The organism is Actinomadura sp. NPDC048955, assembly GCF_040649435.1.
Lineage (GTDB): Bacteria > Actinomycetota > Actinomycetes > Streptosporangiales > Streptosporangiaceae > Spirillospora > Spirillospora luteofluorescens.
In genome coordinates this window covers 1-55,934 of record NZ_JBEZJI010000018.1, presented here as the reverse complement: position 1 = coordinate 55,934, position 55,934 = coordinate 1, and the positions used below count along the sequence as shown (strand labels likewise).

Below are 55,934 nucleotides of genomic sequence, written 5' to 3'. Positions count from 1 at the left end.
GCGATCTGCAGCCGAATGGACCTGGTCATCGTGAGGTGGTCAGGCAAGCCAGTCCCCTGAGGCGATCTGCTCACGGGTGTAGACCTCGTAACCCGGCGGGGTCTTGCCGGCTTCCAAGTAAGGCCTGATTCGCGTGGCCTCTCGATCGGCTTCTCGAGCCGCCCGCTCAAGGCGGAGTTCCTGGAGTTCCCGCCACTCCTGCTCGGTGACCAGTACGACCGGGTCCTTGCCGTTCTTGGTGATACGGGGATGCGCGGCCCGGTGCACGACGGCTGCGTGGAGATCGCCGAGCCGCACACGAGCTTCTTTGATCGGGTAGGACTCCATCGTGCAACCATAGTGCACACAGTGATCTGAGTGTGCACTTTGTACACCGCACCCCGCTGAGGCGACTGAGACGGAAGCGCTGACGGGCTGGTCGGGTGGGATGGGGTCAGTCGTGGGTGTTGGTTTGGATTTCGCTGACGGCGAGGGGGGTGGGTTCGGAGGTCATGGTGTAGTCGTCGAGGCCGCCGCCGCAGGGGGCGCCGGTGCAGGTCCAGGCGAGCCGCCAGGTGATCGTGGCGGTGATCTGCCAGGCGCCGCCCGGCTGGCCCGTCGAGGAGCGCCTGTAGGTGTAGCCGCAGGTCTTCCCGTTCTTGCTGCCCGCGTCGTTGCAGACGATCTGGGTCTCGCCGAGGTTCCAGTTGACGGACGCGGGGGTCGCCGTCGCCTGGACGGTCACGCCGCCCTCCGAGATCGGGTCGGTCTTGACGACGGTGAAGCCGTCCACCCAGAGGTTCGTCCGCAGCCGGACGAAGGTCTTGTCCTTGGGGGCCGTGTAGGCGGTCGGCACGGGGAACGGGGCAGAGGCCCTGGCGCGCTGCATCATCGTCCAGACGTCGGGCGGCTGGGCCGCGGGCGGCGCGTTGCCGCCGGGGCCGTCGACGCCGTCCACGCCCTGGTTGTCGGTCAGGCCCACGGGGGCGGGCGGGGCCACCGGGCCGCTGACGCCGCCCGATCCGCCTCCGCCGTTGCCTCCGCCGCCTCCGCCGCCGCGCCCGCCGGTCACGCCGGACAGGTTGCAGTCGAGGCCCTTGTTCGCGACGCCGCATCCATCGGCGAGGGCTTCGGCCGGGGCCGCGAAGGTGGAGAGGAGGGCGGCCGCCACGGTGATGCCGGACGCGACGCGGCGCCGGGTGGGGGTGTGAGACATCGCGTGTCCTCTGGGGGATGTCAGCATGTGCGGTCCCGGACGGAAGCGGCGACCTTCCAGGAATCACCGTCGTACTGGACGGTGTACCGGTAGAGGTAGGCGCCGCCCTTGCCGCCTCCCGTCCGCTTGCCCGTCTTGGCGGAGAAGCGGTAGCCCGCGACGGTGTTGACGCAGTCGATGAGGTAGACCTTCGTGCGGTCCTTGGAGGCCGCGTAGACCCGGGGGTTCAGGGTCTTCGCGAAGCGCCAGATCTGTCCCTTGGCCTTGGTGGCCTCGACGTCGTCGGTGACCTCGGTGAGAAGGGGGTCCATCGCGACCTCGGTGAGGCCGGCGGGGTCGTTCTTCTCGTAGGCGGCCTGGTAGGCGGCCTGGTAGGCGCGGTAGCGGGCGAGGACCGTCTTGAAGAGCTGGTCCGTCGGGACCGCGGTGGGAGAGGCGGCGGGGGTGCCGCCGGTGTCGAACCGGCCGTTGGGGGAGAGTTCGCCGCTGGCGGACGACCCGGACGAGCCGCATCCGGCGGCCGCGCACACGGCTAGGACGGCCGTCAGGCAGGCGGCGCGGCGAGGCCCCAGAGGGGAGGAACGTATGCGCATCGCCATCCCTGAGCGGCAGCAGACAACGGGCCGAATACGCGCGAAAGCTTACAGAGATGCGTGGGGCGAGAAAAGGGATTCGTTGCGTCCCGCTTGACCTCGACCTTGCTTGAGGTACCAGGCTCTGGGTGAACGAGCTGATGGAGGAGCCGATATGCGTGCTGTGTGGTTGAGGGAGTTCGGCGGGCCCGAGGCGCTGGTGGCGGGGGACGCGCCCGATCCGGTGCCGGGTGAGGGCCGGGCGCTGGTCGAGGTCGAGTTCGCCAACATCACGTTCGTGGAGACGCAGATGCGGTCGGGCACCGGTCCGATGCCGGTGCGGTGGGAGCCGCCGATGATTCCGGGCAACGGGGTCGGCGGGGTGGTCACGGCGGTCGGAGACGGGGTGGACGCCGCGCTCGTCGGCCGGCGGGTCGTCACCAGCACCGGCGGTACCGGCGGCTACGCGCAGAAGGCCGCCGTGGACGCGAAGGGCCTGTTCGAGGTGCCGGACGGCCTGGCGCTGGACGACGCGATCGCGTTGCTCGCCGACGGGCGCACGGCGGTGATGATGACGCGCGCGGCCCAGATCCGTGAAGGCGAACGCGTCCTGGTGGAGGCGGCGGCCGGCGGGGTCGGGTCGCTCCTCGTCCAGCTCGCGAAGGCGCGGGGAGCGACGGTCGTCGCGGCTGCGGGAGGCGCGCGCAAGACCGAGTCGGCCATGCGGCTGGGGGCGGACGAGGCCGTCGACTACGGCGAGCCGGGCTGGGCGGGGAAGACCGGGCCGGTGGACGTCGTGTTGGACGGGGTGGGCGGGCATGTGGCCCGCGAGGCGTTCGGCCTGCTCAGGACGGGCGGGCGGATGGTCAGTTTCGGGCTGGCGAGCGGGGAGCCGGCGAACATCCCCGAGGAGGACGCCCGGGAGCGGGGAGTGACGCTGGTCTGGCCCAAGGCCACGCCGGAGGAACTGCGGGAGTTCACGGAGCACGCGCTGCGCGAGGCGGCGGCCGGACGGCTCACGCCGGTGATCGGGCAGCGGTTCCCGCTCGACGGCGCGGCGGACGCCCACGCCGCGATCGAGGCGCGCGAGACCGTCGGCAAGACCCTGCTGGAGGTCAGCCGACCCTCTTGAGGAACGCGACCAGCGAACGCTCGTAGGCGGCGGGGTCGACGTTCCAGGACTCGGTGTGGTCGCCCGGCGTGGGGATGTGGGTGACCGTGCCGGGCGGCGCCTTCCTGGCGAAGGCGAAGGCGGGGCCGTTGGCGACGGTCGCGTCGTCCTCGGTGGTGAACAACAGGACCGGCGTCCGCAGGTGGGGCGCGTACCGGCGCATGTCGAAGTCGGCCAGGTCGATGCCGATGCGCCACTGCAGGACGCGCTTGGCGATGCCGGTCATGAAGGCGGGCAGGTGGCGGGCGTCGCCCTGCTTGTCCAGGGTGGCGCTCCAGTCCAGTACGGGGGAGTCGAGCACGACGCCGCGCACGAACGACGGGTCCCGCTGCAACGTCGTCATCGCCATCGCGCCGCCCATCGACCACCCGTACAGGACGACGCCCGTCGCGCCGTGTGCGCGTGCGTAGCCCATGGCGGAGACGACGTCGTGCCATTCCTTGTCGCCCAGATGGTTGCGGCGGTCCTGCGAAGGGGGCGCGCCCACGTCGTTGCGGTAGGCGATGGACAGCATCGGCATGCCCAGCGAGTGGACGGTGCGCATGACGCGGAACGTCTCGGCCTTGTCGGCGTTGCGCCCGTGGACGCCGATGACCCAGGTGCCCTTGTCGGACGTCCCTGGGACGAGCCACGCCGGCATGGGCCCGACCTCGGACGGATAGGTGACGTCCTGGAACGGCAGCCCGAGCGCCGTCTTCGGGTCGCCGTCGTACATCCAGTGGTCGATCATCGCCGGGGCGTCCTTCACGAGGGCGCCCTCCACGGGCGACACCTTCCGGACGACGTGCTCGTCGTTCCCGCCGACGACGGGCCCGAGCAGAGCGCGCCCGCCCTTCCAGACGAGGGCCCAGGCGCCGGGGCGCTCCGTCCCCGGCTCGCGGGGCAGCGTGACGGTGCCGTTGCCCGCGTCCTCGATGGTCAGCGGGTACTCGGCGGAGTGGTCGACCTCGATGGCGACGCCGGCGAAGTACCAGCCGATCCCGCCGACGAGCGCGCACAGCAGCGCGGTGATCGTGACGACCGCCGACATCAGCGGGCGGGCACGGCGGCGGCGCCGGCGGTGCGGCGGGCCGGGGGACGCCGGGACGGATGATGCTGGTGCAGCGGTGGACACGACATACGAAAGTAGCCTCCCGCGAGCGTCGCCAGTGCCCGGGGCGGCGCGCAATACATTGATCAGTGCGGTTAACCTGCCGATCAGGTGCCATAGGGGGAGCCATCGGGACGGAGGGACGCGCGGTGACGGGCCAGGACGACCGCGTCGCGGAGTTCGAGAGCCGGATCGCCGAGTGCGCGCGGCGGCTGGCCCCGCCCGGGTGGCGGCGGCTCGACCTGCGCTGCGCCGCTACCGTCGCCGTGAGCGACGTCGCGCTGGCGGTGCTGACGGGCGAGGGCCGGATCGTGGCGGCCGAGGGCGTCCCGGAGGAGCTGACCGGCCTGCTGATGGATCTGCGCCGCGCGCTGTACGTGTCCGAGCGGGGCAGCTGGTTCTCGATGACCATGATCATCGAGCCGGGGCCGGTGCTGTGCCTCTACAACCGCGACTTCGATCCGCTGTGGGACCCGCCGATCCCGGTGGAGTGCTGGCGGCGCGACCAGATCGTGATGCCGCGGGACGGCGAGAACGTGCCGGGGTGGCTCCGCGACCGGCTGGAGGGCCGCGAGCCCGCCGCGCCGCCCGACGCCGCGCCGCCCGCGCCCGACGCCGGGCCGTTGGACCCGGCCGAGCAGATGGAGCTGCTGTCGGACCGGTTCGCGCTCCTGATCGCCGACCAGGCCCCCGCGCTCTGGGAGCGGGTCTACGGGCACTACCAGGCGGGCGCCGGGATGCCCGCGATGACGTGCCACTCCGCCGACGGCGCCCGGACGTCCTGGACGGCGCCCGCCGCGGCCGCGGCGCTGCTCGACCGGCTCCGCGCCGGGACGCGGGCGTTCCAGGGCTCCACATGGTCCCGGATCGACTTCGAGGTCCGGTACGAGGACGGGGCCGTGCGCTGCCGCGCGAGCTTCGCCCACGACGACGAGCCGCGCCCGCCGCGGTCCGGTCTGCGCCGGGCCAGGATCTTCGACCACGCGGGCCCGGACGGGAGCCGTCCCGCCGTGTCGCGGCCGCCCGTCCCGCCGGACGAGGCCGGCCGCGTGGCCGGGTACCTGCGGCAGGCCCCGACCGTCATGGCGGCGCGCTCGAACGCCCCCGACCGGCTCGACCCGTCGCGCGGCGCGGCCGTGCCGCTGACCTTCCACACCGACGGGACGTGGGTGTGGTCGGGCGCCGTGGCCTACTACCTGACCGAGCACGGCGTCCCGCCGGAGCCCGATCTCGTCGCGCACATCAGGGCCGGCGGGTTCCGCGTCCCCGAGGTGGACGAGGAGACCATGGACGCCGCGAACGCGGCCGTGACCGGACGCGCCGCGCCCGAAGGCGCCCCGACCGGGTCAGGGCCCGACTGGGCGGGGGCGCTCCAGCACCGCCTCGACCAGCTCCGCGTCGACCGCGCCGCCTACCGCATCAACGACGCGGCCGAGGGCGTCTGGTGCCTGACATCGCGGCCGGGCCGCTGGTCGGTGTTCCAGATGCGCGACGGTGAGCGCCGCAAGGAGGCCGTCTTCGACGACGCCGAGCAGGCGTCGGCGCACCTGCTCGGACGGCTGCTGCTCGACCCGCGCCACACCGTGGGGGACGGGCCGTTCACGCCGCTCAAGGGCGAGCCGCCGCTCTCGCTCCTGCGCGACCGCCACGTCATGGAACTGGCCGAGGGAATGGAAGTGGACCGCTACGGCGGCCCGGACGGCAACGTGACGTATGCGGCGCGCACGCCGTATCCGCAGCGGTCGCTGCCGCCGGAGTGGCGGGAACGCCCGTACCGCCTCTACCGGTTGCAGCGGCCCATGGAGACCCTGACGGGAACGGCCGTCCCGTGGTTCGGGCAGCCGGGCGGCGGGACGGCGCACGTGTTCCGGAGGTCGATGGCCGACCTGGTCGCCGACGGCAGTCTCGTCGAGGTTCCGGACGCCTGACCGTTTCCCGGCTCAGGCCTGGCCGATCGCCGAGACCAGCCCGAGCGCCAGCACCAGGTCGAGGTGGATGAACGTCTCCAGCTTCGCGCCCGGCGGCACGTCCGGGTCGGCGGCGAGCCTGTCCAGGACGGCGAGCGCGGCGGGGCTGCCGAGGTCGTCGGCCAGCGCGGCCTCCGCCTCGTTCGCGTACGCGCGGTCGATCGGGCGACCCGGGGACGTCGCCCACTCGGCGACCTTGCCGCGCCACGCGTCCAGCCGCTCCGCGGCCGCCGACAGCCTCCGCTCCGACAGCTCCAGAGGCTCCCGGTAGGGGACTTCCAGCATCGCCAGGCGGGCGGTCAACGGGTCCTGCGACGTCCCGTCCTCCTGCGGGACGGCCAGGCACAACGCGTCCCTGTCGGCGGTGCCGGACACGTAGACGTCGGCGTCCGGGAGGACGTCGTCCAGCACCTCGAACGGCTGGACGTTGTAGTCGTCCAGGCCCGTCGCGACGCCCGGCGTGCTCACGACCCGGACGCGACGCCCCGACCGTTCGGCGACCCGCCTCAGCAGGTCGGCGACGACCGCGCGGCGGTACGCGCCGTCCACGACCTGGACGCGCAGCCCGCGCCCGGCGGGCAGTGCCTCCGGCCGTCTCGTCCGATGATCGTGGAGCCGCAGCATGCCTCCCACCCTAGGGCGGCGCCTACAGCGGGTGGTCGGCGGCCATCGGCCCGAAGGGCGTCGGCGCGGGGCCGTCCGACCGGCGGACGGCCGCGAACCGCAGCCGCACGTAGTCGGCGACCCACCCCGACTCGCGGCGCAGCGCGGGCGCGGCCAGGTCGTTCACCCGTTCGAGCAGCGGATCGACCAGCTCCGGCGGGACGTCGGCCAGCGCGCGGGAGGCGTAGGCGCGGACCCAGTCGGCGGCGCCGTCCGGGCCCTCGGTCATCCGGGTCGGGCGGTCGGCGTGCTCCAGCAGCCGCAGCGTGAACCCGGCCTCCTCCAGCTTGGTCGCGTACGCGGCCGGCGACGGGAAGTACCAGGGCAGCTCGGGCTCGCCGAGGCCGAACACCCGCCACGCCGTCTGCATCGCGACGATCAGCTCCGCGCAGTTGCCCGCGCCGCCGAGTTCGCCGACGAACCGGCCGCCGGGGCGCAGCGCCGCGTGCACGCGGCCGATCACCGCGTCGGGGTCGCGGGTCATCCAGTGCAGGGCCGCGTTGGAGGCGACCGCGTCGAAGGACTCGCCCACGGTGAAGTCGTGGGCGTCGCCGACGATGAACGACAGCCCCGCGTGCATGGCGGTCGCCTGCGCGACCATCTCGGGGCTGCCGTCGATGCCCAGCACCTCGGCGCCCCGCTCGGCGATCTCCGCGCTGAACGAGCCGGTGCCGCACCCGAGATCGATGATCCTCTCTCCGGGCTGCGGATCGAGCAGGTCGACGAGGGGCGCACCGTGCGCGGACACGTACCCGAAGGCGGAGTCGTACGTCGTCACGGCCCAGTTCACTGTCACAATTTATCGGACACCGACCGATGGTGAGGTGGGGATGCCGTGGCGGACGTCACGTCCGAGATCCGCGTCGTCGGGGCCGAGGGCCCGGACGGCCTGACCCTGCGCACCCGCGGACTGGCCGCGAGGGGCCTCCCGGAACTGCGCGCCGACGGGCTTCCGCCCTACCTGGGGCAGGGCTGGGCGCGCGTCCTCGCCGCGCTCGCGCGGCGCCTCGCCGCCACCGGGGAGATCCCGGAGGAACTCGCGCCCGGCGTCGAGATCCGCCTCGCGCCGGCGGACGACGGCACGCTGGCCCCCGTCCCGCCGTCCGGACGCGACCTCGCCGAGTGGCGCCGGGACGTCCTGCTGCGGATGTTCCCCGAAGCCCGCGCCTGACGGACCCCTTCCTAGAATCGGATTCTGACAGCCGGGCTGGAGAAGGGTGCGCAGGGTGCCGTACGCAGAGATCGAGTACGAGGTTCGGGACGGGGTCGCCACCGTCACGCTCAACCGGCCGCAGAAGATGAACGCCTACACGTTCGTCATGCGCAACGAGATGCTCGACGTCTTCGACCGGATCGACGCCGACGACGACGTGCGCGCCGTCGTGGTGACCGGAGCCGGACGCGCGTTCTGCGCGGGCGCCGACCTGAGCGGCGGCGGCGACACCTTCGACAAGGACAAGTCCAAGGACATGTTCGCGGGGGAGGACGACGTCCTGGAGGACGGCACGCCGCGCGACGGCGGCGGGACGGTCGCGCTCCGCATCGCCCGCTGCCTCAAGCCCGTCATCGGCGCGTTCAACGGCGCGGCGGTCGGCGTGGGCGTGACCATGACCCTCCCGATGGACGTGCGGCTCGCCAGCGAGAAGGCCAGGTTCGGCTTCGTGTTCGCGCGGCGCGGGATCGTCACCGAGGCCGCCTCCAGTTGGTTCCTGCCGCGCCTGGTCGGCATCGCGCAGGCCATGGAGTGGGCCGCCACCGGCCGGATCTTCGACGCGCAGGAGGCCCTCGCGGGTCGTCTCGTCTCCCGCGTGTACGCGCCCGACGAGCTCCTTCCGGCCGCGTACGCGCTGGCGCGCGAGATCGCCGGCAACACCTCCGCCGTCTCGGTCGCCGCGATCCGGCGCCTCATGTGGTCGGGGCTGTCCGCGCCGTCCCCGTGGGACTCGCACATCGCCGACTCTCGCCTGATGGCCTCGCTCGGCGGCGGCGCCGACGCCGTCGAGGGCGTCTCGTCCTTCCTGGAGAAGCGCGACCCCGCCTTCCCGCTGCGCGTCAGCAAGGACCTCCCGCCCGAAGTCCCCGACTGGCCCGTCCGCTGAGCCTCGCCGCCCCGGGCGGGCCGTCAGCGTGGACGGCCGCCACGGGCGGGGCGAATGTGACCGAGGGTGCTCGTCCGCGCCTCCGGCCGATGGCCGCCTTCGGCCACCGAAGGCCCGTCCCGCAGACGCCGGGAGGGCGTCCGGGCATGAGGCGACCCCGGTGACATGCGGGGGAGCGGGCCGTCGCATGATGGAGGGGAAATCCCCCGGTGCGTCCCAAGGACGATCTTGATTTTCCGGACCATCGGGAAGCGTGTTGCATCGGTTACGGAGGGTATTAAGCCGCCCGAGGTAACACGTTACGGGGGTGCCTGGTGCGGATCAGGAATTGTGCCGTCATCGGCGCCGGACTCCTGCTCGCGGCCGGATGCAGCCACGCGGAGCGGCAGGCGCGGACCGCCGGGGAGCACGGCGCGATCAAGGGCAGGGCGCAGGCGACGCGGTCACCGAGACCGGCGCCGCCCCCGCCCCGGAAGATCGACTGCGATCGGGTGAAGTGCGTCGCGCTGACGTTCGACGACGGCCCCGGCCCCTACACGGCGCGGCTGCTCGACACGCTCAAGAGGAACGGCGTGCGCGCCACGTTCTTCATGCTCGGCGAGAACGTCGGCGCCCACCGCGACATCGTGCGCCGGATGGCCCTGGAAGGCCAGGAGGTCGCCAACCACAGCTGGTCGCACCCTGACCTGACCACCCTGTCGTCCGCCGAGGTGCGATCCCAGATCCAGCGCACGCAGAAGGCCGTCAAGGACGCCTCCGGTGTCGCGCCCACGCTGATGCGGCCGCCCTACGGGTCCACGAACAAGCGCGTCGAACACGCGATCGGGATGCCGCTGGTCCTCTGGAGCGTCGACACGCTCGACTGGCGCTACCGCGACGTCGCCCGCGACACGCGCGTCGGCGTCAAGGAGCCGGAGAGCGGCGGCATCGTCCTGTTCCACGACATCCACAAGCCGAGCGTCGACTCCATCCCCAAGGTCGTGGACGGACTGCGCAAACGCGGGTTCACGTTCGTGACCGTCTCGGAGCTGTTCACCGGACGGCGGCTCGCGCCGGGCACGTCCTACAGCGAGCGGACGGCGCCGCCCACGCAGGTCACGGCCAGTCCGCCGCCCGCCGGATCGTCCGCCGGCCCGGCCGCCACGAGCAAGGCCCCCGGTGCCCCGGCGCCCGACGCGTCGGCGTCCAGGGGACCGGTGCCCGGCGCCCCGGACTCCGGAGCCCCGAGCGGCCCGGCGCCCAGCGGTCTGGCCCCCGCCCCGCCCATCACCCCGAGCCCCTGACCCGCCGCCGGAGAACCGCACCGCCGGAGGGCCAGGGGCTGTTGAGAAGTGGGCCGGGACTTCGGAACCCCGGTTAGAAGCGGTCGCCGGTGGCGCCTGGACGGCCGCGCAGCAGGGCCAGGGTGGGCAGGAGCGTGGCGGCCAGGGTCAGGGCGAGCGCGGCGGCGATCACCGTGCCGAGGATCCACGGGGAGCCGTGCGGGACGGGCGCGTCCAGGACGCTCAGGCTGAGCGGGACCAGAGTCGCCGCGGCGACCAGCGTGCCCGCGGCGAGCCCCGCCGCGGTCACCAGGACGGCCTCCACCGCCATCATCCGCAGGACCTGCCGCCGGGCCGCGCCCACCAGGCGCAGCAGCCGGAACTGGCGGCGCCGCTCGCCGACGGCCAGGATCTGCGCGTTGACCAGCGCGATCGCGGCGTAGCCGACGACGACGGCCAGCACCAGCCAGGACATCCACGCCTGCGTCCGGTCCTGATCGGCGCGCAGCGCGGACAGCGCCGCCCGGTCGGCCACCCGCAGGCCGGGCTCTCCCCGGGCGAGCGTGCCCGCGAGCCGAGCGGGGTCGGTGCCCGGACGGACGGCCACCATGATCTGCGGGACGAGCCCCGTGCCGGTGTGCGGCAGGAGGGTGGCGGCGGGCAGCAGCGCGGTCTCGTAGCCGGGCCGCGTGCGGACGGTGGCGACCAGCCTGAGGGCGGCCCGGCCGCCGTCGCCCAGCCGCATCGGGACCGTGTCGCCGATCCGGTAGGGGGCGGCGAAGCGCTCCGGCAGGGCGACGGACGCGCCGTCGAGCGCGTCGAGGCTGCCGCTGGTGGCGCGGAACGCCGTCGTCCCGGTCACGCCCGAGGCGGTGACCCCCAGCAGCGCCATCGCCGGCGGCTTCGGGGCTCCCTCGCCCGCGTCGCCGTCGCCGGCCGGCGGCCCGGCCAGTTCGGCGGGCTCGATGTAGCCGGTGCTGGTCACCTGGGCCGAGGCTGCCGCGACGCCGGGACGCCGCGCGATCCGGTCGACCGCGTCCAGCGGCAGGCCCCCGGCCCGCGAGGTGACCGCCAGGTCGGCGCGGAGGCCGTCCCGGAACACCTCCCGCGCGCCCTCGGTCTGGGTGGTCTGCATGTAGGTCAGCGCGAGCGCCAGGCCGGCGGCCAGCATGACCGGCAGCACCGCGCCCGTCAGCCGCGAGGTGCGGGCCCGGGCGTTCTCGGTGGCCAGGAACCCGGCGCAGCCGGTGGCGGCGCGCAGCGGGCGGCGCAGCGCCGCCGTGACGGCCGTGGCGAGCACGGGGCCCAGCAGCGCGAACCCGGCCGTCCACACCATCGCGGCGGGGGTGGCGACTCCGGCCGCGTCGGGTCCGTCCGACTTGGCGGTGCCCCACGCGAGCGCGGCGCCGCCGCCGAGGAACGCCAGCCCGAGGACGATGCGGAACCGGCTGAATCGGTGCGTCTCCCGGGACGCGTCGGCGAGCGCCTCGACCGGCCGGGTACGGGCCGCGGCGTGGGCGGCGACGAAGGCCGCGCCGAGCGCGGTGAGCAGCGCGGTGCAGGTGCCGGCGATGACCGGGACGACTCCGGCGCGGTAGGCCAGCGTGTCCGGGACCACCCCGGCCTCGGCGAACGCCGCCAGCAGCCACCGCCCGACGTGCGGGCCGGGCAGGCAGGCCAGGCCGGTGGCGGCCACCGCCATCAGCATCGTCTCGCCGACGATCAGGCGGCGGATCTGGCCGGGAGTGGCGCCGACCGCCCGCAGCAGCGCCGTCTGCGGCCGCCGCCGCCGGATCGACAGCCCCAGCGTGGCGGCCACCACGAACACCGTCACCATGGCCGACAGGCCGCCGAACGCCGCGGCCAGCGGGATGAGGTCCTCGCCCTCGGACATCACGTCCGGGTTCTCGGCCAGCCCCCGCTCATCGCCGGTCAGCACCGAGACCTGGCGGCCGGCCACCGCCCTCTCGACGTCCCGCGCCACCTTCGCGGCGTCGGCTCCGGGCGCGGTGAACAGGCCGATCGAGTCGACCTTCCCGGGACGGCCGGCGGCCCGCAGCGCCTCGGCGTCCGCGAGGAAGGCGCCGTCTCCGGCGCCGCCGACGAGCCCGGACACCCGGTACCTCTCGACGCCGCCGCGCACCAGCGCCTCGACCGTCTCGCCGACCCGCACCCCGAGCCGGTCGGGCAGCACGATCCCGCCCTGTCCGGACGGCGCCGTGCCCTTCACCAGCGTGTACGGGGCGAGCCGGGCCGACGACCAGCCGTGCCCGGCCAGCCGGCGGCCGCCGCGCGTCAGCGTGACCGGGAACGACACGTCCGCCGCCACGCCGGCCACGCCCGGCACCGAGGCCAGCTCGCCCGCGAGCCCCGCGTCCACGGGCACCCGCTCGGAGAACACCTCGTCACCGGCCGTGCCGTGGTAGCGCTGGTCGCCGCTGACCACGATCGGCGCGGCGCCGAGCCGCTGCGGCGGCGCCGCCCGGTGGATCCCCGACTCCAGCAGGCCGCCGCAGCCGATCACGATCGCCGCGCCCAGGAACATCCCGACGAACGAGGCGGCGAGCCCGCCCCTGTGGAAGCGCAGCGTGCGCAGCGCGATCCCGATCACCACAGCTCCCGCACGGTCCCGGTCCCCCGCGCGCCCGGCGCGGCGTCCTCGGCGCCCGCCGCGGGCTCGCTCCGCAGCCGGGTCATCCACTCGGCGACCCGCTCGGGCGTCGGCCGGTTCAGCGCGCCCGCGATCCGGCCGTCGGACAGGAACACCACCCGGTCGGCGTACGCGGCGGCCACCGGATCGTGGGTCACCATCACCACCGTCCGCCCCGCCTCGTGGACGACCTCGCGCAGCAGCTCCAGGACCGCCCGGGCGTTCCCGGTGTCCAGCGCGCCGGTCGGCTCGTCCCCGAAGATCACCGCGGGCCGGGTGATCAGCGCCCGGGCGATCGCCACCCGCTGCTGCTGCCCGCCCGAGAGCTCCGCGGGGCGGTGCCGGTGCCGGTCGCCCAGCCCGACGCGCTCCAGCGCCTCCTCCGCCGCGCCCCGGCCGGGTCTGCGGCCCGCCAGCCGCAGCGGCAACGTGACGTTATCCACCACCGTCAGTTCGGGCAGCAGGTTGAACGACTGGAACACGAACCCGATCCGCTCGCGCCGCAACCGGGTCAGCGCCCGTTCGCCCAGCGAGGCCAGGTCGGCCCCGGCCAGGTGCACCGTTCCCGACGTCGGCCGCTCCAGCCCCGCCGCGCAGTGCAGGAGCGTGCTCTTGCCCGACCCGGACGGGCCCATCACCGCGGTGAACGACCCCCGGTCCAACCGGAGCGTCACCCCGTCAAGGGCCGCCACGCCGCGCCTGGAACCGCCGTACACCTTGCGCACGGCCTCCAGCCGCACGACCTCGTCCGCCCCCGTCGCGGGAGTCCCGCTCGCCCGTTCAGCAACTTCCGTCATGCCGTCAATGCTGGTCGCGGGCTCGTGGCCGCCGACAGCCTCGACCGGTTGAACCCTCCGTCCACCGATCGGTGGACGGACCGCCCGCGGCGGACGCTAGCCGTCCTCGGGTTCCTCCCGGCGGGGACGGCGCCGGGGCGGCGGCTGCGGCGGAACGACCTTCGCCGCGACCATGGTCGCCTCCGGCACCTCGACGAGTTCACCGGTGCGGCGGCGCACCGCGAGCGTCCCGGCGGACCATGATTCGAGTACGCCCACGACGTCGCTGTACTCTCCCGTAGGCAGACGGCGGCGCAGCGAGATCCGCTGGCCCACGTCCGCGCCACTGATGGCCACCACCAGGCGTGCGGCGAAGCGGCCGGACATGTAGGGACCCCCATGTCGAATCGACGGGCGCGGGGTGGCCATACTATTCACAGCGAGCTTGCGGTGAGCCGTGACGTGCGGCGGGGCCGGAAATCCGAGAGGAGTCACTGACGTGACCTACGTCATTGCGCAGCCCTGCGTGGACCTGCTCGACAAGGCATGCATCGAGGAGTGCCCGGTCGACTGCATCTACGAAGGGAAGCGTCAGCTCTACATCCACCCGGACGAGTGCGTCGACTGCGGTGCGTGCGAGCCGGTTTGCCCGGTTGAAGCCATCTACTACGAGGACGACGTCCCCGAGCAGTGGAAGGACTTCTACAAGGTGAACGTGGAGTTCTTCGACGACCTCGGCTCGCCCGGCGGCGCGTCCAAGGTCGGGAAGATCGACAAGGATCACCCGATCGTCGCCGCGCTGCCTCCGCAGAGCCAGGACGACTGATCTCGGCGGGTCTGGAGCGCTCCTTCGGGGCGCCTCCTCGGGCCCGCCTGCGCCGGGAACCGGGCCGTGGTCGGGGACGACCGCGGCCCGGCGGGTTTCTCCAAGGAGGTATGGGCGTTGTTCACGCTGCCGGACTTTCCGTGGGATCGGCTCGCGCCGTACAAGGAGCGGGCGCTGGCGCACGCGGACGGCATCGTCGACCTTTCGGTCGGGACGCCCGTGGATCCGACGCCCGAGCCGATCAGACGGGCCCTCGCGGCCGCGTCCGACGCGCCCGGCTACCCGCAGACCTACGGGACGCCGGAGCTGCGCGAGGCGGTCGCGGGATGGCTGCGGCGCCGCGCCGGCGTGACGGGCGCCGACCCTGACGCGGTGCTCCCCGTCATCGGCACCAAGGAGCTCGTCGCCTGGCTGCCGACGCTGCTCGGCGCCGGGCCCGGCGACAAGGTCGTCTTCCCCGCGCTGGCCTACCCCACCTACGACGTGGGGGCCCGGCTCGCCGGGGCCGACCCCGTCGCGACCGACGGCACGCTGACCCTCGGCCCGGTCGCCCCGAAGATCGTGTGGGTGAACTCGCCGTCCAACCCGACGGGCAAGGTGCTGCCCGCCGAGCACCTGCGCAAGGTCGTGGCGTGGGCGCGCGGCCGCGGCGCGGTCGTCGTGAGCGACGAGTGCTACCTGGAGTTCGGCTGGGACGAGGGGAACCCGCCGATCTCGATCCTGCACCCGGACGTCTGCGAGGGCTCCCACGAGGGGCTGCTCGCGCTGAACTCGCTGTCCAAGCGGTCCAACATGGCGGGCTACCGCGCCGGGTTCGTCACCGGCGACCTCGCGCTGGTGAAGCGGCTGCTGGAGGTGCGCAAGCACGCCGGGATGATCGTCCCGGCGCCGGTGCAGGCCGCGATGACCGTGGCCTACGGCGACGACGCCCACGTGGACGAGCAGCGGGCCCGGTACGCGCGGCGCCGCGCGGTGCTGCGCGAGGCGTTCGAGAGGCACGGCTTCCGCATCGAGCACTCCGAGGCGTCCCTGTACCTGTGGGCCACGCGGGACGAGCCCTGCTGGGACACCGTCGCCCACCTGGCGTCCCTCGGCGTCCTGGTCGGCCCCGGCGAGTTCTACGGCGCGGGCGGCGCCCGGCACGTCCGCATCGCCTTCACCGCCACCGACGCCCGCGTCGCCGCCGCCGCGACCCGCCTCTGAGCGCGCGGCCGCACCCCCGCGGCCAGTTGAAATCCGACGTTTTCGGACGAAACCGCATCATCCTTTGATACGTCTGATCGCGGTATGGGCTTGACAGGCCACAGTCGGTAGGATCCGCAGGTCTGTCCCCCTATAACGGACGAAACGATGGAGGTGCCGTGGGCAAAGCGGCGATAGTGATCCTGCTGGCACTGATCCTGATCGCCTTGGTCGTGCTCATCGTCGTCCTCCTGCGGCGCCGGTCCGGGGCTCCGGCGCCCGCGCCCGCCCCGGCCGTCCCGCGCGACCCGTTCGCCGCGGAGGACCAGGTGGCCGGCGACCCCCGCGCGCTCAAGGCCGGCGACATGGTGGAGTACCTCGGCACCCGCTACTTCGTCCGCGGCTCGCTGCGGCTGAAGGAGGGCGGCTTCACCTGGAGCGAGCACCTCCTGGACGCCGACACGATCGAGGGCACCAAGGTGTGGATCTCCGTCGAGGAGGACCCCGACCTCGAGGTCGTCTGGTGGACCGAGCACGAGATCGGCGACCTGCGGCCCGGGGACAAGAGCATCGTCGTGGACGGCGTCGAGTACCGGCGCGACGAGCACGGCACCGCCGACTACACCAGCGAGGGCACGACGGGCGTCGGCGTGCAGGGCCGCGTCGAGTACGTCGACTACGAGGGGCCGGGCGGCAGGTACCTGTCGTTCGAGCAGTACGGCGGCGGGCAGTGGGAGGCGGGCCTCGGGGAGCGCGTCCCGACCGGATCGATGACGATCTACCCGGGCGGTAGCTGACCTTGCAGGCCACCCTCGACACCCCCTACTCGGACGCCCGCGCCGACGGGCTGTCGTTCGCGCTCGGCCTGCCGCCGATGGACGCCCTCGCCGTCCTGCCGGTGGAGCGCGCGGGCCTGACCGTGGAGCTGCGCCTGCTCGGCGCGTCCCACCAGGTCATCGCCGGGCCGCTGAGCGAGACGGTGGCGTGCCTGCCCGGACGCGCCGAACCGCTGCCGGGCCGCGCGACGACGAGCGTGCCCGGCTGGGCGTACGACTTCGCCGCGACGACCGCGGCGCACAGCGACGCGACGGCGTTCGCCCGCGCCGTCGAGGCCGTGTGCGCGCGGCTGGCGGACCGCGGTGACGCGCTGACCGGGGTGTTCCCCGGTTCCCCGCACGCCGTCACCGTCCTTGCCCTGGAAGACGCGGCGGGCCGGGAGGACGCGCTCGGATGGCGCACCTGGCACGCCTACCCGCAGACCCGGGAGATCGTGATGACGCGGAGCCGGCTGGTGAGACCCTCATGAACAGCAGATACCGGGTGGCGGGCGCGGCTGCCGCCGCCGTCCTGACCGCCACGGCGCTCGGCGGCTGCGGAAAATCGCAGTCGTCCTGGATCGCCGACAAGTACACCAAGGTCGGATACGACACCTACCGGTCGCCGAAGGCCCCCCAGACGGTCGCCTCGGAGATCGGCCGCAAGTTCCGGCCCATCGACCGGGTGGACGACATGGCGACCATGGGCGCCAACGGCGGCATCTTCATGCGCTACCCGAAGCTCGTCGTCGGCGTCCTGCCGAACGGGACGGGCAGCCGCATCACGGTCGACAACCCGCGCGGCGGCTACAGCCGCCACTACTCGCACGTGAGCGGGCGCTGGAGCAGCCCGGGCAGCAACGGATGGACCAGGAGCGGCGCCGCGTCGTTCCGCGGCGGCGGACCCGGCTCGGGCAAATGACGCGGCCGGGGCAACTGAGGAGCGACAGATGAACGACGTCCTTAACGAGATCGGGGCGACCTTCGCCTACGGCGCGGTCGGCATCGCCCTGATGGCGCTCGGCTACCTGGTCGTGGAGGTGACGACGCCCGGCAAGCTCGGCAAGCAGATCTGGACCGAGGGCAACCGGGGCGCCGCGCTCCTGCTGGCCGCCAAGCTCCTCGGCATCGCCGCGATCGTCACCACCGCGATCGTGACCAGCGACAACGACCTCACCGACGGCCTGGTCGACACCGCCGTGTTCGGCGGGATCGGCATCGTGCTGATGATCGTCGCGTTCTTCCTGCTGGACGTGCTCACGCCCGGCAAGCTCGGCGCCACCCTCGTCGACGCGGGCGGCACGGGCGGCGCGATCCACCCGGCGGGCTGGGTCGTCGCCGCCGCCGACCTCGGCGTGGCCGCGATCGTGGCCGGGGCGGTCTCCTGACGTCCCGCGACCTGGACCAGGCCGCCCGGCCGACCGGCGGTCCCTCCCCGGAGCCGCCCCGTCCCGAGCGGGACGGCCCGGGGAGTCCGCGCGTCCCGGCGCGGGCGGCGCGCGCCCTGATCCTCGCGGCCGTGTTCGCGTGCGCGGCGTGCGGCCTGGTGTACGAGCTGGCCCTGGTCGCGCTCGGCAGCTACCTCGTCGGGAACTCCGTCACGCAGGCGTCGATCGTCCTGTCGGTGATGGTGTTCGCGATGGGCGTCGGCTCGCTGGCCGCCAAGCCGCTGCAGGGCCGCGCCGTGGTCGCGTTCGCGGTCGTGGAGGGCGCGCTCGCCCTGATCGGCGGCGTGTCGGTCCTCGTGCTGTACGCGGCGTTCGCGTGGCTCGACCTGTACGTCCCGGCGCTGGTGGTGGTGGCGTTCGCGGTGGGGGCGCTGATCGGCGCGGAGATCCCGCTGCTGATGACGCTGCTCCAGCGGATCCGCAAGCAGGACGCCGGGTCGGCGGTGGCCGACCTGTTCGCGGCCGACTACGTGGGCGCGCTGATCGGCGGGCTGGCCTTCCCGTTCCTGCTCCTGCCCGCGTTCGGTCACATCAAGGGCGCGCTCCTCGTCGGAGTCGTGAACGCCGTCGCCGGCATGGCGGTCGTGATGTGGCTGTTCCGCCGCGAGGTCGGCCGCGCCGCCCGGATCGGGCTCGCCCTCGGCATGGTCGCCGTCCTCGCCGTCCTCGGCGGGACGTACGCGCTCGCCGACGGCTTCGAGGTGTCGGCGCGGCAGGCCCTGTACGACGCCCCGATCGCAGTGGCGAAGAGGACGAGGTACCAGGAGATCGTCATTACGCGGCAGGCCGGGCTCGGCCCCTCGGACCTGCGGCTCTTCCTCAACGGCGACCTCCAGTTCTCCTCGGTGGACGAGTACCGGTACCACGAGTCGCTCGTCCACCCGCTGATGTCGGGGCCGCACGGGCGGGTGCTGATCCTCGGCGGCGGGGACGGCCTGGCGCTGCGCGAGGTGCTGCGCTACCGGGACGTCCAGAGCGCGACGCTGGTCGAACTGGACCCCGAGATGATCCACCTGGCCCGGACGTACGGGCCGCTGGAATCCCTGAACCGCCGCTCGTTCGAGGACCCGCGCTCCCAGGTCGTCAACGCCGACGCGTTCTCCTGGCTGCGCGGCCTGGACCGGCAGTTCGACGCGGTCATCGTGGACATGCCCGACCCCGACGACGTGTCCACCGCCAAGCTGTACTCGGTCGAGTTCTACGGGATGGTGAAGCGGGCGCTGGCGCCGGGCGGCCGGATGGTCGTGCAGTCCGGGTCGCCCTACTTCGCGCCCAAGTCGTTCTGGAGCATCCAGAAGTCCATCGCCGCCGCCGGTCTCGCCACCACCCCCTACCACGTGGACGTGCCGAGCTTCGGCGACTGGGGATTCGTCCTGGCGTCCCCCGGGAAGCGGCCGCCCGCGCTGGCGCTGCCGCGCGACGTCCCGGACCTGCGCTTCCTCGACGGGCCGGTGCTCCAGGCGGCGGCGGTCTTCCCCAAGGACCGCCGGAACCGCGACGTCGACGTCAACACCCTCGTCCACCCGCGCCTGGTCGAGTACGAGGGCCAGGAGTGGAAGAACTCCTAGTCGGCGGCCGACCGGGCTAGTCGGGGACCGATCGGCGGAGTGCCTTGTCGACGGCCCGCTGGAACGAGGTGACCAGCGACTGGATCATCAGCGGCTTGAGCTTCCCGGCCATCTCCATCAGCCGCTCGCGCTCCTGCGGGGCGCGCCCGCCCGCCCGGTAGGGGCGGACGACGGTGTCCTGGAAGACCTGCTGGAGCTCGGCGGCCAGCGCGGTCGTGTGCCGGTCCACGGCCTCGTACGAGGCGACCAGCGTGTCCAGCGGCAGCGGGAGCGCCGCCAGCTCGGCGCTGACGCCGAGCAGCGCGGGACTGACGACCCGCACCTCGCCCGCCGGGTCGTCGGAGATCCGCTCGACGACGCCGAGGGCCTCCAGCCGTCCGATCGTCTCGTCGTCCAGGTGGCGTCCGGCCCGCCGGTCCAGCTCGTGCCGGTCGAGGTCCTCGGAGCGCTCCGGCGCCCAGGGGGACAGCAGGGCGCGCTGGAGGGCGAGGTCCTCGGCCGGCGCGTCCAGCGGGATCCGCTGGAGGTGCTTCTCGATCGAGGCGAGCGTGAGCCCGAGCGCCTGGAGCTCCCGGACGAGTTCGAGCCGCGCGAGGTGGTCGGCGCCGTAGAGGCCCGTCCGGCCGCGCAGCCTCGGCGGAGGCAGCAGGCCCCGCCCGGCGTAGAACCGCACGGTGCGGACGGTGACCCCGGCGCGCGAGGCCAGCTCGTCGACGGTCAGTTCCATGCCGCCTCCCGGTATGTGACAGCACCAGTGTTACATTAATCGTGTATCAGCACGCACTTACTCAGGCCCACGCACTACGTAGGGAGACCGGCGGATGGGACGCGACATCTACACCGAGGAGCACGAGGCCTTCCGCGACATGGTGCGCTCCTTCATCGCCAAGGAGGTCGCGCCCCACCACGAGCAGTGGGAGAAGGACGGGATCGTCTCGCGCGAGGTCTGGCTGGCGGCGGGCCGCGCGGGCCTGCTCGGCATCGACATGCCGGAGGAGTTCGGCGGCGGCGGCGACCCCGACTACCGCTACTACGTGATCCTCAACGAGGAGCTGGCGAAGGCCGGCGTGCACGGCCCCGGCTTCGCCGTCCACAACGACATCAACGGCGGGTACCTGCGGCAGCTGTGCAACCCCGAGCAGCAGCGGCGCTGGTTCCCCGGCTACTGCTCCGGCGAGATCGTCACCGCGATCGCGATGACCGAGCCCGCCGCCGGGTCCGACCTCCAGGGCATCAAGACCACGGCGCTGAAGGACGGCGACCACTACGTCCTCAACGGGTCGAAGACGTTCATCTCCAACGGCATCCTCGCCGACCTGGTCATCGTCGTCGCCAAGACCGACCCGTCCGCCGGGGCCAAGGGCGTCAGCCTCCTCGCCGTCGAGCGCGGCATGGAGGGCTTCGAGCGCGGCCGCAACCTCGACAAGGTCGGCATGCACGCCCAGGACACCGCCGAGCTGTTCTTCGACAACGTCCGCGTCCCGAAGGAGAACCTCCTCGGCGAGGAGGGCATGGGCTTCATCTACCTCATGCAGAACCTCGCCCGCGAGCGGCTGTCCATCGGCGCCACCGCGCAGGCCGCCGCCGAGAGCGCCTTCGAGCAGACCCTGGAGTACTGCAAGACCCGCGAGGCGTTCGGCCGTCCCATCGGCAAGTTCCAGCACAACCGGTTCACGCTCGCCGAGATGAAGACCGAGCTGACCGTCACGCGCGCCTTCACCGACGAGTGCATCGTCAAGGAGAGCAGGGGGGAACTGACCCCCGACGAGGCCGCGATGCTCAAGTGGTGGAACACCGAGCTGCTCAAGCGCGTCGTGGACCGCTGCGTCCAGCTGTACGGCGGCTACGGCTACATGACCGAGTACCCGATCGCCAAGGCCTACCAGGACGTCCGCATCCAGACCATCTTCGGCGGCACCACCGAGATCATGAAAGAGATCATCGGCCGCGGCCTCGGCGTCTGACCCGCCGCACGTCCCAGAGGTGCCGGTCCCCACGCCCAGCGGCGTGGGGACCGGCGACTGGCGGGATCGCCGATGGCGATCAGGTTCCGTAGACCTCGCCATCGCCGACTGCGTCGGCGTTGGCGCGGTTGGCCCTCGTCTGGGCCGGCGCCGACTCGCGAGCGGCCCGCAAGGCCGCCGCTTCGTTCTCCGGCGTCGGGTTCTTCACGTACTCGGCGGCCGCGGCCTGCAGCCTTCCGTGCTGCGCGTCCGCCTCGGCGGCCGCCTCGACAGCCGCCTTGTTCGTATCTGCCATGGGTTGTTGTCCCCTCAGGAAGTGGCACGTGCTACCCGTGCCTCTGAGGCTCACCGTGAATGAGAACCGGCAGATGGCAACCTGACCTGCCCGATCACGGTCAGGAACGAGGCCAGGCGATCCAGGGCGGTGGTGCCCCGAGGAGACCTTAGGGCACCACCGGTGTGGTCAGACTCCGAAGGCGGCGGGGTACTGGATGGTGCCGGTCGGGACCGGGCGGGTGTCGTCCAGGGCCATGGCCATCATGGCCTCGTCCGGCACATCGAAGGGCGCGCGGATGCCGAAGCGGGAGGCCGGGACGAAGCCGAACCGTGGGTAGTAGTCGGCGTGGCCGAGGACCAGGACGAGGTTCTCGCCCCTGGCTCGCGCGGCGTCCAGGCCGGCGCGGATGGCGGCAGAGCCGGCGCCCGTCCGCTGGAACGACGGCAGAACGGCGCACGGTCCCAGGGTGAGCGCGGGCTCGCCGTCGACGTGGCAGCGAGTCAGCAACGCATACCCGGCCGGGGTGCCGTCGGGGGTCGTGCTGAGGACGGACAGGCCGTCGATCCACGCTTCCGCGTCCGCGCGCAGGGCGTCGACGATGCCCGCCTCTTCAGCGGTGGGGAAGGCGGCCAGGACGATCTCGCGGATGGCGGCCACGTCTTCGGCGGTCTCGGAGTGAGCGGTCCAGATGGGCATGGTGGTCCTGTTCTCGGTGGTGGGGGAGGCGTCGGTGGGGGTCACTGCTGACGCTCCCTGAAGCGGTAGGTGGCGCGCAGGTGGCGCGTGATGTCCTTCTTGACGGCCTCGCGGTCGGCTCGCAGCCGCGCGTCGGTGCGCGAGGCGGCGTAGGCGTTCTCTCGCAGGAGCCGGTGATAGCTCTCCAGCCGCCGCTCCGGCACCGTCCCGGCCTCGACGGCGGCCAGGACCGCGCAGCCCGGTTCGCTCACGTGAGCGCAGTCGGCGAACCGGCAGTCCTGGGCCAGTTGCTCGATATCAGCGAAGGTCTGTTCCAGCCCGCTCTGGGCGTCGTGCAGGCCGATCGACCGCAGACCCGGGGTGTCCAGCAGGACGCCGCCGCCGGGCAGCGGCAGCAGTTCCCTCCACGCGGTGGTGTGCCGGCCCTTGCCGTCCGTGGCGCGTACGGCGCCGGTCGCTAGGAGAGACTCGCCCAGCAGGGCGTTGCCCAGAGTGGACTTACCCGCCCCAGAGGGGCCGAGCAGCACGACCGTGCCGGACAGGACGGCGGTGAGAACGTCCAGGCCCTCCCCGGTCACGGCGCTGGTGACCAGCACGTCCACGCCGGGCGCCACCTCTGACACCTCGGCCTGGGCCGAGGCCGCGTCGGCGCTTGCGTCGGCCTTGGTGAGCACCACGACCGGCTGCGCGCCGCTCTCCCAGCCCAGGGCGAGCATCCGCTCGGTGCGGTCGTGTTTGAGGGGGGACGCCAGCGACACGGTCACCACGACCGTGTCGACGTTCGCGGCCAGGACCTGCCCGTGTGAGGTGCGCGAGGCGCTGGAACGCACCAGGGCGGTGCGCCGCTCCAGAACCTCGTGCAGCATCGCGGCATGGTCGGCGGTCGCGGGACGTAGCGTAGCCCAGTCACCGGTGCACGGCGCCGCGAGCGGGTCGCCCTGCCGGGCGGCGGGGACCTCCGCACGGACGATCCCCGCGTCAGTGACGGCCTCGCACAGGCCGCGTTCGGCCCGCACGATCCGGGCCGGGATCAGCCCGGCGGCGAGATGGGGTGTGAAGGCGTGCTCGTACGCATCGTCCCAGCCGTAGCGCGTCAGAGGGCGCGGCTGGGTGGAGAAAGGATGAGACAACGTGAAGACCCTTGAACAAGGGCCCCGATCGGCGCGGAGCGCAACCGCCCGAAAGCCGCTAGGGCTTTGAGGGGGTCGTGAACGTCAGGTCAGACCAGGGCCCGGGACGTGAGGATGGTCCGGCGGGCGCTGCACACGGCAGCGGCCTTCGCGGCGCTCATCAACCTCACCTCCCATTCAGTCCGTAGCCGACACGTCGTCTATGCGATCGCAACGCTACCACGCAGCGACGCTTCAGTCGGGCGGGCCGGGGGCGATGACTCCCAAGGCGGCCGCCACTTCCAGCGTCCTGCCCGGCGTGGTGCACCGCCCGGCCAATGCGGTCTGGTCGAGCCGTCCGCCACGGGCCTGGAACAGCATCGGTGCAGCCGGATGCCGTCGCATCTCGTCCGGAGTGAGCTCCGCGGAGGCCCGATGCGCCGCATCGACCAGAACGGGAACCAGAGCCCGCAGCCCGGCGGCCCACTCCTCGACGGCTCGGAGCCATTCCTGTGATGCCGCATCGGACGTGCCAGAGAACCGGGCGGCCTTCTCGCTGAGCTCCGACCACGTGAAGTCACTCCACGGCTTGCCCTTCAGAACTGGCAACTGCCATTCGCGCTTGACGGCCGACCAGTGATCAGCGCGTGCCGCTACCGAGTGGACCGTGAACCCCGGAACGCACAGCGCGGTGAGGTTCCATCCGTGGCAGGCGCCGGTGTCGAGCCCGAAGACCTTTCCGTCGCGGATCAGAGGCTCCCGTCCGGTGACGTGGTGGCCGAACACGACCGGCTTGTCGTCGGTGTAGCGGTCGTGCCAGTGGCCGTCCGGGAACAGCGCGGCGAGTTCCCGTTCGCCGCTGGTCGTGCCGCAGAGGATCTCCTCCCGCTGGCCGGCGGGCGGGACACCGGGGACCAGCGCCGCATGCACGACCCGGACGTCCTCGCTCTCGAAGAAGTACGGAAGCGTCCGCATCCACTCGACCGTCTCGGCGTACTCGTCGCCCATTTGCAGGCGCGTGATCTCCTGCGCGTAGGAGAAGATTCCGCGCACGTGCTTGCGCTCGTGGTTGCCCATGACCACGACCGAGTTCGGACGCTCGCGGAAGAACTCGACGACCTTCCCGGGCGCCGGGCCCCGGTCGACGAGATCGCCCACGCTGACCAGGAGGTCGTGCGGCTGGAGTTCCACCTTCTCCAGCAGATCGATCAGCTCGTCGAAGCAGCCGTGAATGTCGCCCACGATGACGGTGCGTCCCACCCGCCGGAGCCTAGGCGAGCGCGCATTTCACCTGCAAAGCGATTACTTCGAACTCAGATGCTGGCCGTAGAGGTGGACGGTCTGGCCGCGGTACTGGATATCACGCAGGTGGCGGTGCCCGATTCGCTCAGCGACGGCTATCGAGGGGGAGTTGCCCGGCAGGATGACGGAGATAACTTCCTCTGCGCCCAGCTCCGTTAGGCAGTAGTCCAGAGAAGCGCGGGCCGCCTCTGTGGCGTAACCCTTTCCCCAGTGCTCGCGTGCCAGGCACCAGCCGACCCCCAGCCCTGGAAACCCGTGCGGCTGCCAGGGGCCGGCGCGTCCCACGAACCGGCCGGTGGCCTTCTCCACCAGCGCCCAGTGGGAGTAACCACGGATCTCCCTGTGCCCGATGAACAAGGCGAGGCTTCGCCAAGCATCAGCAGGAGAGGTGCCGACGCTCTCCGCCAGCCCTCCCGCGACCTGCGGGTCGGCCAGCATCGCAGCGTAGTCGTCGAAATCCTCACCCGTCAGCGGCCGCAAGACGAGCCGCTCCGTCTCCAGCACAACCATGATCGAAGTATCCGCCGGACGTCAGGGCGCCCGCACCCGCCCGGCGGTTCCGGTGACCGGTCAGCCCAGCCAGGCGAGGACGACGCCCGCGGCGGTCGCGAGGGCCCCCAACGGTGCCGCGACCCACAGCAGCCTTCTCGTCCTGTGACCGAGCCAGGTGAGCGTCCCGCCGGCGCCGAGGCCCCCCGTTGCCGTCCCGGTCCCGAACACCAGCGGGCCCAGGACGTCCCGCAACGTGGCGTTGACGTCGCGCGCCTCGTCGAGGACCGTCCGGCAGTCCGGGCAGCTCTTGAGGTGCCGGTCGAGTGCGAGCGACTCTCGCCCGGACAGTCCGCCGCGCACGTACGCGCCCATACTCCGCAACGCCTCGCGGCACTCCTCACGCCGTGTCGCCTGCATCTCGTCGAGATGCGCTTGCAGGTATGCCCGGCGGAGTCCCTCACGGGCGCGGTAGGCCAGTGCGGCGGCGCCGTTGGGGGTGAGCCCGAGCAGTGACGCCACCTCGGCGGGTTTGGCGCGCTCGATCTCGGTATGCCACAGCACGACCCGCCAGCGCTCGGGCAGCGACCGGAAGGCCCGGACGGCGGTCGCCCCTTCCGGCAGCGGATCGGCGAACGGGACGCCGGTGTCGTACTTCTCGATCTCGCTGGTCGACTGGAGTCGCTTCTCGGCCCGGAAGCGGTCGTAGACGGTGTGCCGGAGCGCTGTGAGCAGGTATGGCCTGAACCCCTCCCGCGGCCCGTCGCCTCGGCGCAGCAGGTCGAGGACCTTGGTGAAGGTCTCCTGGACGGCGTCCTCGGCGGCGTCCCCTTTGATCAGGGTCCGGGCCAGACGGCGCGCCGCGTCCACGTGGCACTCGTAAAGCGTCGCGTAGGCGGACACGTCACCGGTGCGGGCGCGGGAGATCAGCGCCGCGTCGTCAGGAGGATCCGGCGTCCTCTCCCGACTCAAGGCGGTCTCCCTCCTCCCACGGCGAGTGAGGACCGCGGCATGCCGTCACGTCCTCCCGGCCGGACGCGGCGGCGGCGAACCGGTCGATGATGTGCAGAGCCCGCCCGCTGTGAGCCGGACGTCCCAGGACGGCCACGCCGACCAGCAGCGCGAGCATCGCGAGGAGTCCTCCACCCAGCATGATGAGCCCGATCGCGGCCGTCCACTGCTCTGTCATCAGGGAACTTCCGAACCCCACCGCGATCGTCCAGCGGCATCGTCCCGCCACCGCGCTTCCCCCTTCCCGCTGACGTGGCCCGTAAGGCCCGCTCGGGACACCAGACGGGAAGGGATTCGCGAACATGACGCGCCCGCCTGTGATGTGCGCCACACCCCCGCCCCGGGAGTTGGGGCCTCACATCGTGGTGTGAGGCCCCAGCGCGTTGCGGTCGGCGACGGACACGATCGGGGCGGTCAGGTCGCCACCGAGGGAGCGGCCTCGCGCGGGATCGGAATGACCTCGACCTCGATGCCGTAACCCGCGAGGGTCCGGGCCAGGTGGGCGAGGGCGATCTGCGCGTTCGGGAAGAGCGTCCCGGGCGTCAGAGGCGTCCGGCGGTCCATTAAAGGCCGGCATGGAGGCCTGGCGCCTGAGGATTTCGCCGTCCAAGGCATTCGCCGGCGCATGCCCGGGCTCAGTGGCTCTAGCCTCGCGACACGAGCTGCTGGACGCTCCAGCCGTTGCCGTCCGGGTCCTGGAAGAAGACGAAACGGCCCCAGGGGAACTCCTGCACCTCACTGACCTCGACCCCGCGTCCGGCAAGCTCCGCTCGGGCGGCGTCGGCGTCCGAGACCACCAGTTGCAGGCCCTGGAGGGAGCCGGGCGCCGTCTCGACGACCCCCTCGCCGAAGGCGATCGAGCACGCCGACCCCGGCGGCGTCAGCTGAACGAACCGGATCTCGTCGCTCACCCGGTGGTCATGGTCCAGGACGAACCCGGCCTTGTCGGTATAGAAGGCCAGCGCGCGGTCCACGTCCGAAACGGGCACCGCGACCAGCTCCAATTTGAAGTCCATGCTGTCGTTATATCCCGCCCCCTTCGGTGCGGTGGCGGAGGGGGTCCGCCCATCGCCGAGGGCACGTGAGCTTTCGCCGCCACCGCGGGAACGGTTGATGCGGGGCCTCGACCTCCGAGCCGAGGTGGCGCCGCTGCTGGCGACGTGAACGACATTCTGCGGAGCGTCCTGGGCTCACTGATGCCCAGGGCCGCGTACCATCTACCAGCCGTAATGCCCATTGGCTAGGGTTTCGACCACTCCTGCAGACGGACGGTCACGGTGTCTCCTTCCTGCTTGCCGATCGCCTTGCGCACGTCCGCCTTCACCGGAAGTTTGTGGGTGCCGTCCCCCAGGGCCATGAACGAACTCTGGAACGGATGATCATCGATCGTGCCCCGGACCCTCACCCGTCCACGGGTGCCGAAGTACTCGGCCGACCCGGGCCACACGACGTAGGTCCAGCCGCCCTTGCTCGGGCTCTTCTGCAAATGCGCAGTGAACTGCTCGTCCATCACCGACATCGCCTTTCAGGAGTCCTGGATGAGAATGAGGGTGTTGCCGTCCGGGTCGCGGAGGGAGAACATCGGTGGCACTCCCGGCCCCATCCGCATGACCTCCGCATCGGCGTCGACGCCTCGTGCGCGCAGGGCCGCGTGGTCGGCGTCGGCGTCCGTGGTCGTCAGGCGGATACCAGCCGGGATCTCTGCGGGTACGAGCGCGATCGTCGTTGTCGCCCCGGGCGGTGCCACCTCGATCCAGCGACCGGGCCCGAACGGCACGTCCCGACGTAGTTCGAAGCCGAGCTCATCGACGTAGAACTCGGTCGCCTTCCGCTGGTCGGTGACGCGGATCCCGACCGTGGCGAGCTGCGTGATCCGGGTGGTCTCGCTCATCTCATGCCTCCGCTCTCTCTGGGTCACCAAGTAAGACCAGGGCGGGGCGGGAAACTCATCGCGGGTGCCACGCGGAGGTGCGTCCAGCCGGGAAAGGCGAGGTGGCGACCGGAGCGGGGGCTCAGGGCCCGTCCGGTCGAGGGGGCCAGATCATCGTCTGCTGATGCATCCGCCTGCCGCCGTACCGGAAGCCGGGAACGACGGGGGTCGGGCCGTGCTCGACGAAACCCATGCGCTGGAAGAAACGCACGGCACGCGTGTTCTCGACCAGGGTCTGCAAGTGACAGCCGGGTGAGCCGGTCTCCTTGAGCCGGTCGAACCAGCGATCCATCAGCGCGTCGGCGGCACCCGTGCCCCGCGCCTCCGGTGCCAGGTTGATGTGCAGATGCGCGGGCCGGTGGGCGTCGCGCAACGCCCGCGCGGTGGGCTCCCGCCGCAGCGCGACCGACGCCGCGTCGAAGGCTGCACGCGCGAAAAAGGGGGCATTCCTGGGCTGGAAGGCCAGACGGTACTTCCGGATGGCCCGGCCGACGCGCTCGCTCTCACTCGGGAACTTCGCACTGTCGAGGCACCCCGTCAGATAGCCGACCAGGGCTCCGTCGAGCACGGCGACGAAGAGCGAGTCCGGTGCCAGGTCCATGTACGGGTCCAGGTAGATGGCCGCTTCGGAATCCTCGTGGCCCCACAGGCCGGCGCTCGGGGACGCTTCACCCGCTCGCCGGAACAGCCTGCGCAGCTCCGCGCGGTCGGATTCCCTATAGGGGCGCACCTTGATCATGATCAGATGGCGGCCTTCGGGACGTGCTCGTGCGTCCGGGGCTGGGGCGACGCCTCGACGACGCCCGCCCGGCCGCCGGCCAGCGACGCCGCCTTCTTCAGCGTGCCGACGCGGTCCGCGGTCGGCCGCTCCTCCACCGTAGTCATTGCAACTACAACGCTCCCAGCGGGATGCCCCATTCCGGAGCGTCGTGTGCCGCAGGCGGGTGTCGTGATCGGCTGGCAACGTCGGAGCGTGTGCGGGCGGCCCTCCCGAGGCACCGGCGATACTCCAAACAAGATCGACGGAAGTCGTGTGGGACGTTCGGCGCTCCGGACGCCTCCCTACCTATGACAGGCCGGTTCCACAGGGGGAGGCGTACATGGGATCACCTCGGCGAATGCCTTGGGTGGACGGTGTCGAGCACCGGTTCGTGGAGGCGCGGGGGATCCGCTTCCACGTCGCCGGAGCGGGGGAAGGGCCGCCGCTGATGTTCGTGCACGGCTTCCCGCAGCACTGGTACGCATGGCGGCACCTGGTTCCCCTGCTCGCCGACCGGTACCGCCTGGTGATGCCCGACCTGCGCGGGGCGGGCTGGTCGGACGCGCCCTACCGCGGCTACGGCACCCGCGACCGGGCCGCCGACGTGCTCGCGCTCATGGACGCCCTCGGGCTCGATCGGGTCGGCCTGATCGGGCACGAGTGGGGTGCCTGGGCCGGTTTCCGGGCGTGTCTGGACGCGCCCGACCGGTTCACCCGGTTCCTCGCCCTCAACATCGTGCACCCCTGGCCACCAGCGCGCCACCAGGTGGGAGGGGGGTTGGGTGAGGGCTCCAACGGGGCGCGCACTCGGCCAGGGGGAGGGGGCTGGGTGAGGGCCGATCCTGAGCACGTCGCCGTGCTGGTCCGGGGGCTCAGCGTGGCGACAGCATGGCCATGCAGGAACTGCTCGATCTAATGCGCATCGCCCATGCCGACGGCGAGCACCTGGAAGCGATCGCCGTCGGCCGGTTGGGGCAACGCGCCCGGTTCGATGTCGTCCTCCGTCCGGGATGGTGCTGGATGCAGAGCAGGTTCCTGCACGGAGGGATGGCCGCCGCACCCGAAGGCGACGGCACCCGCGTCGCCCTCGTCGGGGCGCTCCGCCTCCCCGGCATGCGCCTGGCCGATCCGATCCTCCGCAAGCTGCCCCTGGGCGGCGGCGTCCTCCGCCGCCTCGAAGCCCGCCTCCAAGCCCGCGCGTGATGCTCGACCTGCCCCTTACGCCAGCGCGGAGAGGGCGGTGGGCGTTCTGGGTGGCCGTCTGTGGGCCCGTGTGGTGTTTGGCCTGTCTTTTGTGCCTGTGCGGGGAGGGGGCGGGGGTTGCTTTGCAGGGGGTTGCTTTGTGGTCGGGGGTGGGTGGTGAATTGGTCGGGGGGAGGGGCGGGCTGTGCAACCCAGCGTGGTGCGGGGCCGTCCTACTGCGTTGAGTGACTCGTGGCGGTGGGGAGCGGAGAACATGGCCGCGTTGGAGACCGGTGTGACGTTGGGGGGCCGGTTCCAGCTGCTGGAGAAGCTGGGCGGCGGCGCGATGGGGGAGGTGTGGCGGGGGGTCGACCGGATCAAGGGCCGGCCGATCGCGGTGAAGACCATCCGTCCCGACATGCTGAAACGGGAGGCGGTCCGGCAGGAGGCGCTGCACCGGTTCTTCCGCGAAGGCAAGGCGGCGGGCCAGCTCACGCATCCGAACATCGTGGCCGTCCACCACGTCATCGAAGACGTGGAGCAGCCTTACCTGGTGATGGAACTGCTCTACGGGCGCGACCTGCGCAAGGAGCTGGCGCGGTTCCCGCGCGGGCTGCCGGTCGCGCAGGCGCTGGAGTACGGCGCCCAGGTGGCGTCGGGGCTGGCGGTGGCGCACGAGGCGGGGGTGATCCACCGTGACATCAAGCCGGAGAACCTGATGCTGGTGGACGGCGGCATCGTGAAGATCTGCGACTTTGGTATCGCGCGGATCGCCGAGGCCTCCAACGCGCTGACCCGCACCGGGAACGTCCTCGGCACACCGGCGTACATGCCGCCGGAACAGCTCAGAGGCGAGCCCGTCAAGGAGTGCTCGGACCTGTACGCGCTGGGCGCGACGCTGTTCCATCTGCTGACAGGGCGAACGGTGTACCTCGGCGACTACCGGGCGATCGCCGCCGGCCATCTGACCGCGCCGCCGCCGAGCATCAGTGACCTGCGGCCCGAGGTTCCCCCTGAAGTCGACCACTACGTGCGGTCACTGCTGGCCAAGGATCCGGCCGCGCGGCCTTCCAACGCCACGGTGGTCGCACATCGGTTACGGGTTCTCGGCAGCGGTTCCACCGACCCCGACCCACTGCTGATCAACGCCGAGCGTCTGGTCCGCGGCACGCCCGGCGTCGAGCAGCGGCTGGCGGCCATGGTCGACCTGGCGCCGCGGCTGGCCGAACGGGATCCGAGCCGGGCCATCCGGCTGCTGCTGGACCTGCTGCAACCCGGCCCGGAGGAGTCGGCCGAGGCGGGGGCGGGACAGCGTGAGCGAAGGCGGTCCGCGCTCTACCAGGCGAGTGCCGAGATGGCGCGCCGCGCTCCGGCGGTCGCCCGCGAGTTCGCCGAGGAACTGACCGACCGGCAGGAGTATTTCGGTGCCCGCGCCCGGATCGCGCTGGTGCTGATCCGCCAGAGTCCGCGCCGCGGCCGCCAACTGCTGACGGAGCTGGAACCCGAGGCCACCTCCGTCCACGAACGCGACTGGCTCCGCGCCGAGGTGGCCGTGATCCTGGCCCGGCATTCTCCCGCCGAGGCCCAGCGCATCGCCAACGCCATCGAACCGCGCGAGCGCGACGATCCGCGAACGGCCGCACTGGTCGCGGTCGCCCGGGTCATCGCCGAGCAGGACACCCGCGCCGCCGAGCGGCTGGCCCGTTCCCTCGACGACGGCGGTGGCGCCCTGGCGGAGGTGGCGTGCGTGGTGGCCCGCCGCGACCCGGCCGAGGGCCTGCGCATCGCGCAGGGCATCGCCGACTTCGCCCCCCGGCTGCACACACTGATCCTGCTCGCGGGGACCGCTGCGACCGGCGATCCCGCCCAGGCCCGCGCTCTGCTCCTGCAAGCGGCGGCCTCGTGCCGGGACGGGTTCGCGGCTCTGTCGCGGGACGAACCGGCGCCCCGGCTGAAAACGCTGGTCGAGGGCGCACGCACGGTCGTGGCTCAGTTGCGCGCCTACGACCGGGCCGCCGCTGCCGAGCTGCTCTGCGACGCCGCCGAGGCGATCCGGCCTCTGCAGGACTCGCCCGCCGACGTGCACCATCTCCTGGCGGAGATCAGCGACGACCTGGCCGGGCTCGGCGACCACCGCTCCGCCGTCCGGTTCGCGCGCGCGATCAACGACTTCACGGAGCAGGTGGGGACGCTGCTGGCGGTCGCCGACTCGGCCTCGACCCACAGTCCCGAGCATGTTCGCACCGCACTCTGGCAGGCAGCCGCCGCCTGCCGGGACGCGCTGGCCCACCGACGGTCCCGCCCCGGCCTGGTCAGCGACCGGAGGGAGATGATCAAGCAGACCCGCACGGTCGCCCGGCGGCTCTGCGAACACGATCCGGCGGCCGCCGAGAAGCTGCTCCGCGATGCGGCGGAGGCCGTCCGCGGCGTCGCCGACACCGTCTCGCTCGTGGAGCCGATCATCGGTGACCTGATCGATCTCGGCGTCTTCGGCGCCGCCGTCGAGGTCGCGGCCGGCATCCGCGAGCCCGAGGCGCAACGACGGAACGGCCGGCGGATCGCCACGCACCCGGCCGTCATGGACGGGACCGCCGCGCTGACCTCGACCGACCGAAAGCGCCTCTATGCCGCTGCCAACGGTCCGAAGAGCAGTCTGCTCGGCGCCGGCGTAGCGGCGGTCCCGTGGCTGGTGACGGCCGCCGTACTGGCCTGGTACCGGTGGCCCTCGCCATGGGAGCCCCTCATCCTGTTGCTCGGCATCATCGCCATCACCGGCTGGGCCACCTGGAGACTCAACCTGCGCGAGACACCCGGTCTCGGCGCGGCCACCGTCGCGGCGTACCTCGCGACCCCCGCCCTCTTCGTACTGACCGCCTTCCTCTACGTGTGGCAGGCGGTCACCGGCCATCCCAACTGGGTGCTCCTGGGAGGAGCCACGGCGGAACTGGCGGCCCTCGTCCTCATCGGTGTCGCCGGCACGCTTGTCAAGAACGTCCACGAACGCGCCCTTCCCTGCTACCCCACCACGCCCCCTCGCCCCGTCCCCACGCTCCCGCCTGCGGTCGGCTCTCCGGTCCCTCCCCCTTCGAGGGTCGGCGACCAGCCGGAGGGGGCGGGGCCCTCCGCCGATCAAGACGCCTTGGACGTGGCCGAACGCAACGCGCGTTCGTATCTCCGCGAGCCCCGGCTCCTCGCGCTGACGTTGGGCGACATCGCGCTGGCCGGGGCCGGGCGCGACCCGCGGTGGGCCACGGGGCTCCTGGTCGAGGCCGAGCGAACCACCCGGTCCGAATCCGCCCGTCTCGATGACCGTTTCCTGCTGCTCCCCATGATCGTCAAGCACGATCCGCCATGGGCCAGGAAGCTTCTGGCCCATCCCGACTACGCCGCCTTGCTCCGCAAGGTCTCCGGCCGCAGCGGCGTCCTGCGCGAGGTCGCCGCCGCGGTGGCCGACGACGACCCGCAATGGGCCCGGGAGCTTCTGGCCGCGGCGGCAGAGATGGTCAGGCCCCGCACGTTCCTCTCCAGGCTCTGGAACGGGTCGCTCCCGGCCAACCGTGCGGCGGGCGAACTGGGCGTCATCGCCGTCGCGATGGCCAGGCACGATCCAGACGAGGCCGAACGTATCGCCACTCTCATCCGTCCCGCCGCCCGCTTCGAGCAGCGGCGCGCACTGTTGGAGGTCGTACGGGGGATCGCCGGCTACGACATGGCTGCGGCGGCACGCATCGCCCGCTCCCTTCCCGTCCATGACCGCGAAGAGGCACTGGTGGACGTGGCGGTGGCGGTGATCAAGGCGGATCCGGCGCAGGCTGAGCGCATCGCCGGCTCCCTCGCCAGTGGCCACAGCCAACAGAGAGCGCTTGAGAAGGCGGTTCCAGCGGTGGCCGGGCAGGACGCGGCCGAGGCTGAGCGCATCGCGCGCCTTATCGCCGATCCCGGGCAAAGGGCCATCCCGTTGGTGGAGATCGCCCAAACGGCATACAACGATGATGCACAACGAGCACGAATGCTCCTGGACGAGGCCGAGCAGATCGCTCACGCCGACCGATCCCCCTACCGCCGGGATCAGGCACTGGTGAGGGTCGCCGTCGCGATGGCCAAGCATGATCCGGCCGCCGCGGAACGTATCGCCGACTCCGTCACCAATGCTGCGAAACGGGAAGACGCGCGGATGCGCATCGCCGTGGTGATCGCCGAACAGGATGTGGCCGCGGCAGAACGCATCGCCCGTTCCACCGGCGGTGACGGCCTCGACGCCCAATGGGCACTGGATGCCGCGCTGAAGGGGATCGCCGAGGTGGCGGCGGGGCGCGACCCTGCTGCTGCCGAGCGCATCGCCCGCTCGATCGACGCCCCCGCCCAGCGTCAGTCGGCGCTGATGGCGATTGCTGTGGCGGCGGCGCGACATGACGTCGCCGAAGCCGAGCGCATAGCCCTCGGCATCAGCGATCGCTACCTCCGCGAGCAGGCGAGGGCGGATGTCGTCAAGGAAGTGGCGGGACGTGACCCCGGCGAGGCCGCGCGCCTCATCGGTGCCCTCGACGAGATCAGATGGAACCAGCAGGTGATCCGCGAGATCATCACGGCGATGGTCCAGAATCTAGGGCCCCATGAATCGGCCACGCCTACGCGGCAGGACATACCTGTCGTGCCCGACTTGCCGTGATGTACGGAGTGCATAGGCGAGGGCGCGATGAACGCAGGCACCGACCGCGGACGCTGTGGAGTCCCCGCCGTAGATGAGCCGCGTCGTCGCACGAGTGTTGCCCTCCCTTCTTGCGTGTCGAGGTGAGCGACCTCGTCGTCGGGTTCTTGCGTGCTGTCCGGGCCGGTGACGCGACCAAGTCTCTTCGCAAGAGTGCCCAGGTCACGCCGGTGCTGCGCCCTGCAGACCTCGGCCGGGGCAGGCACCTCGCGCGTTCGGTCCGCATCCGCGCCCGTTGACAGAATTACTTGGCTGAGTAATCTCTTACTCATGCAAGTAAGTGAAGGGGCGCGTTCCCCGGCCGCCGTCGCGCGGCGAGCGCAGATCGTGGCCGCGGCCATCGAGGTCATCGCCGAGGCGGGCTACGGCCAGGCCTCGTTCGGACGGATCGCCGAGCACGCCGGGCTGAGCAGCACCCGGCTGATCTCGTACCACTTCAAGGGCAAGAGCGAGCTGATCCAGGCCGTGGTCGACACGGCGCTGGGCGACGCGGCCGCGTTCATGCGGCCGCGGCTGGACGCGGCCGCCACCCGCCGCGACACCCTGGCCGCCTACATCGAGGCGAACCTGGCGTTCATGCGCGACCGCCCCGCGCACATCCGCGCGCTCGTCGAGATCATCGGGGGGACGCGCGGGGGCGAGGGCGTCGCGTTCTCGGACACCCCCGCGGCGATGGCGCAGGAGTTCTTCCGGGCGGGCCAGGCCGAAGGCGAGTTCCGCGCGTTCGATCCGCACGTGATGGCCGTCAGCCTGCGCGCCGCGATCGACGCCGTCGCCACGATGCCCGACGTGGACCACGCCGCGTACGCCCGCGAGCTCGTGGAGCTGTTCGACCGGGCGACCCGCGCGGGGGAGTCGTGAGTCCCGCGGCGCCCGCGCGGCCGGCCGGTGCCCCGGCCGCGCGGAAGAACCCCGGGCGGCTGGCCCCGCTGATCCCGATCGCGGTCGATCTCGTCCTGCCGATGGTGGTGCTGTACGGGCTGCGCGCGGCGGGCGCGACCCTGTGGCAGGCGCTGGTCGCCTCGTCGGCCGTGCCGGTGCTGGTGGTGATCGTCCGGTTCGTCCGGAGACGCGTGGTCGACTACTCGGCCCTGTTCGTACTGGTCCTGATGGTGTTCGGGGTCGTCCTGTCCCTGCTGACCGGGAACCCTCGCACGCTGCTCGTCCGCGACTCCTGGATCTGGATGCTCGTGGGCGTGGCCGGGGTGTGGCTCCTCGCGTCGGTGGTGTACGGGCGTCCCGCGCTGATGGTGGTGTTCCGCTCGTTCGTCCTCACCAAGGTCGGGCCGGAGGGGCTACGGGAGTGGGAGGCCCGCTGGGACCACGACGCCGGGTTCCGGCAGGGCCTGCGGACGCTGACCGCCGTGTGGGGCGCGGCCACGGTCCTGAACGCGGTCCTGCACGTGATCGGCGCCTTCGTCCTCCCGCTGGACGCCGCGCCGCTCATGCTCAACCTCATCTGGCCGGTGATCGCCGTGCCGCTGTTCGCGTTCCACCTCGTCTACACCAAGCGGAAGGACCTGCGGGCATGACCGCCGACGTGCTCGTGGCGGGCGCGGGCCCCACCGGGCTGATGCTGGCCTGCGAACTGGCGCTGGCCGGGGCGGACGTCGCGGTGCTGGAGAGGCAGCCGGAACGGTCCGGGCAGTCCAGGGCGCTCAACCTCCAACCCCGCTCCGCGCAGATCCTGGACATGCGCGGCATGCTGGCGCCCCTGCTCAAGCGCGCGGTCGACACGATCCCCGCCGGACATTTCGCCGGTCTGCCGCTCGACTACGGGCCGTGGGGCGAACGGCAGATCGGCATTCCCCAGGCCCGCGTCGAGGAGCACCTCGAAGCACGCCTCGACGAGCTGGGCGTCCCGGTCCTGCGCGGGCACGAGGTGACCGGGGTCGATCAGGACGGCGACGGGGTCACCGTCCGCGCCGGGCGGGAGTTCCGCGCCCGCTACCTGGTCGCGTGCGACGGCGGTCGCAGCACGGTCCGCAAGCTGCTGGACGTGCCGTTCCCCGGCCGCGACGGGCGCGTGTCCGCGATCGTCGCCGACATCACCCTCACGCGGGAGCGCCCCGGCCGGTGGCGGCTGCCCTCGTTCGACCGTCCCGAGAACGGCGTCGCGAACGTCCTGCCGCTGGAGAACGGCCTGTACAGGGCCCTGATCGCCGGACCCGAGCAGCAGACCGCCGACCGTGGGACGCCCGTCACGCTGGACGAGGTGCGCCGCGCCGTCCCCGACGTCCTGGAGATCAGGTGGGCCTCGCGCTTCACCGACGCCTCGCGGCAGGTCGAGCAGTACCGGCACGGACGCGTGCTGTTCGCGGGCGACGCGGCCCACGTCCACTCGCCGACCGGCGGGCAGGGCCTCAACCTCGGCCTCCAGGACGCGTTCAACCTCGGCTGGAAACTGGCCGCCGACCTGCGCGGCAACACCACGGTGCTGGACACCTACCACGCCGAACGGCATCCGGTCGGGGCGGCCGTCCTCGCCAACACGCGCGCACAGGGCGTCCTGCTGATCCCTGACGAGGACATCGCCGCCCTGCGCGGCATCATGGCCGACCTCCTGAAGCTCCCCGAGGCCAACCGCCACCTGGCCGGGCTGATCTCCGGCCTTGACATCCGCTACGACCTCCCCGGACGGCATCCGCTCATCGGCCGCACCATGCCGGGGCTCGACCCGGCCGTCCTGCACTCCGGCAGGCACGCTGTCCTGGAACTGGGCAACGAAGCGCGCCACGGCGGCGTCCCGCACCCTCGCGGAGACCTGGACGTGGACGCGGTCCTCGTCCGCCCCGACGGTCACATCGCCTGGGCGGACGACGGCTACGAGCCTCTGGAAGCGGCCCTCACCCGCTGGACCTGACCCCCGCGGGTGGTCCGGCAGCCTGACCGGACCACCCAGCGGGATTCAGCCGTCCAGGGGCCCGACTTCGAGACGCGGCCAGTCGGCGAGATCCCTCAGCAGTTGCCGGTCGTGGGTGGCGACGACGACGGCGGCGCCGGTGGCGCGGATCGCGCCGGTCAGCTCGTCGACCAGCGCCGACGACAGGTGGTTGGTCGGTTCGTCGAGCAAGATCAGGCCGGGACGCGCCGCCAGCGCGAGAGCCAGGTCGAGGCGCCGCTGCTGGCCCTGCGACATCCGCGCTGTCGGCGTGTGCGTCGCGGCGGAGTCCAGAAGTCCGAGCGCCCCGAGCGGGACGATGTCGGCGTCGCGCAGCACGCCGCCGGCCACCAGCCGTCCCACATGCTGGGCGTACACCTCGCGGGCGGTGAGTTCGGGCTCGTGGTCGGTGGTCTCCTGCGTGATCAGGGCGATCCGAGTGTCGTTCGCCCTCCAGACTCGTCCTTCCGTGGGTTGGAGGGAACCGGCCAGCACTGCGAGCAGCGTGGATTTCCCGGCACCGTTGGGTCCGGTGACGAGCAGCCGGTCGCCGCCGTCCAGGTCGAGGTCGATCGGGCCGGTCAGTCGCCCGGCGAGGGTGACGCCCTGGGCCCGCAGTCGCGGTACTCGCGAACGGATTCCCAGGTCGGGCCATCGCAGGGTCGGCGGCGGCTCCGGCACGTCGATGCGGTGCGCCTGGAGTTCGTCCTGCCGCCGGTTCAGCGCCTGGACGGCGCCCGGCGCGCGGGACTGGCGCTGGTGCTTGCCGGTGCCCTTGTCCGGACGCCAGCCCGTGGACAGCCGGTCGCGGGCCTTGGACACCGCGTCCTGCAGCCGCCGCTGCTCGGCCTGCTGCTCCTCGTAGTCCTGTTCCCAGCGCGACCGCTCGCCGCGCCGCGCGTCCTGCCAGGCGTCATAGCCGCCCGCGTACAGCCGCGGCTTGCCGTCGCGGCTGGGGTCGAGGTCGAGGAACCGGTCGGCGACGTCGCGCAGCAGCGCCCGGTCGTGGCTGACGACGGCGAGGCCGCCCTGATGTTCGCGCAGCCGCCGCGTGAGGAAGTCCAGCCCGCCGGCGTCGAGGTGGTTGGTCGGCTCGTCGAGCAGCAGCACGTCGTACCGGGCGGCGAGCAGGCACGCCAGCCGCACCCGGTAGCGCTGCCCGACCGACAGCGTCGCCAGCCGGCGGTCGCGGTCCGTGCAGGCGCCGAGCGCTTCGAGCGCGACGTCGACGCGCCGTTCGGCGTCCCACGCGTCGAGCCGGGTGGCGGCCTCCAGCGCAGCGGCGTAGCGGTCGTCGGCGGCCGGGTCACCGGCGGTCACGGCCTCGGTCGCCTCGTCCAGCGCGGCGAGCGCCGTGAGCGGGGCGGCCAGCGCCGCGGACGTCAGGGTGCCGACGGTCTCACCGTCGCGCGCCGCCAGCTCCTGACGGGCCAGGCCGATCGTGCCGGCGCGGTGCACGGTGCCCTCATCGGGCGGGATCAGACCGGCGAGGACGTGCAGCAGCGTCGTCTTCCCCCGTCCGTTCTCGCCGACGACGGCGATCCGGGACCGGGCCGAGACGGTGACCGACACGTCCTGCAGGACCCGCCGCGACCCGCGGCTGACCGCGACGTCCTGGACGCGGATATGGGCATTGCCGCCCGCCGGAACGGGCAGGGACATGCTCTCGGGAAAAGGGGTGAGGCTCAAGGGGTGCTCCGCAGCTCGCAGTGGAGCCGGGCAGAATCAGACGCCCGCCCGGCAGGACCGGGACGGCGAACGCGGATTCACAAAGGGAGAAGGCGCCGCCGTCAGCGGGCGAACCGAACCTTCTGCGACCAGATACCTAGAGCCATGCCCCTCACGCTACCCGTCCCCACCCTGGGGCTTCCACTGAATAAGTCCCTGGACGATCAAGAACCCGAGACCACCGAGCACGACCATCCAAGCCGCGCTGTGCGGGCCACGGCACGCAACCGGACTGGCCGGTGCGCATCGTCACGGCCTACAACTGCACTCCTGACGAGGGAAGGCGGCGACCGCCGCGGTCAGATCCAGAGCCGGTCGAGGCAGCTGCCGCTCGATCAGGGCGCCCGCGAACTCGGGAGCGGACCGGTGGGGCGTCATGTCCACACCGTCGAACAGGTCCGCCAGCAAGCTGAGCAGCACGCCGACCCGGCTTGGAATCGTTGAGCCGCTTCCGGAGAAGGCGGCCGCGAGAGAAGAGCCGATATTGGCTGCCTTCCAGGAGCCGTCCCGTTCCTCGGTGATGCCGAGCCAATGCTCGATCGTGCCCGTGAGCCGGACCGCGCCGGCGAACGCCGAATCCCCGTCATGCGAGCACTCGGCCAGCGCGGCGAGGGCCGCGCCGTCCTGGCACCGTCTCTGCCTCAGCTTGTTGACGTCATCGGTCGGCATGGCGGCGTCCTCGTCCCACAGCACGACGTGGGGGATGCCGAACAGCGAGAGCGTGCTCGACGCCCGGTGCAGTTCGAATTTCCCGAACGCGTCCAGCACACCGACGTTGGGGCCGAGCCCGGTGAGGCGGCCCTGCCTGGCGAGCCAGTCGAAGAACAGCACATCGCTCGGCCCCTCGACCACGATCACCCGGTCGGCGAAGAACGCGGCCGCGCGCCGGGCGTCGAGGTCGTACAGGACCCGCTGCCGTTCCTCCTCCGGCGAGGTGAGCCGCGGCCGCTTGAAGCAGGAGCGCGAACCGAGCGCGTACGCCGAGCGAGTGTGAATCATCGAAAGGGCCGCCTCCACCTTCACGGGCGTGGGAGAGACGGCATTGATCTGGTGCACCGGGCGCTGCACCCGGACGATCCCTTCCGGTGAGGCCTCCGCCGCCGCCAGCATGGTCGGGTCGTGCGTCGAGATCGTCACCGCGGCATCGCCCGACCTGACCAGCTCGCGCAGGTCATGCGCGAGCCGGGTGACCTGCGCGGGATGCAGGAAGGACTCTGGCTCTTCGAAGAGGATCCACCGGAACGCGTTCTTCTCGCCCGTCGAGCGAATCTTCGCGGCCGCCTGGATCAGCGCGGCGATCAGGGCCCGCTGCACCCCGGACCCCTGCGTCTCCAGCGGGCGCGTGGTCCCGCCCTGCTGGACGTGCAGCTCGATCAGGTGCCGAAGGATCAGTTCGGCGGTCAGTTCGCCGACGTCCACCTTGACTGACAAGCCCCAGGGGGACAGAGCGTCGTCGAGGTCGCTCTCCAAAGAGGCGATGAGTCCCTCCCCCAGCGCGTCCCCCAGCGCGCTCAGACCTCTTCGGGCACTCATCAGCGCCCCGTCGAAGAACCGGTCGGAGAACGCCAGGAGCAGGATGTCCCGCAGGGGCGATGAGGGGCCGGACGCCGAAGTGTGCTCGCTCATCTGCGTCAGAGTCGGCACGTAGACGCACTGGCCGAGCTTGTCCGCAGTGGTCCACCCGGTCGGTTCGGGGTCGCCCCCGCCAGGCGGCATCAAGTAGAACGTCCCCGCCTTGCCGCCCGCGCCGTCGGTGAGGTACCGGCGGATCCGCAGAACCTGCGCCTCTTCGGGCTCCTGAATGATCTCCTCGGCCTCGTCCGCGCCGACCTCGAAGTCGATCTCGACCCAGGACTCGCCGTCGTTCCCGTCGTCCCACGGACGATCACGGTCGCCGTCCCATTCCAGAGCGCCGTAGAAGAGCCGGACGGCGTCCAGGAGGGTGGTCTTCCCCGCGTTGTTCGGGCCGATGAGGGCGGTGAAGGCGCGCAGATGGATTTCCACGTCCACGGCACCACGAACGTTGTGCACGGCGACGCGTTGGGGGCGCATGGAAGGGGCTCCTCCAGATCGGCGTGTTCAGCGCGGCAGGAACGGGCTCGGGGGCCCGGAGTGGGACACGTACAACCGGTCGCGGGCGCGGGTACAGGCGACATAGAGGACGCACCGCTCCCTTTGCAGGCTCTCCCGGTGTGACGCCTTGTCGACCTCCGGCGACACGAGCGCCTTGGGGTGCGGGACGAGCCCTTCCTCGACGCCGACGACCGCGACGCACTGGAATTCGAGTCCCTTGAGGCTGTGCATCGTCCCGACCCGCACGTGCCGGCCCTGACCGGCGGGCACCTCTGTCTCGATGCCCAGTGACCCGAGCCTCGCCTTGACGTCCTTCGCCCTGGTGTTGACGCGGGCCGCCACCGCGATCGCCCCTGGTTCCACACCGTCCGCCAGCCATGACTTGACCTGCGTCACTGCGGCCTCGCGCTCCTCGGCCCAGCTCCGGAACCGCCGCACGATCGGCCGGCGCCCGTGCATCGGGGACTCGTAGCCGTCCAGGCTGTCCGGCCAGCCGTCCAGTTCGTCGGCGGGGGCCAAGCCGAGGACCCGCACCGCCCAGTCCAGGATCTCCTGTGTGGTGCGGTAGCTGACGGTGAGCCGCTGCGTCCGTCCGACGATGTTGACGCCGGTGTCCCGCATCGACACGCGGTGCTGCCTGATGCGCTGATGCGGGTCGCCGACGAGGAACAGGTCGTCCGGGCCGACCGGGAGCGCCGCGCGCAGCAGCCGCCATTGGGCCGGATGGAGGTCCTGCGCCTCGTCCACGATGATGTGGTGGTAGGGCTTCGTTCGCGTCTCCCGGAGGATCTTTGCGGCCTCGTCGGCGGTCTGGAGGTACGAACGCTGGCCCCTGGCGCGAAGCTCTCCGATCAGCTTCTCGATCGCCGCCCACACCGCCGGCCGCTTCGACGGGTGGAGCGACTCGCCTCTCCCGGTGCGCTTGGCGCTCTCATAGGCGGGGTAGTCGGTGATGTCCTGGGCGAGCAGCACCCCCTCCCACTCGTCCACCAGGAACTCGCCGGAGTAGTCGGGGTGCAGCCGCAGCCTCTCGGCGAAATCGCGTAGAGGCCGGTCGTCCAACGTCTCGCCGTAGCGGCCGAGACGCTCGCGCAAGATCCGCGCCGCGAGCTGGTCGGTGGTGAGGACCTCGATGCGCTCGCGCTCGCGCGGATCCTCGATGAGCTGGTCGAGCTGGCGTCCCAACTCGGCGCTCAGGGGATTGCCGTAGGTGGTCATCAGGATCGGGAGGCCGTCGTCGTACCGCCGGGCGAGATGCGCCGCCCGGTGCAGCGCCGTGACGGTCTTCCCGGTCCCCGCACCCCCGGTGATCATGACCGAGCCGGGGTAGGTGTCGCGGTAGGCGATGCGCCGCTGGGACGGGTGCAGGAAGATCCGCCACAGTGCGAAAGGCGGCCGCAGGATCTTGGCGAGCTCCTCGGAGCCGTCGACCAGCGCGACCTGGGCGGGTGTCCGCTCGATCGCGGCGGGCAGGTCCTCCGGCTCGACCGATTCCGGACGCTCGGCGTCGACGAGGTTCTTGGCGATCTCGTCCCAGGCCTCTTCCGGGCTCATCCCGGACGCGAGGGCCACGAGCGCGTCGTACTGGAGCTCTGGGAGGAGGTGCTGGAGCGCGTCCAGATGCGCCTCGCGGACGAGTAGCCGGACGATCGGCAGCACCTGGTCGTCGATGCCGAGCCAGCGGAGCTGGGAGTCCTTCACGTGGTCGAACAGCCGGGGGCTCCGCGTGGCCCCGGCGGCCATCTCCAGCGTCTCCGACATGGTCCGGAGCTGCTTCTCGTCGCGGACCTCCAGCACACCGAGCACCTGGTTGACGGTGAACCGGCGGCTCGTCGCGTAGGCGATCGCGTCGTCGTGGGGCAGCACCCGCAGCAGGCAGTAGATGTCACCGGACTCCGGCGCGAGGACGACGCCGCGCCAGAACCGGTCGATCCGGATCGTCCGGATGCGGGGGTCGGCGCCGCCGCGCAGCTTCTCCAGGTGCAGGCCGGCCTGCGTGTGGTGGGCGAACTTGTCGATCGCCTCCTGGACGGCCCGCCGGACGGGCTTCTCCAGGTTCGCGAACTCGGCGAGGAACTCCTTCGCGATCGCCAGCTGCGGCACGGACGCTCCTCCGACGGACCATGCGGGATCTTCATGCTAGGCCCGCGGGGCCCCGCGCGGGGACTGTATGTTTGTCGCTCTCGAAGCCGCATGACGAGTTGGGGGCCCCTCCGTGGCGAAGCTGACATTGCCGCAGCTGGAAGCGCATCTTTTCGGGGCGGCCGACATCCTGCGCGGCAAGATGGACGCTTCGGAGTTCAAGGAGTACATCTTCGGGATGCTGTTCCTGAAGCGGTGCTCCGACCAGTTCGACACCATCCGGGAACGGATCATCGAGGAGCAGCTCGCCGCCGGCCGGACGCGGATGCAGGCCGAGGAGCTGGCCGACAACCCGCTCTTCTACAGCGGCGGTGACTTTTTCGTCCCGAAGACGGCCCGGTGGGACTACATCGTGGACGAGTCGGGCAAGAAGGCCGTCGCCGACCTGCTCAACAAAGCGCTCGCCGCGCTCGAAGAAGCCAACGGCGAGGCATTGCAGGGTGTCGTCGGGCACATCGACTTCAACCGCAAGGTCGGCAAGACCACCCTGTCGAACCAGAACCTCCAGAAGCTGGTGAGGCACTTCTCCCGGCACCGGCTCCGCAACGACGACTTCGAGTTCCCCGACCTGCTCGGCGCCGCGTACGAGTACCTCATCGGCGAGTTCGCCGACTCGGCCGGTAAGAAGGGCGGAGAGTTCTACACGCCTCGCGGGGTCGTCCGCATGATGGCGCGGCTCGTCGACCCGCACGTGGGCATGAGGATCTATGACCCCTGCGCGGGGTCAGGTGGAATGCTAATCATGGCGAAGGAGTACGTCGCCGAGAACGGGGAGGACGCCGGCGACCTGTCGCTTTACGGGCAGGAGGCCAATGGCGGCACCTGGGCGATCTCCAAGATGAACATGATCCTGCACGGGATCGTCAACGCCGAGCTGGAGAACGACGACACCCTCGCCAATCCCGTGCACGAGGAGAACGGACGGCTCCTCACCTACGACCGCGTCCTCACCAATCCGCCGTTCTCTCAGAACTACGAGAGAGCCGGGATGAAGCATGAGGACCGGTTCGAATACGGCTGGGCGCCGGAGACCGGCAAAAAGGCGGACTGGATGTTCGCCCAGCACGTCCTGGCGGTGCTGCGTCCCGACGGTGTCGGAGCGACGGTCATGCCGCACGGCGTACTGTTCCGGGGCGGCGAGGAAGGCAAGATCCGGAAGGCGGTCATCGAGGCCGACCGTCTCGAAGCCGTCATCGGCCTCGCCCCGAATCTGTTCTATGGGACCGGCATTCCCGCCTGCATCCTGATCCTTCGCGGGACGGCGCCTCGGCCCGCTTCACACCGGGGCAAGGTGCTGTTCATCAACGCCGACCGCGAATACACGTCCGGCCGCGCGCAGAACTATCTCGACCCCGAGCACGCGGAGAAGATCGTCGCCGCCCATCGGGCGTTCCTCGCCGACGAGACCATGGAGATCCCCGGCTTCGCCCGTGTGGTCTCCGTGGACGAGCTGGCGGAAAACGACTTCAACCTCAACATCCGCCGCTACGTCGACAACACCCCGCCCCCCGAGCCGCAGGACGTCCGCGCCCACCTTCACGGCGGTGTCCCCCGGACGGAGGTGGAGGCGCACGCGGCAGCCTTCCGCGCCTTCGGCGTGGATGTCCACACCCTGTTCACGCCGAGGAACGAGGACTACTACGACTTCCCGGCCGAGGGTTGGCAGTCGGTGGTGGACCGCATCCCGGAGCTCACCGCGTCCGCCGAGGAGCGCCTACGCGAAGCGTTCGACGAGTGGTGGGACAGCCACGCCAAGCGCCTCCGCGAGCTGCCCGGCACCCGCCGCGTCATGGACACCCGCGCCGAGCTGCTCGACAGCTTCGTCGCGGAACTCGAACCCGTGGGAGTGCTCGACCGCTTCCAGCTCGCTGGCGCCGTCGCCTCCTGGTGGGGCGGAGTCCAGGCCGACATCCGGACGCTGGCATACAACCAGTTCAGCGGCGTGGTGCAGGGCTGGCTGACCAGCATCCAGACCGCCTTCGACGACGAGGGCTCCGCCGCCGTGCTCAACGCCCAGCGGCGCGCCGCCGAGAAACGCAAAGCCAAGGATCACCCGTTGGTTCCGCTGGTTCTCGCCGACTACCTCACAGAACTTGAGGAGGCCGAGAACCTCCGCGCCGAACTCGACGCCAAGGTCAAGGCCGCCACCGCCACCCCGGACGAGGCCGCCGAGGACGCGGAGCCGATTGACCCGGTCGTCCTCAAGCGCCTCAAGGCTCAGCTCACCGCCGCCAAGGCGAAGGTGAAGAAGCTCGAAGCCGCCTTTGTCGACAAGCTCGCGGCAGGCGTCCGCCAGATTGAGAATGCCGAGACCGAGCCGGACCTCGTCATGCGCATCCTCAAGGCCGACCTCAGCCGCCGCCTGGACGCCCGCATGGCCACCCGCCGCCGAGCCCTCGCCGACCGCTACAAAACCTGGACGGATAAGTACGCCGTCACCCTCCCCGAACTAGAGGCCCAACGCGCCGCCGCAGCCGCCCGTGTCGATGACATGCTGAGGGAGCTTGGCTATGAGTAGCAGGGCGATGCGGATTCCGAATCTGGCTAGATGGGAGGTTATCCCGCTCAGTGAGCTCTGCACACTGATTTCGCGTGGCAGTGCGCCTACTTACGTAGACGACAGTCCGGTGTTGGCCATTGGGCAACGCTGTGTGCAACACAGCGGCTTTGATGCGAACGCGGCTAGGCCGCATGATCGACGTCATCGGAGCAGGATGCTTGGAGTTGAGCGTGGAGATGTGCTCCTCAACTCCACCGGCACCGGAACTATTGGACGGAGTTGCGTCTTCGATCATGGCGGTGCCTTTGTCGTAGACGGCCACGTGACAGTTCTCCGAGTCGATACGTCAAAAGCAAATTCCACCTGGCTCGATGCCCTGTTGCGATCGCCGTGGGGTCAGCAACATTTGGAGTCGCAATGCTTCACCGGATCGACTAGCCAAATTGAACTCTCAAGGAGTCAACTCGTAGCGACGGAAATTCCCACGCCTTCGATTAGGGAGCAGCAACGGATTGCGGAGATCCTCGACGCGCTCGACGAAGAAAGACGTTTCCATGACGATGTGATGCTAAAGAATCGGAAGTTGTGTCAGGCCGTTATCGGAGACCTCATGAGCGGTAGGGGATTTGAAGCCCCTACTGAGTACGTTCGATGTTCGCAAATTTTGTCCTTGACTGGCGGGCTTCCCCAACGGCAGGCGCGGATGAGTCTTGCCGGCACTATCCCCATCTATGGGAGTAGTGGGCTGGCGGGATTTGGCGACAAGGCGCTATCTATAGGGGAGACTCTCGTCATCGGTAGGGTGGGCGAAGGCGGAGTGGGATCTGTACGGCATAGTCCAGGGCCATGTTGGGTGACCGACAACGCTCTTTGGAGCACGTGGATCAGCCCGGATTGGTCGTCCGAATTCTTGGCTATGTATCTAGATTGGTGTGACCTGCGGAAGTTGCGGAGCCAAACCGGTCAGCCTCTGATTACTCAGAGTGCCATCGGCAAGGTGCCCGTTCCTGTCCTCCCCCTAGAGCGGCAGGAGAAGGTAGTTGCAGTTGCATGCGCCCTGAATGACCAGCACGGAATGAGCAATGCGCATTTGAGTAAGAGTGCACTCATGAGGAAGGGTATCGCGGAGGATTTGTTGACGGGGCGGGTTCGGGTTTGAGGTGGTCAGGTGGGCATCAGGGCCCAGATGACCTTTCCTTCGCCGGTGGCGGAGGGGCGGGTGCCCGTTTCCTTTGCGTAGGCGGAGATGATTGCTAGGCCGCGTCCGCTTTCGGCCATCGGGGTTGGGGTGCTTGGGGCTGGGAGATCGGGGGACGGGTCCCAGCACTCCAGGAGTGGGGTGCCGTCCTGGAGGGCGCAGCGGAGGCGGAGCTGCCGGCCGTGTGCTGCCGCGACGGCATTGGTGACCATCTCGCTCATGACGAGCGTCGAATCGTTGATCACTTCGCGGTCGAAGCCCCAGTTCGTCAGGGCGTAGCGGACAAGCTCGCGAGCCAGTACGACCGTTGACGGCACGGCGAGCAGGGTCAGGCGGACTTCGGGGATGCCGGGTGCCGGCACGACCAGATCAAGATCTTTCATTGAGGGCCGCCATCCTCAGTTCGCGGATTGTGTCCTCACTTTGAGTGATCGCGCGCTAACGTGATGTGCATCGTCCGGCGGTCAATACACCTTTGGGGCAGCGATGAGCGTGCGAGAGTCCATTGACCCGAAGTCTTCGCTGTGGGCCTGGCTGGCCTTTGACCTGTGGTTTCACCGCAGTCAACGCGGTCTCTCGCTCGCCCAGGTGGCACTGATCGTCAATGTGACCCGGGCGACCGTATCGAACTGGGAAGCTGGGCGGTTCCGGCCTAGCGACACGTGCTTGAAGCGTCTCGACGAGGCATGGAACACCGGGGGGCACTTCGAGCGGCTCCACACCTTTGCCTGTGCTGGCCATGACCCGGACTGGTTTCGTCAATACGTCCAATACGAGATGACCGCGGAGATCATCAAGGTCTTCCATGGCAAGCACATCCCGCTGTTTGCGCAGACAGAGGCTTACGCGCAGGCCGTGCTCCATGCGGCCGGGCGTGTGAGTGAAGTCGAAGCAGAGATCAAGGCGCGGAAGAAGCGCCAGGAGATCCTGGAGCGAGAGAACCCCCCGTACCTCTGGATACTCATAGACCAAGAGGTGCTGGAGTGCGTCGTCGGTAATCGCGAAGTCATGCGCGAGCAGGCTGCACACCTTCTCTCGCTCGCTCAGAAGCCACGCGTGTGCCTGCGTGTCGTTCCTCGTGACGCGGGCTGGCACCCCGGACATGATGGCCCGTTCCAGGTTTTGAAGGTTCATGGCAGAGAGATCGCGTACGCGGGAGCTCAGATCGGTGGTCGTCTCATTGAGGCCGGTGACGAGGCAGACATACTGGCGGTACGGTTCGATGAGATCGGAGCACTGGCACTCGCCAAAGCTGCTTCGAGAGAACTGATCGAGCGGATCATGAGGACGTACACGTGTTGAACTGGCGGAAGAGTTCCTACACCGGCGGCGGCAATGACGACGCGTGTGTGGAGTTGGCGGACGGCCGTGATCGGGTGTGGGTTCGGGACTCCAAGGATCCGGACGGGGAGCGGCTGGTGTTCGGGCGGGAGGCCTTCGGTGGGCTGCTGGAGCGGGTGAAGCGCGGGGAGCTTGGCCGGTAGTGGTAAATGTCCACATAGCCGGGATTCTCGTGGCACAGGGGAGTCGCGGAGCGGAATGATTGGGATCTCGGTGATGCGCTGACGCGAACGGGGGACGCCGGTGTCCGGGCCCGAACATCTCCAGGTCGAAGCTCCGCTGCTGAGGCAGCTCCGCGATATGGGCTGGGAGCATCTGGCCGGTGCGCCGCCCGAGGTGTTCGCGCCGACGGACCCGGCGGCCTCCGGGCGCGGCTCGTTCGGCGAGGTGCTGCTCGAAGCCCGGCTGCGGAAGGCGATCCGCGAGATCAACCTCGGGCCGGACGGGCGACCGTGGCTGAACGAGGACCGCGTCTCCCAGGCGGTGGCCGAGCTGGCGCGGATCGGCGCGACCGGTCTCCTGGAAGCCAACGAGCAGGCGACCGAGCTGCTCCTCTCCGGTGTGACCGTGCCCGGCCTGGACGACTGGGACGGCGGCCGGGACCAGCGCGTCCACTTCATCGACTGGCGGAACTGGCAGCACAACGACTTCGCGGTCGTCTCCCAGTTCAGGGTGGACGTCCCCGGCACGCAGGGACGCAAGTACATCGTCCCCGACGAGGTGCTGTTCGTGAACGGCATCCCCCTGGTCGTCGTGGAGTGCAAGAAGCCGGGCCGCGGCGACGCGATCGACGTGGCCGTGAAGCAGATCCGCAAGTACGCCGAGCAGGGCCGTTCGCGGACGCCCGAGGGCAACCGGAAGCTGTTCCACACCGTCCAGCTGACGGTGGCGACCTGCGGCGAGCGGGCGCGGCTCGGGACGTTCACGGGCGAGACCGAGCACTACATGCCGTGGCGCGACCCGTACCCCCGGACGGACGCGCAGATCGCGGCCGGGCTCGGGTGCGACGAGCGGTCCGTGACGGAGCAGAACCGGCTGGCGGCCGTGGTGCTGCATCCGGAGCGGCTGCTCGGAATCGTCCACGACTACGTCACGTTCATGACGCTCGACGACGGCCGCCGGGTCAAGGCCGCCCCCCGCTACCAGCAGTACCGCGCCGTCGAACGCGCCCTTCGCCGCCTCCTGGAGGGCGAGACGAAACCGGAGAACGGGGAGCAGGACCGGCGCGGCGGCGTCATCTGGCACACGCAGGGCTCGGGCAAGAGCCTCACTATGACGTTCCTCGTCCGGCGGATGCGGTCGATCGACGAGCTCGCCGACGCCAAGGTCGTCCTGATCACGGACCGGACGCAGCTGCAGAGGCAGCTCTCGAAGACGTTGACGCTGACCGGCGAGGAGGTCCAGGAGGCCACGAGCGTCAGGCAGGCCAAGCGGCTCCTCGGGGAGCACGGGCCGGGCATCGTCGCCGTGATGATCCAGAAGCAGCAGGACGTGGCCGCCCGGCAGTCCGACGGGGAGCTGAGCGAGGCGGCGCCCTCGCTCGGCGAGCTGAACACCGACGCGTCGGTCATCGTGCTGATCGACGAGGCGCACCGGTCGCACGGCTCGCGCCTGCACATGAACCTCCTCGAAGCGCTGCCCAACTGCGCCCGGATCGGCTTCACCGGAACGCCGATCATCATGGGGAAGCGGAAGAGGACCAGCCAGATCTTCGGACCCGTCATCGACCGCTACCTGCTCCCCGACGCGGAGGCGGACGGCGCCGTCGTGCGGATCTTCTACGAGGGCAACACGGTGAAGGGCGCCGTCCGCGACGGCCGCGACCTCGACGAGGTCTTCGAGGACATGTTCGCCGAGCGGAGCGAGCAGGAGCGCGAGGAGCTCCAGCGCCGCTACGCCACCAAGGGCGACGTCCTCGAAGCGGAGGAGCTGATCGAGGCCAAGGCCCGGCACATGTTGCGCCACTACGTCGCCGGGGTTCTGCCCAACGAGTTCAAGGCGCAGATCGTCGCCAACAGCCGGGAGGCGACGATCCGCTACCGCGAAGCCCTGATCAGGGCCAGGGACCGGCTGGTCGCGGACGCCGAGACGATCCCGTTCCGCCTGCTCGACAGCCCGCTGGACGAGCTGACCCCGCGGCAGGTCGCCCTGGTGCAGGCCCACAGGAAGCTCGATCTGCTGCGCGCCATGGACTTCGTTCCGGTCATCTCCCCGGGCACGGACGACGACGAGGCCCGCTTCGCCGAGTGGACCGACAAGCGCCGCCAGGAAGAGCGCGTCGAGGCGTTCAAGAAGCCGTTCCCGAAGGAACTCGGTGAGGGCGACAAGCCGATCGGCTTCCTGATCGTGAAGTCGATGCTGCTCACCGGGTTCGACGCGCCGATCGAGCAGGTCCTCTACATCGACCGGTCGCTGAAGGAGGCGGAGCTGCTCCAGGCCGTCGCCCGCGTCAACCGTCCGGCCGAGGGCAAGAAGTGCGGCTACGTCGTCGACTACTACGGCGTCGCCAACCACCTCGCCGAGGCCCTCAAGGCGTATGCGGCCGAGGACGTCGACGGCGTCCTGTACGACCTGCGGGAGGAGGCCGCCAAGCTCGACCCGATGCGCCGCCGGTTGCGGGCGCTCTTCACCGAGAAGGGCGTCGTGCCCTCCGGCGCCACCCTCGAAGAGTGCGTGCTGTCGCTGGAGGAAGGCGCCCGGTTCGACCGGTTCGAGGCGGAACTCAGGCGGTACCTCAGCACGATCGACGTCATCCTTCCCGAGCCGGTCGTCAGCCCGTACCTGCCCGACGCCACCCTGTACGCGGAGATCGCGATGCGGGCCCGGCGCCGGTACCGCGTGGACGGCGGTGACTTCGACCCCGCCGCCTACGGCGCGAAGGTGCGCCGGCTCATCGACGAGCACCTGCGGTCGCTCGGCATCGAGGAGAAGCTGCCCCCGGTGTCGCTGACCGCCGACGACTTCGAGGAGAAGGTCGCGGCACTGCCGGACGCGCGGACCCGCGCCTCCGAGATGGAGCACGCCGTCCGCGACCACATCGAGATCAACCGCGGCCGTGACCCGCGCCGCTACCGGATGCTCAGCGAACGGCTCGAAGAGATCCTGCGCGACTACGCCGACGACTGGGAGCAGCAGGCGGCGCTGCTGGCCGCGCTCGTGGCGGAACTGCGCGCCGACCGCCCCGAGCAGGACGACGACCCGCTGACCCCGCCCGAACGGGCCCTGTACGGGGTGCTGCTGGAGGCGACGGCCAAGGACGGGGTCGTCCAGCCGGACGCCGACCGGCGGCTGCGCGACATCGTCACGAAGGTGATCGAGCTGGCGGTGCGGGTGACGCATCGCCGCGACTTCTGGCGCAGGCCCACGGACCGGAGGGACTTCCGGTCCCAGATCGCGCAGTGCCTCTTCGCGGAGGACATGGAGATCACCCTTGTGCCGGAGCTCGCGGACCAGATCGTCGACGTGATCTGGCACTGGCGGGAGGACATCCCGCGCCCGTGACGGTGCGCCGGTGGCGGGAACGTCGGCGGCCGGTGGCAAGCTGGGGCCGTGGACGGTTCGGCGGCCGTCGAGATCGTCAAGGTCGGCGATCTCGACGTACAGGTGCGGGTGAGCGAGCGGCGCCGCCATGTCCGCCTGACGGTCGAGCGCGACGCGGCCGTCACCGCGGTCGTGCCGCCCGGCGTCGACCGGGCCGAGCTGGTGAGGATCGTCAAGAGCCGCCGCCGCTGGCTGTACGGCAAGCTCGCGGAGCGTCAGGCACTGGGGGAGGGCAGACCGGAGCGCGAGTACGTCTCGGGCGAGGGCTTCCCATACCTGGGACGCAGCCACCGGCTCTTGCTCGTGGACACCGCTCCGTCCCCCGTCCGGCTGGTGCGTGGCCGCCTGGAGTTGCGGAGGGATGCCCTCGATGATGCGGCCGGCGCGCTCATCGGCTGGTATTCGCGGCGTGGGCGGGCCTGGCTACCCAGCCGTCTCCACCCCTGGGCCGAACGGATGCAGGCCCCTCGGGCCGCGTTGAAGGTGCGTTCGCTGGGCTACCGCTGGGGGTCGTGCTCTCAGGAAGGGCGTCTCAACATCCACTGGGCGACGATGCAGCTGCCGCCCGACCTGATCGACTACGTGCTGGCCCACGAGGTCGCCCACCTTCACGAACACGACCATGGCGAGCGGTTCTGGCGGCGCCTGGAGCGGGCCATGCCCGACTACCCCGCCCGCCGCGCCCGCCTCAAACACCTCGGTCCCGACCTCTGGCTCCCTTAGCGGGCGGCCACTCACTCTCTCGGTGGTACCCACCACTCACTTCGGCGGAGCGTCGAGCCGCTTCGTTTGCAGCCCGGATGCGAGGGCGCGATACACGCGCCGGCGCCTCGTCTTCCGGGGGTCGGCGTACACAGCGCGCAAGGGTTCAGTCCACGAGTCGTTACTATCAGTGATAATTATACTTTGTAAAGCACATCATAAGGAATGTAAGTGCTTCTTGCTCCTGTTGGGCCTTGTACTACCGGTGGTAGTTGACAGTGATATGACGCTGGAATGCGATCGTACCCATCAGTATCTCGATGACGAGCTATTGCTTGACGTCTGACGCGTCGGTGTAAAGAGTCCGACTCGCCGTACCTCGCGCCGTTTAGTATGGTTCGCACACGTGATCGAAGCTACGGAACATGATCGTTTAATCACCCTGAGTAGTGATACGGGCGACATTGACGGCAAGGCCCGACGGGTGCGCAACTTCGTGGTCACGAAGGAGTAGAGTCGTTGCCCAGTGCGGAAGCGCGGCTCTTCCTGACCTGCCGGGCTGCTCTCGCCTGGGCCGCTCGGCGCTGCGCGCCTGTCCAGTCGAATGCGGTTCAGGTGGAACGCGGTTCGGAAAGACGGGCGGGCAGGAGGCGCGGAAATCGACACTACTTGATCATTTCAGAAAGGGCTCACGGCCTTCCCTGTAAAGGGAATTGAGAGACGGACCCGGCCGTGGCCCTTTTCTATAGATCTTGTCCGGGAGCGACCTGCGATAGACCCCGGATAAGCCGAGGGCCGTCAACCTACCGGTGAGCTGCGCCAACAACCGGCGGTAGGGATGACGGCCCTCACCCCGCAAGACCCGTCCCGAGTTTCACTAGAGGAGAGGCCCTACTGGGGTGGTTGTTATGCGTCAGAGGAGTGTCGATGTCGGGAAAGACTCGGCACGACCCCCAGCTGAGCACATAGTGGCTCCACCGTACGGCAAAGCCGCACGGGTTGACACCTACTCGGCTGCTTTGTTGGGGATCATGGCCGGTGCCGGTCCTTGCCGCACTGTGGCGCGGCGCAAGGAGGCGAGGGGCCGGTGACCCGGAAGCAGGGGCTCGGCCTGGTCGCGCTCGTGGCCGGCAGTCCCGCTGCCGCCGCCGTCACGGTGTACGAGGTGACCAATGAGCCGGCATTGGCCCAGCGCGTCGCCGGCTACGTCGCCGGGGTGGCGCTCGTCGGAGTCATCGCCGCGCTGCTCCAACCCAGCGTTCGAACCTGGCTTCGGCACCGTCCCGAATACCGGTGGATTCGCGACGAGGGTAGGCAGCGGCGGCGTGTCACCAAGGCCGCTACCCGTTCGTGGGTGCCGCGCGGAGGCTCCAAGGCGGCCGCCGAGTTGCGCCGGGAGGCCCGCGCCTACGCCAGGGAGCGTGGCTGGAGTGACTCCACCAGCGCGGCCGAGGTCATGCACATCACCCGCGCCCGCGGGAAGGCCACACGCAGGACGCGTCCCGCCACGGCCCGTAAGAGCGGCAACGTTACCGAGTTGGACAACAAGCGGCGGGTCTCCGGCGACTCCACTGCCGGCCCGTCTCGCTGATCGGCCGGTCTGCCGTGGCCCGTTCCTAGAAGCACGGGCCACGGCTGGCCACCGCACCTATCCGGGCGCTGCGCGCGGACTGCGCCGGAGGGCGAGTACGAGCGGTGCCGAGCGGGGACGGCCGGAGTCACGATGATCGGACGCTCCGTGGGCTCTTCGAGCTGATCGGCCGGTTGCTGTTCGGCCAAGGGCGTCTATCCGGGTGGACTAAAAGAAGTCGTCAAGCAGGGGTGGTGGCTATAGCGTCGCCTGGCTATGGAGCGCTTTGAACGGTTTCTCAATGTCGTCGATGTGGAGGCGACCTGCTGGGACGGGCGGCCGCCGCCTGGGCAGGTCAGCGAGATCATCGAGATTGGGCTGTGCGTCGTGGACGTGGAGTCGCGGAGCCGGGTCGCCAAGCACCGCGTTCTGGTCCGTCCCGCCCGGTCTGAGGTCAGTGCGTTCTGTACCGAGCTGACCGGGCTGACCCAGGCCGAAGTGGAGGGTGGCGTCGAGTTCCGGGAGGCGTGCGCCCTCCTGGAGCAGGAGCACCGGTCGAGGTCACGTGCCTGGGCGAGTTGGGGCGACTACGACCGCAAGCAGTTCGAGCGCCAGTGTTCGGCCGGTCGGGTCGCCTATCCGTTCAGCTCGCGGCACACCAATGCCAAACAAGCCTTCACCGACTGCTTCGGTCTCCGGCGGAGGCTGGGAATGAGCGCGGCGCTGAACCACGCCGGCCTTCCCCTGGAGGGTCGCCACCACAGCGGAGCCGACGATGCCTGGAACATCGCCGCGCTGGTTCTCAGAATCATTTCCAGCGAGGACGTCTCCCAGGTGAGGCGCTGACCGGAAGTCATGCCGGGGAAAGTCGAAGGGCCCGGGTGTGCCGGGCCCTTCGGGTGTGGATGCGTTCCTGCTGAGATGCTGCCTCAGTCGGACGCGAGTGCCTCGTCGCCGGTGTCCGCGGCGACGATCTGCGGCGTCCTCCGGCGGAGGTTCGCGCGGAGGAACAGCCACCCGATGCACAGGATGGCGATTGCTTCCGCTCCCCCCACCGGGAAGACCCAGGAGGGAAGGGTGGAGAGGTTCCCGACGACGATCGCGAACGCGGTCGCCGGGAAGGCGCAGAAGATCGTCAGCGTCACCGCGAGGTGACCGATCTTGCCGGTCCGGCGGCCCGGGAGGGCCCGGTGCCAGGACTCCCACCCGAAGGGGAGAGCCCCCTCGGACAGCAGCCGCCTCATGCGCGGCGCGAGTTCGAACCGGACGTACTGGCCGATCTCGCACACCTTGGTGTCGTTCGCCAGGTAGATCCACCCGAGCGAGAGAACCGCCGGGATGAGACCCAGCAGAACGAGCAGGGAGGCTCCCTGCGTGATGGCGTAGGCCGCACCGGCGACCACCGCGAAGGCGGTGTAGACCAGCGTGTCGCGGTAGCCGATCCGCTTGTGCTGTTCGTTCTTCATCTGGTTGAAGTCGGTCGTGAGGACGCCGACCTCGGTCTTGGTCGTGTCGTACTGCGTCTTGAGGACGTCGAGCCGGGCCTT

Annotated in this window: 55 protein-coding genes and 1 pseudogene (1 of these 56 running past the window's edge); 27 read left to right on the top strand and 29 right to left on the bottom strand. The window is 70.8% G+C overall.

All coding sequences use genetic code 11. The features are described from left to right. The 4 genes from AB0C84_RS19265 to AB0C84_RS19250 all read right to left on the bottom strand — a co-directional run. Nucleotides 1-29, bottom strand: the start of a protein-coding gene (locus AB0C84_RS19265; RefSeq protein ID WP_361067803.1) for a hypothetical protein. The gene continues 202 nt to the left of window position 1, outside the view; 29 of the gene's 231 nt are visible here — the first part of the coding sequence; it begins with the start codon at nucleotides 27-29; its stop codon lies beyond the left edge, outside the window. A gap of 10 nt (nucleotides 30-39) precedes the next feature. After that, nucleotides 40-327, bottom strand: coding sequence for a type II toxin-antitoxin system Phd/YefM family antitoxin (locus tag AB0C84_RS19260; RefSeq protein ID WP_361067800.1), 288 nt, complete (start codon nucleotides 325-327; stop codon nucleotides 40-42). 106 nt (nucleotides 328-433) lie between these two features. Beyond that, nucleotides 434-1,195, bottom strand: a complete 762-nt coding sequence (locus AB0C84_RS19255; protein WP_361067797.1) for a hypothetical protein — start codon at nucleotides 1,193-1,195, stop codon at nucleotides 434-436. Between the two features lie 20 nt (nucleotides 1,196-1,215). Next, on the bottom strand, nucleotides 1,216-1,788 hold the full coding sequence (locus AB0C84_RS19250) for a hypothetical protein (protein ID WP_361067794.1): 573 nt from the start codon (nucleotides 1,786-1,788) through the stop codon (nucleotides 1,216-1,218). Nucleotides 1,789-1,942: 154 nt separating this feature from the next. Here AB0C84_RS19250 and AB0C84_RS19245 point away from each other — a divergent pair, with 154 nt between their 5' ends. Next, nucleotides 1,943-2,899: a zinc-binding dehydrogenase gene (locus AB0C84_RS19245; RefSeq protein ID WP_361067791.1), complete on the top strand. Its 957-nt coding sequence runs from the start codon at nucleotides 1,943-1,945 to the stop codon at nucleotides 2,897-2,899. Here the strand turns inward: AB0C84_RS19245 and AB0C84_RS19240 are convergent. Beyond that, the gene (locus AB0C84_RS19240; protein WP_361067788.1) at nucleotides 2,883-4,052 is read right to left on the bottom strand and encodes an alpha/beta hydrolase; all 1,170 of its coding nucleotides are present in this window, start codon (nucleotides 4,050-4,052) and stop codon (nucleotides 2,883-2,885) included. The two genes, AB0C84_RS19245 and AB0C84_RS19240, sit on opposite strands and share 17 nt — an antisense overlap. A 125-nt stretch (nucleotides 4,053-4,177) precedes the next feature. Between AB0C84_RS19240 and AB0C84_RS19235 the strand changes: the two genes are divergently transcribed. After that, nucleotides 4,178-5,956 (top strand): TNT domain-containing protein, encoded by a 1,779-nt coding sequence (locus AB0C84_RS19235; RefSeq protein WP_361067785.1) that lies wholly within the window; start codon nucleotides 4,178-4,180, stop codon nucleotides 5,954-5,956. 12 nt (nucleotides 5,957-5,968) lie between these two features. On the opposite strand, the gene AB0C84_RS19230 is transcribed toward AB0C84_RS19235, so the two are convergent. Together AB0C84_RS19230 and AB0C84_RS19225 are read right to left on the bottom strand one after the other, a co-directional pair. Next, complete coding sequence (locus tag AB0C84_RS19230) at nucleotides 5,969-6,619, bottom strand: hypothetical protein (protein ID WP_361067782.1); 651 nt, start codon at nucleotides 6,617-6,619, stop codon at nucleotides 5,969-5,971. Nucleotides 6,620-6,641: 22 nt separating this feature from the next. Next, nucleotides 6,642-7,448 carry a class I SAM-dependent methyltransferase gene (locus AB0C84_RS19225; RefSeq protein WP_361067779.1) on the bottom strand — a complete coding sequence of 269 codons (807 nt, stop codon included), beginning with the start codon at nucleotides 7,446-7,448 and terminating at the stop codon, nucleotides 6,642-6,644. Between the two features lie 45 nt (nucleotides 7,449-7,493). Between AB0C84_RS19225 and AB0C84_RS19220 the strand changes: the two genes are divergently transcribed. The 3 genes from AB0C84_RS19220 (at nucleotide 7,494) to AB0C84_RS19210 (ending at nucleotide 10,040) form a co-directional block, all read left to right on the top strand. Further along, on the top strand, nucleotides 7,494-7,829 hold the full coding sequence (locus AB0C84_RS19220; protein WP_361067776.1) for a hypothetical protein: 336 nt from the start codon (nucleotides 7,494-7,496) through the stop codon (nucleotides 7,827-7,829). A 55-nt stretch (nucleotides 7,830-7,884) separates the two neighbouring features. Next, entirely contained in the window at nucleotides 7,885-8,757 is an 873-nt protein-coding gene (locus AB0C84_RS19215) for a crotonase/enoyl-CoA hydratase family protein (RefSeq protein ID WP_361067773.1), read from the top strand. Nucleotides 8,758-9,071: 314 nt separating this feature from the next. Further along, the gene (locus tag AB0C84_RS19210; RefSeq protein WP_361067770.1) at nucleotides 9,072-10,040 is read left to right on the top strand and encodes a polysaccharide deacetylase family protein; all 969 of its coding nucleotides are present in this window, start codon (nucleotides 9,072-9,074) and stop codon (nucleotides 10,038-10,040) included. Nucleotides 10,041-10,113: 73 nt separating this feature from the next. On the opposite strand, the gene AB0C84_RS19205 is transcribed toward AB0C84_RS19210, so the two are convergent. The 3 genes from AB0C84_RS19205 to AB0C84_RS19195 form a co-directional block, all read right to left on the bottom strand. Continuing rightward, nucleotides 10,114-12,630 (bottom strand): FtsX-like permease family protein, encoded by a 2,517-nt coding sequence (locus AB0C84_RS19205; protein WP_361067767.1) that lies wholly within the window; start codon nucleotides 12,628-12,630, stop codon nucleotides 10,114-10,116. Beyond that, nucleotides 12,627-13,466, bottom strand: coding sequence for an ABC transporter ATP-binding protein (locus tag AB0C84_RS19200; protein ID WP_361067763.1), 840 nt, complete (start codon nucleotides 13,464-13,466; stop codon nucleotides 12,627-12,629). Before AB0C84_RS19200 ends, AB0C84_RS19205 begins: the two co-directional genes overlap by 4 nt. A 96-nt stretch (nucleotides 13,467-13,562) precedes the next feature. Further along, complete coding sequence (locus AB0C84_RS19195; protein ID WP_179843812.1) at nucleotides 13,563-13,832, bottom strand: hypothetical protein; 270 nt, start codon at nucleotides 13,830-13,832, stop codon at nucleotides 13,563-13,565. Nucleotides 13,833-13,944: 112 nt separating this feature from the next. Here AB0C84_RS19195 and fdxA point away from each other — a divergent pair, with 112 nt between their 5' ends. The 7 genes and pseudogenes from fdxA to AB0C84_RS19160 form a co-directional block, all read left to right on the top strand. After that, the gene (fdxA, locus tag AB0C84_RS19190) at nucleotides 13,945-14,271 is read left to right on the top strand and encodes a ferredoxin (protein ID WP_131759039.1); all 327 of its coding nucleotides are present in this window, start codon (nucleotides 13,945-13,947) and stop codon (nucleotides 14,269-14,271) included. 117 nt (nucleotides 14,272-14,388) lie between these two features. Beyond that, nucleotides 14,389-15,474, top strand: coding sequence for a succinyldiaminopimelate transaminase (dapC, locus tag AB0C84_RS19185; RefSeq protein ID WP_361068013.1), 1,086 nt, complete (start codon nucleotides 14,389-14,391; stop codon nucleotides 15,472-15,474). 158 nt (nucleotides 15,475-15,632) lie between these two features. Then, nucleotides 15,633-16,250: a DUF4178 domain-containing protein gene (locus AB0C84_RS19180; protein WP_179843811.1), complete on the top strand. Its 618-nt coding sequence runs from the start codon at nucleotides 15,633-15,635 to the stop codon at nucleotides 16,248-16,250. Between the two features lie 2 nt (nucleotides 16,251-16,252). Then, complete coding sequence (locus tag AB0C84_RS19175) at nucleotides 16,253-16,759, top strand: DUF2617 family protein (protein WP_361067758.1); 507 nt, start codon at nucleotides 16,253-16,255, stop codon at nucleotides 16,757-16,759. After that, nucleotides 16,756-17,190, top strand: a complete 435-nt coding sequence (locus AB0C84_RS19170; RefSeq protein WP_179843809.1) for a DUF4247 domain-containing protein — start codon at nucleotides 16,756-16,758, stop codon at nucleotides 17,188-17,190. Before AB0C84_RS19175 ends, AB0C84_RS19170 begins: the two co-directional genes overlap by 4 nt. Before the next feature lie 28 nt (nucleotides 17,191-17,218). Then, nucleotides 17,219-17,656: a DUF350 domain-containing protein gene (locus tag AB0C84_RS19165; protein WP_179843808.1), complete on the top strand. Its 438-nt coding sequence runs from the start codon at nucleotides 17,219-17,221 to the stop codon at nucleotides 17,654-17,656. Between the two features lie 92 nt (nucleotides 17,657-17,748). Next, a pseudogene (locus tag AB0C84_RS19160) lies at nucleotides 17,749-19,284 on the top strand (polyamine aminopropyltransferase); the annotation flags it as partial. Nucleotides 19,285-19,300: 16 nt separating this feature from the next. On the opposite strand, the gene AB0C84_RS19155 reads toward AB0C84_RS19160, so the two are convergent. Then, nucleotides 19,301-20,011 carry a MerR family transcriptional regulator gene (locus tag AB0C84_RS19155; protein WP_338740459.1) on the bottom strand — a complete coding sequence of 237 codons (711 nt, stop codon included), beginning with the start codon at nucleotides 20,009-20,011 and terminating at the stop codon, nucleotides 19,301-19,303. A 94-nt stretch (nucleotides 20,012-20,105) separates the two neighbouring features. On the opposite strand from AB0C84_RS19155, the gene AB0C84_RS19150 reads away from it, so the two are divergent. Then, nucleotides 20,106-21,248 carry an acyl-CoA dehydrogenase family protein gene (locus AB0C84_RS19150; RefSeq protein WP_361067753.1) on the top strand — a complete coding sequence of 381 codons (1,143 nt, stop codon included), beginning with the start codon at nucleotides 20,106-20,108 and terminating at the stop codon, nucleotides 21,246-21,248. 79 nt (nucleotides 21,249-21,327) lie between these two features. Here AB0C84_RS19150 and AB0C84_RS19145 read toward each other — a convergent pair whose 3' ends face one another. From AB0C84_RS19145 to AB0C84_RS19085, 13 genes are all read right to left on the bottom strand, one after another. Next, a complete protein-coding gene (locus AB0C84_RS19145; RefSeq protein ID WP_338740463.1) occupies nucleotides 21,328-21,543 on the bottom strand; it encodes a hypothetical protein in 216 nt (71 codons plus the stop codon). 168 nt (nucleotides 21,544-21,711) lie between these two features. After that, nucleotides 21,712-22,221 carry an N-acetyltransferase gene (locus AB0C84_RS19140; protein WP_361068010.1) on the bottom strand — a complete coding sequence of 170 codons (510 nt, stop codon included), beginning with the start codon at nucleotides 22,219-22,221 and terminating at the stop codon, nucleotides 21,712-21,714. Between the two features lie 41 nt (nucleotides 22,222-22,262). After that, nucleotides 22,263-23,351 (bottom strand): ribosome small subunit-dependent GTPase A, encoded by a 1,089-nt coding sequence (gene rsgA, locus AB0C84_RS19135; protein ID WP_361067748.1) that lies wholly within the window; start codon nucleotides 23,349-23,351, stop codon nucleotides 22,263-22,265. Between the two features lie 234 nt (nucleotides 23,352-23,585). Then, on the bottom strand, nucleotides 23,586-24,590 hold the full coding sequence (locus AB0C84_RS19130) for a metallophosphoesterase family protein (protein WP_361067745.1): 1,005 nt from the start codon (nucleotides 24,588-24,590) through the stop codon (nucleotides 23,586-23,588). A 42-nt stretch (nucleotides 24,591-24,632) separates the two neighbouring features. Beyond that, nucleotides 24,633-25,142 (bottom strand): GNAT family N-acetyltransferase, encoded by a 510-nt coding sequence (locus tag AB0C84_RS19125; RefSeq protein ID WP_361067742.1) that lies wholly within the window; start codon nucleotides 25,140-25,142, stop codon nucleotides 24,633-24,635. A gap of 60 nt (nucleotides 25,143-25,202) precedes the next feature. Further along, the gene (locus AB0C84_RS19120) at nucleotides 25,203-26,093 is read right to left on the bottom strand and encodes a sigma-70 family RNA polymerase sigma factor (protein WP_361067739.1); all 891 of its coding nucleotides are present in this window, start codon (nucleotides 26,091-26,093) and stop codon (nucleotides 25,203-25,205) included. Continuing rightward, nucleotides 26,062-26,310, bottom strand: coding sequence for a hypothetical protein (locus tag AB0C84_RS19115; RefSeq protein WP_361067735.1), 249 nt, complete (start codon nucleotides 26,308-26,310; stop codon nucleotides 26,062-26,064). The genes AB0C84_RS19120 and AB0C84_RS19115 overlap by 32 nt, the downstream gene beginning before the upstream one ends. Before the next feature lie 236 nt (nucleotides 26,311-26,546). Further along, nucleotides 26,547-26,696, bottom strand: a complete 150-nt coding sequence (locus tag AB0C84_RS19110) for a hypothetical protein (RefSeq protein ID WP_361067732.1) — start codon at nucleotides 26,694-26,696, stop codon at nucleotides 26,547-26,549. An 80-nt stretch (nucleotides 26,697-26,776) separates the two neighbouring features. Continuing rightward, entirely contained in the window at nucleotides 26,777-27,148 is a 372-nt protein-coding gene (locus AB0C84_RS19105) for a VOC family protein (RefSeq protein WP_179843797.1), read from the bottom strand. A gap of 224 nt (nucleotides 27,149-27,372) precedes the next feature. Beyond that, on the bottom strand, nucleotides 27,373-27,642 hold the full coding sequence (locus AB0C84_RS19100; protein ID WP_179843796.1) for a DUF1905 domain-containing protein: 270 nt from the start codon (nucleotides 27,640-27,642) through the stop codon (nucleotides 27,373-27,375). A 15-nt stretch (nucleotides 27,643-27,657) separates the two neighbouring features. Further along, nucleotides 27,658-28,023, bottom strand: coding sequence for a VOC family protein (locus tag AB0C84_RS19095; protein WP_361067727.1), 366 nt, complete (start codon nucleotides 28,021-28,023; stop codon nucleotides 27,658-27,660). A 121-nt stretch (nucleotides 28,024-28,144) separates the two neighbouring features. Continuing rightward, nucleotides 28,145-28,801, bottom strand: coding sequence for a GNAT family N-acetyltransferase (locus AB0C84_RS19090; protein WP_361067724.1), 657 nt, complete (start codon nucleotides 28,799-28,801; stop codon nucleotides 28,145-28,147). Between the two features lie 2 nt (nucleotides 28,802-28,803). After that, complete coding sequence (locus tag AB0C84_RS19085; RefSeq protein WP_361067721.1) at nucleotides 28,804-28,947, bottom strand: hypothetical protein; 144 nt, start codon at nucleotides 28,945-28,947, stop codon at nucleotides 28,804-28,806. Nucleotides 28,948-29,180: 233 nt separating this feature from the next. Here AB0C84_RS19085 and AB0C84_RS19080 point away from each other — a divergent pair, with 233 nt between their 5' ends. From AB0C84_RS19080 to AB0C84_RS19055, 6 genes are all read left to right on the top strand, one after another. Next, nucleotides 29,181-29,738, top strand: a complete 558-nt coding sequence (locus AB0C84_RS19080; protein ID WP_361067718.1) for an alpha/beta fold hydrolase — start codon at nucleotides 29,181-29,183, stop codon at nucleotides 29,736-29,738. Next, nucleotides 29,711-30,025: a hypothetical protein gene (locus AB0C84_RS19075; protein WP_361067715.1), complete on the top strand. Its 315-nt coding sequence runs from the start codon at nucleotides 29,711-29,713 to the stop codon at nucleotides 30,023-30,025. The genes AB0C84_RS19080 and AB0C84_RS19075 overlap by 28 nt, the downstream gene beginning before the upstream one ends. 253 nt (nucleotides 30,026-30,278) lie before the next feature. Continuing rightward, a complete protein-coding gene (locus AB0C84_RS19070) occupies nucleotides 30,279-34,673 on the top strand; it encodes a protein kinase (RefSeq protein ID WP_361067711.1) in 4,395 nt (1,464 codons plus the stop codon). 309 nt (nucleotides 34,674-34,982) lie between these two features. Next, nucleotides 34,983-35,573 carry a TetR/AcrR family transcriptional regulator gene (locus AB0C84_RS19065; protein ID WP_361067708.1) on the top strand — a complete coding sequence of 197 codons (591 nt, stop codon included), beginning with the start codon at nucleotides 34,983-34,985 and terminating at the stop codon, nucleotides 35,571-35,573. Then, nucleotides 35,570-36,244 (top strand): VC0807 family protein, encoded by a 675-nt coding sequence (locus tag AB0C84_RS19060; protein ID WP_361067705.1) that lies wholly within the window; start codon nucleotides 35,570-35,572, stop codon nucleotides 36,242-36,244. The genes AB0C84_RS19065 and AB0C84_RS19060 overlap by 4 nt, the downstream gene beginning before the upstream one ends. Continuing rightward, nucleotides 36,241-37,575, top strand: coding sequence for an FAD-dependent oxidoreductase (locus AB0C84_RS19055; protein ID WP_361067702.1), 1,335 nt, complete (start codon nucleotides 36,241-36,243; stop codon nucleotides 37,573-37,575). Before AB0C84_RS19060 ends, AB0C84_RS19055 begins: the two co-directional genes overlap by 4 nt. Nucleotides 37,576-37,620: 45 nt before the next feature. On the opposite strand, the gene AB0C84_RS19050 is transcribed toward AB0C84_RS19055, so the two are convergent. From AB0C84_RS19050 to AB0C84_RS19040, 3 genes are all read right to left on the bottom strand, one after another. After that, the gene (locus AB0C84_RS19050) at nucleotides 37,621-39,255 is read right to left on the bottom strand and encodes an ATP-binding cassette domain-containing protein (protein WP_361068007.1); all 1,635 of its coding nucleotides are present in this window, start codon (nucleotides 39,253-39,255) and stop codon (nucleotides 37,621-37,623) included. Nucleotides 39,256-39,570: 315 nt separating this feature from the next. Beyond that, complete coding sequence (locus tag AB0C84_RS19045; protein ID WP_361067699.1) at nucleotides 39,571-41,373, bottom strand: AAA family ATPase; 1,803 nt, start codon at nucleotides 41,371-41,373, stop codon at nucleotides 39,571-39,573. Nucleotides 41,374-41,400: 27 nt separating this feature from the next. Then, a complete protein-coding gene (locus AB0C84_RS19040; protein ID WP_361067696.1) occupies nucleotides 41,401-43,497 on the bottom strand; it encodes a UvrD-helicase domain-containing protein in 2,097 nt (698 codons plus the stop codon). Nucleotides 43,498-43,609: 112 nt separating this feature from the next. Between AB0C84_RS19040 and AB0C84_RS19035 the strand changes: the two genes are divergently transcribed. Both AB0C84_RS19035 and AB0C84_RS19030 read left to right on the top strand, forming a co-directional pair. Next, nucleotides 43,610-46,054: an N-6 DNA methylase gene (locus AB0C84_RS19035; protein WP_361067693.1), complete on the top strand. Its 2,445-nt coding sequence runs from the start codon at nucleotides 43,610-43,612 to the stop codon at nucleotides 46,052-46,054. Continuing rightward, a complete protein-coding gene (locus AB0C84_RS19030; protein WP_361067690.1) occupies nucleotides 46,047-47,195 on the top strand; it encodes a restriction endonuclease subunit S in 1,149 nt (382 codons plus the stop codon). Before AB0C84_RS19035 ends, AB0C84_RS19030 begins: the two co-directional genes overlap by 8 nt. Before the next feature lie 5 nt (nucleotides 47,196-47,200). On the opposite strand, the gene AB0C84_RS19025 is transcribed toward AB0C84_RS19030, so the two are convergent. After that, the gene (locus AB0C84_RS19025; protein WP_361067687.1) at nucleotides 47,201-47,617 is read right to left on the bottom strand and encodes an ATP-binding protein; all 417 of its coding nucleotides are present in this window, start codon (nucleotides 47,615-47,617) and stop codon (nucleotides 47,201-47,203) included. Between the two features lie 103 nt (nucleotides 47,618-47,720). Between AB0C84_RS19025 and AB0C84_RS19020 the strand changes: the two genes are divergently transcribed. The 6 genes from AB0C84_RS19020 to AB0C84_RS18995 all read left to right on the top strand — a co-directional run bounded on the left by AB0C84_RS19020 (nucleotide 47,721) and on the right by AB0C84_RS18995 (nucleotide 55,233). Further along, nucleotides 47,721-48,536 (top strand): helix-turn-helix transcriptional regulator, encoded by an 816-nt coding sequence (locus AB0C84_RS19020; RefSeq protein ID WP_361067684.1) that lies wholly within the window; start codon nucleotides 47,721-47,723, stop codon nucleotides 48,534-48,536. Then, a complete protein-coding gene (locus AB0C84_RS19015) occupies nucleotides 48,530-48,718 on the top strand; it encodes a DUF397 domain-containing protein (RefSeq protein WP_361067681.1) in 189 nt (62 codons plus the stop codon). The genes AB0C84_RS19020 and AB0C84_RS19015 overlap by 7 nt, the downstream gene beginning before the upstream one ends. Before the next feature lie 100 nt (nucleotides 48,719-48,818). Further along, nucleotides 48,819-52,076 (top strand): HsdR family type I site-specific deoxyribonuclease, encoded by a 3,258-nt coding sequence (locus AB0C84_RS19010; protein WP_361067678.1) that lies wholly within the window; start codon nucleotides 48,819-48,821, stop codon nucleotides 52,074-52,076. Nucleotides 52,077-52,124: 48 nt separating this feature from the next. After that, nucleotides 52,125-52,838, top strand: a complete 714-nt coding sequence (locus AB0C84_RS19005; RefSeq protein ID WP_361067675.1) for a SprT family zinc-dependent metalloprotease — start codon at nucleotides 52,125-52,127, stop codon at nucleotides 52,836-52,838. Between the two features lie 1,066 nt (nucleotides 52,839-53,904). Next, nucleotides 53,905-54,408, top strand: a complete 504-nt coding sequence (locus AB0C84_RS19000; protein WP_361067672.1) for a hypothetical protein — start codon at nucleotides 53,905-53,907, stop codon at nucleotides 54,406-54,408. A gap of 255 nt (nucleotides 54,409-54,663) precedes the next feature. Next, nucleotides 54,664-55,233, top strand: a complete 570-nt coding sequence (locus AB0C84_RS18995) for a 3'-5' exonuclease (RefSeq protein ID WP_361067669.1) — start codon at nucleotides 54,664-54,666, stop codon at nucleotides 55,231-55,233. Nucleotides 55,234-55,316: 83 nt separating this feature from the next. On the opposite strand, the gene AB0C84_RS18990 is transcribed toward AB0C84_RS18995, so the two are convergent. After that, a partial coding sequence (locus tag AB0C84_RS18990) for a hypothetical protein (RefSeq protein WP_361067667.1) occupies nucleotides 55,317-55,934 on the bottom strand: 618 nt, incomplete at its 5' end.

Bases quoted from the DNA above. Each gene is read 5' to 3' on its own strand.
- AB0C84_RS19260 (WP_361067800.1), bottom strand. From the start codon at position 327: ATGGAGTCCTACCCGATCAAAGAAGCTCGTGTGCGGCTCGGCGATCTC.
- AB0C84_RS19255 (WP_361067797.1), bottom strand. From the start codon at position 1,195: ATGTCTCACACCCCCACCCGGCGCCGCGTCGCGTCCGGCATCACCGTG.
- AB0C84_RS19250 (WP_361067794.1), bottom strand. From the start codon at position 1,788: ATGCGCATACGTTCCTCCCCTCTGGGGCCTCGCCGCGCCGCCTGCCTG.
- AB0C84_RS19245 (WP_361067791.1), top strand. From the start codon at position 1,943: ATGCGTGCTGTGTGGTTGAGGGAGTTCGGCGGGCCCGAGGCGCTGGTG.
- AB0C84_RS19230 (WP_361067782.1), bottom strand. From the start codon at position 6,619: ATGCTGCGGCTCCACGATCATCGGACGAGACGGCCGGAGGCACTGCCC.
- AB0C84_RS19200 (WP_361067763.1), bottom strand. From the start codon at position 13,466: ATGACGGAAGTTGCTGAACGGGCGAGCGGGACTCCCGCGACGGGGGCG.
- AB0C84_RS19195 (WP_179843812.1), bottom strand. From the start codon at position 13,832: ATGTCCGGCCGCTTCGCCGCACGCCTGGTGGTGGCCATCAGTGGCGCG.
- AB0C84_RS19170 (WP_179843809.1), top strand. From the start codon at position 16,756: ATGAACAGCAGATACCGGGTGGCGGGCGCGGCTGCCGCCGCCGTCCTG.
- AB0C84_RS19165 (WP_179843808.1), top strand. From the start codon at position 17,219: ATGAACGACGTCCTTAACGAGATCGGGGCGACCTTCGCCTACGGCGCG.
- AB0C84_RS19155 (WP_338740459.1), bottom strand. From the start codon at position 20,011: ATGGAACTGACCGTCGACGAGCTGGCCTCGCGCGCCGGGGTCACCGTC.
- AB0C84_RS19150 (WP_361067753.1), top strand. From the start codon at position 20,106: ATGGGACGCGACATCTACACCGAGGAGCACGAGGCCTTCCGCGACATG.
- AB0C84_RS19145 (WP_338740463.1), bottom strand. From the start codon at position 21,543: ATGGCAGATACGAACAAGGCGGCTGTCGAGGCGGCCGCCGAGGCGGAC.
- AB0C84_RS19140 (WP_361068010.1), bottom strand. From the start codon at position 22,221: ATGCCCATCTGGACCGCTCACTCCGAGACCGCCGAAGACGTGGCCGCC.
- AB0C84_RS19125 (WP_361067742.1), bottom strand. From the start codon at position 25,142: ATGGTTGTGCTGGAGACGGAGCGGCTCGTCTTGCGGCCGCTGACGGGT.
- AB0C84_RS19115 (WP_361067735.1), bottom strand. From the start codon at position 26,310: ATGACAGAGCAGTGGACGGCCGCGATCGGGCTCATCATGCTGGGTGGA.
- AB0C84_RS19110 (WP_361067732.1), bottom strand. From the start codon at position 26,696: ATGGACCGCCGGACGCCTCTGACGCCCGGGACGCTCTTCCCGAACGCG.
- AB0C84_RS19105 (WP_179843797.1), bottom strand. From the start codon at position 27,148: ATGGACTTCAAATTGGAGCTGGTCGCGGTGCCCGTTTCGGACGTGGAC.
- AB0C84_RS19100 (WP_179843796.1), bottom strand. From the start codon at position 27,642: ATGGACGAGCAGTTCACTGCGCATTTGCAGAAGAGCCCGAGCAAGGGC.
- AB0C84_RS19095 (WP_361067727.1), bottom strand. From the start codon at position 28,023: ATGAGCGAGACCACCCGGATCACGCAGCTCGCCACGGTCGGGATCCGC.
- AB0C84_RS19090 (WP_361067724.1), bottom strand. From the start codon at position 28,801: ATGATCAAGGTGCGCCCCTATAGGGAATCCGACCGCGCGGAGCTGCGC.
- AB0C84_RS19085 (WP_361067721.1), bottom strand. From the start codon at position 28,947: ATGACTACGGTGGAGGAGCGGCCGACCGCGGACCGCGTCGGCACGCTG.
- AB0C84_RS19080 (WP_361067718.1), top strand. From the start codon at position 29,181: ATGCCTTGGGTGGACGGTGTCGAGCACCGGTTCGTGGAGGCGCGGGGG.
- AB0C84_RS19075 (WP_361067715.1), top strand. From the start codon at position 29,711: ATGGCCATGCAGGAACTGCTCGATCTAATGCGCATCGCCCATGCCGAC.
- AB0C84_RS19070 (WP_361067711.1), top strand. From the start codon at position 30,279: ATGGCCGCGTTGGAGACCGGTGTGACGTTGGGGGGCCGGTTCCAGCTG.
- AB0C84_RS19065 (WP_361067708.1), top strand. From the start codon at position 34,983: ATGCAAGTAAGTGAAGGGGCGCGTTCCCCGGCCGCCGTCGCGCGGCGA.
- AB0C84_RS19055 (WP_361067702.1), top strand. From the start codon at position 36,241: ATGACCGCCGACGTGCTCGTGGCGGGCGCGGGCCCCACCGGGCTGATG.
- AB0C84_RS19050 (WP_361068007.1), bottom strand. From the start codon at position 39,255: ATGTCCCTGCCCGTTCCGGCGGGCGGCAATGCCCATATCCGCGTCCAG.
- AB0C84_RS19045 (WP_361067699.1), bottom strand. From the start codon at position 41,373: ATGCGCCCCCAACGCGTCGCCGTGCACAACGTTCGTGGTGCCGTGGAC.
- AB0C84_RS19030 (WP_361067690.1), top strand. From the start codon at position 46,047: ATGAGTAGCAGGGCGATGCGGATTCCGAATCTGGCTAGATGGGAGGTT.
- AB0C84_RS19025 (WP_361067687.1), bottom strand. From the start codon at position 47,617: ATGAAAGATCTTGATCTGGTCGTGCCGGCACCCGGCATCCCCGAAGTC.
- AB0C84_RS19020 (WP_361067684.1), top strand. From the start codon at position 47,721: ATGAGCGTGCGAGAGTCCATTGACCCGAAGTCTTCGCTGTGGGCCTGG.
- AB0C84_RS18995 (WP_361067669.1), top strand. From the start codon at position 54,664: ATGGAGCGCTTTGAACGGTTTCTCAATGTCGTCGATGTGGAGGCGACC.